Source organism: Microbacterium sp. NPDC003461 (assembly GCF_053588335.1).
In genome coordinates, this window is the sequence record NZ_JBSFPT010000008.1 from 1 (window position 1) to 54486 (window position 54486).

A 54486-nucleotide genomic window follows, 5' to 3' on the forward strand; every position below is an offset into this window, starting at 1 on the left:
GGCGGGGCGGGCGAGGCCGTCGTCGCCGATCACGAGATCCGTCACCTCGGCACCCCCTCCGGCTCGCGCGCGAGGGCCTCGCCCGAGAATCCCGTCACCCGCGGATTCTCGGCGCGGCGATGGATTCTCGCCGATCTCCCGCCTGTGAGGCCGGCGGCTAGAGCTCGTCCTCGTCGCGGTCGTCCTCGGTGCCGCCGTCGGGGTACGACGCCACCTCGGGGCGGCGCACGAGGAAGACGATCGAGGCAGCGAGGCCGCCCCAGACCAGCACCGCGGCGATGACGAGAGACGCGATGGCGATGCCGCTCATCGGGCGCCTCCCTTCAGGTTCAGCTGCGCATCCGTCGGCCAGGCCTCGAACCGGTCGGGATCATGCCGCCAGCGCAGCTGCGGCAGCACGAGCGCGCCGACGATCATGATGAGCACCGATCCCCAGCCGGCCACGCCGAGATACCACGTGGGGTAGCCCCCGTACCCGTTCACGAACAGATCGATGATCTTCGTGATGAGCATGTACGCGAGCACGGCCGGCGCCAGCACCGCCGTGAAGAACGTCCACAGGCGACCCACGTGGAACGTCGACAGCGCGCTGAGGTGCCGGGACAGCTCGCGGCCGCGGCGGCGCACCCACAGCACGATCACCGACATGGCGACGGCCGAGCCGACGATGCCGACGTTGTTGGCCCAGTTGTCCACGGTGTCGAGCGCCGTGAGGCCCGAGGTGGAGCCGAACAGCACCATCGACACGACGGCGAGTGCGCCGCCGAAGCCGAGCACCGCCTGGGCCCGGGTGAGGGCGAACTTGTCGCGCAGCGCGGCGATGATCACCTCGAGGATCGAGATGAGCGACGTCAGGCCCGCGAGCGTGAGCGATCCGAAGAACAGCGCACCGACCCACTCGCCGCCGGGCATCTCGCTCACGATGGCGGGGAAGGTCATGAACGCCAGGCCCACGCCCGTCAGGCCCTCGAGGTCGCCGACGGCGACGCCCTGCTGGAACGCGAAGAACCCGAGCGTCGCGAACACGCCGATGCCCGCGAGGATCTCGAACGACGAGTTGCCGAAGGCCACGACGAGGCCCGCGCCGGTCATGTTGGATCGGCGCTTGCGGTACGAGGCGAACGTGATCATGATGCCGAACGCCACCGACAGCGAGAAGAAGATCTGGCTGTACGCCGCGATCCAGACGTTCGGATCGGCGAGCGCGGCGAATTCGGGGGTGAAGAACTCGTCGAGGCCCTGCGCGGCGCCGGGCAGCGTGAGGGAGTAGATCACGATCGTCAGGAACGCGAGCACGAGCAGCGGGATGATGATGACGTTCGCGCGCTGCACGCCCTTCACCACGCCCGCGGCGAGGATGCCCAGGGTGACGATCCACATGATCGCGAGCGGGATCGCCACGGCCGGCATGTACTCGAGTGTGAACGGGGCCGTCGTCGAGTCGGCGGCGTGCAGGTAGTCGCCCGTGAAGAAGGCGGTGGGGTCATCGCCCCATCGCAGGTCCCACGAGAACACGAAGTAGCTCGACGACCACGCGAGCACCGCCGTGTAGTAGATCGCGATGAAGACGCTGATGAGCACCTGGAACCAGCCGAGCCCCTCGCCGAGCTTGCCGCCGAGGCGACGCAGCGCGAGCGGGGCGGAGCCGCGGAAGCGGTGCCCGATCGCGTAGTCGAGGAACAGGATCGGGATGCCGGCGGTGACGAGCGCCACGAGGTACGGGATGAGGAACGCCCCGCCACCGGATTCGTAGGCGACGCCCGGGAAGCGCCAGATGTTCCCGAGCCCGACGGCCGAGCCGAGGGCGGACAGGATGAATCCCACCTGCCCGGACCACTGCTCCCGCTCGGGGACGGCGGTGACTTCGCGCTGCGCTCGCGCCATGGTGCTCCTCGCTCGCGACGTTCGGTGACGGCCTTCGCCGGTGACCGAGAATACGCGGCCGGGCGGGCGCGAGGGAACAGCGCGCGGGATGTCGCGTCGGGAGCCGCGGGCTCAGGCGACCTGGTCGTCGCCCCCGTCGAGGGCGCGCAGCGGCCGGATCGGCGGGTGCGCGCCGTGGATCTCGCGGTGGATGCGCTCCATGCGCTCGTCGAGCTCGGCGGCCGTGAGGGCCGCGTCGCGCAGGCTGTCGGTGAGGCGCACCGGCACCTGGCGCTCGTACTTGTAGTAGATCTTGTGCTCGAGGCTCGCCCAGAAGTCCATGGCGATCGTGCGGAACTGCACCTCCACCGGCACATGCACGGTCCCCGTCGAGAGGAACACCGGCACCTCGACGATCGCGTGCAGGCTCTTGTAGCCGTTGGGCTTGGGGTGCGCGATGTAGTCCTTGACCTCGCGCACCGTCACGTCGTCCTGCCCCGCCAGCAGCTCGAACAGCCGGTAGGCGTCGCTCACGAAGCTGCACGTCACGCGCACGCCGGCGATGTCGGTGACCTGCTCGCGGATCGTGTCGAAGTCGGGCTCGATCCCCTTGCGCATCACCTTGGCGAGGATCGAGTCGGGCGTCTTCAGCCGGCACGACACGTTCTCGATCGGGTTGTACGCGTGCGTGTGCTCGAAGTCGTCGCGCAGGATGAGCATCTTCGTCTCGATCTCGCGCATCCCGAATCGGTACTCCGACAGGAACCGGGCCAGGTCGTCGCGGATCTCCCGCGCCTCCGCCAGCGCCTCGTCGTCGAAGGCGAGCGCGTCCGCCGCATCGGTGGTCATGCGACTCACGCTATGCAGGCGGGGTCGGCGTCGGCTGTGAGAAGCCTATGGTTCTGCCCGCGGCGGCCAGCGCCCTCGCGCGACGCGCGGCGCGTGCGCGAAGAGGCATCACGGGATACCGTGGCCCCATGGGCATCCTGTACTACGGCGGATCCGCCGTACCGATCCACATCGAGGACCGCGCGCTGGCTCACCTGAAGGTCGTGATCGTCGCGAAGCTGCGGCGCAACGAGAGCTTCACGGTGTCGTGGAAGCACCACGAGTCCGAGCCGACCGGGCGCAGCACCATCTGGATCAACCCGTCGCTGCCGCTGCGGTTCGTGTTCGACGAGCCCGAGGCGCCCGAGCTGAACCGCGCCTGGATCGAGGAGCTGGCGCACTCGGCGAACGCGCTCGGCGGCGTCATGCTGACCGAGGAGCACGTCGAGTCGCCGCCCGACCAGGAGCCCGCCCGCAACTGAGCGCGCACGAGAAGAGCGCCGACCCCCTCGGGGATCGGCGCTCTTCTCGTCTGAGCTGCGGGCGGCTCAGTCCTCGCCCGCCGGCTGCGAGCTCGGCTCGGGCGGCTCGGGGGTGATCGTGAGCCCGTTGGGACCGCTCGCGGCGAGCATGAGGTCGTCGAGCCACGCGCGGTTCAGGCGCGGCGCGCGCCCGCCCGAGAAGTGGAACTGCATCGGGATCGAGGGGTGCAGCCAGAAGCTGCGTCGCCCCTCGCCCTCGCCGAGCTTGGTGTCGAACATGAAGGGCTCGCCCCGGCGCAGCTTGTTCATGACGACAATGCGCAGGTGGGCCAGCGTGCGGTCATCGATCTCGACGCTTGTGGCCGCCGCGCCATAGAGGAACCGTCCCATGGGGCGACTCTAACCGACCCGCGCCGGGCGATATCGCGGGCGCGGGCAACGGCCCGGGTGGTACCCGGGCCGTTGCGGGGACGCGTCAGATGCCTGCGACGCCGCCCTGGTCGCGCGAGGTCTCCTGCGCGCCGTGGATCTCGCCGCGCCACGCGCCGGTCTCCGAGTCGCGCTCCTCGATGAACTCCTTGAAGCGCCGCAGGTCCATGCGTGCCTGCGCGTCGTCGATGCCGAGCGCCGCGCCGGCCTTCTCGAGGAGCCCCTCGGGCTCCCACTCCATCTCGAGGCGCACGTGCGTTCCCTCGGCGTTCGGCTCGAACTCGACGCTGCCGCGGTGGAAGGTGCCGTCGGCGCTCTGCCACGAGACGTGACGGTCGGGCACCTGATCGACGACGTCGGCGTAGAACGAGTTCTCCTTGCCCGCGATGCTCACCGTCCAGCGCGTGCGCACGTCATCGATCTGCTCGACCGACTTCACGGCCCCCAGGAACTCCGGGAACGATTCGAACTGCGTCCACTGGTCGTACACCTTGCTGATGGGCGCCTCGACGTCCACCTCCGCGCGAAGTGTGGTCGTGGCCATCTCGTGCCTCCTTAGGGATCTCATCTGCGGATGTCGTGCGAGCCACGCTAGGCACCGCGAATCGCGTTGACGACGGGGTTGACGCCGGGCGCGACGGCGCTCAACATGCCGATGCCCGCAAGCTTCGGGCGCCGGCCGTGTCAACCCGTGGCACCGCCGTGCGCCTCGCGTGAGGATCGCGGCATGGAGAAAGACGTGGATCGACGCCCCATGCGGTTCGCCTTCGGCGCCTGGATCACCATCGTCACGGTCGGCCTGGCGCTGATGATCCTGATCCCGGCCCTGGGGAGGTGACATGCGGCACTTCGCACGCGACGCGGGCCTGAGCTTGTTCTTCCTCGCGATCTTCTTCGCCACGATCATCGGACAGGCCTTCGCGGGGCTGGCGCAGAGCAACGAAGAGCTGGTCAGGCACGGCAGGCCCAAGGAGGGACTGTGGCAGTACGTGACGTCGAGCGAGTTCGTCGTCGACGTCGCGGAGAACTGGCAGAGCGAGTTCCTGCAGTTCTTCGTGTTCATCCTCGCCACGGTGTGGCTGGTGCAGCGCGGATCGCCCGAGTCGAAGAAGCCCGGCGACGAGGGGCGCGGGTCCGAGGAGGATCAGCTGCTCGGCCCGCACGCGCTGCCCGAGTCGCCCGCGTGGGCGAAGGTGGAGGGGGCGCGGCGCTGGCTGCTGTCGAACTCGATGCTCATCGTGATGGGCGCCGTCTTCGTGCTGTCGTGGCTCGCGCAGTCGCTGGCGGGCACCACCGTGGCGAACGAGGAGGCGGCACAGCACGGCGAGCCGCCGATGACGTGGCTCGCGTACATCGCGAGCCCGGAGTTCTGGAGCCGCACGCTGCAGAACTGGCAGTCGGAGTTCCTCGCGGTGGGCTGCATGGTGGCGTTCTCGATCTACCTGCGCCAGCGCGGCTCGTCCGAGGCGAAGCCGGTGGGCCTGCCGCACCACGTCGCGGGCGAGGAGTCGCAGTAGACGCGGTGCGGCCCGTGGCGGCCGCATGGGGATCGCCCCGCCGCGGGGTCCGCGATATGCCGGACCCGGCATGCCTGCCGACGCCGGAGAAGCGCTTCTCCGGGAGAGAACCGCTTGTCAAGCACCTTCCGAACGGCTCGCGGCCGGGCGTAGCGTCGCCCCGCCGCGCTTCTCCGCGGCAGGATGACGAGGGAGCGGGACGTGGTGTTCTCAGGCAACGTGACCTCACGCCGCAGACGCCTGGGGGCGCTCGCGGCGATCGCCGCGGTCGGCCTGCTCGGCGGCTGCGCCGTCGGCACCGGCGGCGCGGGCGGCGACGACGACGCGCAGTACGACGCGAACGCGACGCTCGAGGGCGAGCTGTCGGTGATGGGGTTCTCGGGCGTCGACGAGGTCGCGACGAGCCGCATGGACCTGGCCGAGCAGGAGCTCGGCGACGGCGTCGAGCTGCGCCTCATCGAGGGCGAGCTCGATCTGCAGCAGTTCCTGTCGACGGTGGCGACCGGCGACCCGCCCGATCTCGTCTACGCCAACCGCGACCAGATCGGCTCGCTCGCGGCGCGCGACGCGATCCTGCCCCTCGACCGCTGCATCGAGGGCGAGGGGATCGACACGTCGATGTACGTCGAGTCCGCGCTCGCGCAGGTGACGCTCGACGGCACGGTCTACGGCATCCCCGAGTTCAACGTCGTGCAGCTGACGATGGCGAACGCCGACCTGCTCGACGCGGCCGGCCTCTCGATCGAGGACGTGAACGGATCGGATCGCGAGGCGATGTCCGCCGCGAACGAGGCGCTCATGCGGCGCGGCGGCACGGGCCTCGAGGTGATCGGGATCGACAGCAAGCTCCCGGAGTTCTTCCCCCTGTGGGCGAAGGCCGCCGGCGTCGACCTGCTGTCGGAGGACGGTCGCGAGGCGAACCTCGACGATCCCGAGGCCGTGCGCGCCCTCGAATGGGCCGTGTCGATCTACGACGCGCAGGGCGGCTTCGCCGACGTGAAGGCGTTCCGCGACTCGGCCGACTTCTTCGGCGAGGGCAACCAGTTCGCCAGCGGCGTGCTGGGCGCCATGCCGATGGAGCAGTGGTACGTCAACGTGCTCAGCGACGTCTCCCCCGACGCGCCGCTCGCGTTCGACACCGTGCGCGACCTCGAGGGCGAGCCGCTCGCGTACGCGTCCGGATCGGCGTGGGCGATCCCCGCGGGCGCCGAGAACCCCGAGGCGGCGTGCCGCTGGGCGCGGGCGATGACCTCGCTCGACGCGTGGCAGGCGGCCGCGCAGGCGCGCCTCGAGCTGCGCGAGGCCGAGGGCAAGCCGTTCACCGGCATCCTCACCGGCAACGCCGAGGCGGACGAGATGGTGCGCGACATGGTGACCTCGGGCGGCGAGCCGTGGGACGCGGGCGTCGAGGCGATGTACGAGGCCAACGAGCACACCTTCGCCCTGCCGGCCAACCCCGCCGACGCCGAGTTCGAGCAGGCCATGAACGACGCCGTCAACGCCGTGCTCACGGGCGAGGCCGAGCCGGCCGACGCGCTCGCCGACGCGCAGCAGCAGGCGCAGGAGGCGCTCGACGAGGCCTGGGAGAGGGTCGAGGGCGAGGGATGAGGCGGCGCGAGTCCCTCGCCGCCGTCGGATTCCTCAGCCCCTGGCTGATCGGCTTCGCGGTCTTCACCGCGTGGCCGATCCTGTACAGCGCCTACCTGTCGCTGACCGACTACGACGTCATCAACGATCCGAACTTCGTCGGCTTCGACAACTACGTCGAGCTGTTCGAGGATCCGAAGGTCTCGCTCGCGCTCGGCAACACGCTGCTGTTCGCCGTGCTGCAGGTGCCGCTGTACGTGGCGGTCTCCCTCGCCCTCCCATGCTGCTGAACCGGGCCGGGCGGGCGTCCGGGTTCTTCCGGACCGTGTTCTTCCTGCCCAAGATGACCCCGCCCGTCGCGGTGGGCATCCTGTTCCTGCTGCTGTTCAACGGCCAGAACGGGGTCATCAACGGCGCCCTGGGCGCGGTGGGGATCGACGGACCGTCGTGGACGACCGACCCGGCGTGGGTGAAGCCGGGGCTCGTGATCATGAGCCTGTGGACCGTGGGATCGTCGGTGCTGATCCTGCTGGCCGCGCTGCGGGGCGTGCCCGAGGAGCTGTACGAGTCCGCCACGCTGGACGGCGCGGGCGGCTGGCGGCGCTTCCTCAGCGTGACGCTGCCGATGATCAGCCCCGCGGTGTTCTTCATCGTCGTCGTCAACACGATCGCCGCGCTGCAGACCTTCGACGAGGCGTACACCGCCTTCTTCGGCGCGGGCAACTCCACGTACAGCAACGACGCCGCGCTGTTCTACGTCATCTACCTGTTCCAGCAGGCGTTCGAGTTCCTGCACATGGGGTACGCGTCGGCGATGGCCTGGGTGCTGTTCGTCGTGATCATGGCGATCACCGCCGTCCAGATGGTGCTCTCGCGGCGCCTCGTGCACTACGAGGGGGCCGCGCGATGAGCGCCCTGACCGAGCGCGTGCCGCTGGCCGTCGGCACCGACGCGGAGGCGGCCGGATCGATCGCCGGCGCGCGGCGCGGGCCGTCGCGCCGGCGTCGGACGCGGATCGGGCGGATCGTCTCGATCGTGCTGCTGTGCCTGGTCGGCGTCGTCTTCGTCTACCCGTTCGTGTGGCTCGTGAGCGCGTCGTTCAAGCCGCGCGGCGAGGTGTTCGACAACCGCCTCATCCCCGAGACGTTCACGTTCGACAACTACATCGCCGTCTGGCAGGAGGCGCCGCTGGCGCTGTGGCTGCTCAACACGGTCATCGTCACGGTGCTGGCGGCCACGGCCGTGACGCTGTCGAGCGCCATGGTGGCGTGGGGCTTCGCGCACTTCCGCTTCCGCGGCCGCGGGTTCCTCTTCTCCCTCGTGCTCGGCTCGATGATGCTCCCGGGCGCCGTCACGATGATCCCGACGTTCCTCATCTGGAACTCGCTCGGCCAGGTGGGCACGCTCACCCCCATGTGGGCGCACAACCTCTTCGGCAGCGCGTTCTACATCTTCCTGATGCGGCAGTTCATGCTGTCGCTGCCGCGCGAGCTGTTCGATGCTGCGCGGGTCGACGGGGCGGGGCCGTGGCAGGTGTTCTGGCGCATCGCGCTGCCGCTGAGCCGGCCCGTCATCGCGGTCACGCTCGTGTTCGAGGTGCAGACGGTGTGGACCGACCTGATGCGCGGCCTCATCTACCTGCGCGACAGCGCCACGTTCACGGTGCCGCGGGGCCTGAAGTCGCTCGTGGACGCCTTCGGGTTCGGCGGCGAGTGGCACTGGGAGATCCTCGTGACCGCGAGCGTGGTGACGACCGTGCCGATGATCGTGCTGTTCTTCCTCGCGCAGCGACACATCATCCAGGGCGTCGCCACGACGGGCCTCAAGGGCTGAGGGTGAGGCGCGCGTCCGCGGATCGACACGGGCTCGCGAACTCGTCCCACTCAACCACTCAGGCGTCGGCCGGTGCGGCGGCGGCCCGCCTAGCGTGGAGAGCAGATCGGATCCCGCACGGCGGATCGCTTCGGGGCCGAGCGAGGAATCGCTCGCCGCGACCGCCGGGCGGGACGAGGCACACAACTGAACACGGAGTCCTTTCGGCAGGGAAGCATCGGCCGGGAGCGCGCGGATCCGGTGGGTCCCGCCTCCCGGCCGATCGCCGTTCCCGTAGATTCGGGGGCATGACCCGGGCTCCCGAACGACGGATGCCGTGGGCGCACGCGCTTCGCTACGCCGGGGTCGCGATCGGCGCGCCGTACGCCGTGGCGCTGCTCATCGTCCTCGCGCTGGTCGGGCTCTCTTCCCCGCGCCCCGGCGATCCGTCGGTCGCCGGCATGGCGCTGGTCGGCGCGATCATCGCGGCGGCGTCATTCCTCGCGCTCGCGCTGCTTGCACGCCGCCGCCCGCCGCGGTCGCGGATGATCGCGTTCGGACAGGCGCTGCTGGCGTGCCTTCTCGCGATCCTCGCCGTTCTCGTCGCGACGGGTGCCGCGACGGTCGTCGTCGAGGCCGCCTCGCCCACGCCGGCGCGCGCCCCCTTCGCACTGCCGCTCCTGTCGATCACCGTCGCGTACGCCGTCGCCGTCGTGGCGCTGCTCGGCACCCCGCTCTGGGTGGGCGCCGGCGTCGTGGCGGCGGCGCCCCTGCTCGGCCTGCCGCCCCGGCCGGAGCTTCGCGCGCCCGGCGCGATCGGCGCCGGCCTCGCGCTCGCGCTGCTGGCGGCGGTGACGATGCTCGCGGGCGTCTTCCGCTCCCCCGCGGAGGCGGCCTCCGAGGTGTGCGCCGCGGAGGCCTGGGCGGCGCCACACGGCGCGGTCTTCACGGGCGCGTGGAGCTGGTTCCCGCTCGGGTGGCGTTGCGCGTGGGACGGCGTCGGCACGGCCACGAACTGGTGGCCCACCTTCGCCCTCGGCTGGGGCCTCGGCGGCCTCGCGCTCGGGCTGGCGCTGTGGGCGGCGAACCGTCCGGCGCGCCCGCGCACCGAGGTGCCGCAGCTGCCCGACGAGGAGTCGATCTTCCCCTGATCCCGGCGGTGTCAAGCCCCTGACGACGGCCCCTGCCCGGCGCGATTCTGGACCGGACAGAGGAGGCCACATGAGCGAGAACGACGTGCCGACCGGCAAGCCGAGCCAGGCCGAGGGCGAGGACCCGGACGCCCCCGACACCGGCGACCCCATCGAGGTCGGCGGTCACCCGTCCCAGGCCGAGGGCGAGGACGACGAGGACGCCTGATCCGTCAGGCCCGGCGCGGCGTCAGCCACACGGCGAGCGCCGCGCCGGCCGCGCCGCCCACCAGCTGCGCCGCGACGAACGGCGCCACCGAGGCGGGAGCGATACCCGCGAACGAGTCGCTGAACGCCCGCCCGATCGTGATGGCCGGGTTGGCGAAGCTCGTCGACGCGGTGAACCAGTACGCCGCGCCGATGTACGCGCCTACCGCGGGGGCGGCGAGCGCGCCGCGGCCCGTGCGGGCGAGCAGCAGGATCACGAGCACGAGGCCCGCGGTCGCGACCCCCTCGGCGAGCAGGAGGGGCGCGCCCGCGCGATCCGTCGTCGACCACGACACGGCGGCGGCGCCGAACATGAGGTTCGCGAGGATCGTCCCCGCGATGCAGCCGGCGATCTGCGCGGCGACGTAGGGGGCGACCTCGCGCCACGCCCGCCCGCCCGTGGCGGCGTCGACGAGGGTGACGACGGGGTTGAAGTGCGCGCCCGAGATCGGGGCGAGGATCGCGATGAGCACGGCCAGACCCAGGGCGGTCGCGAGCGCGTTCTCGAGCAGCTGCAGCCCCGCATCTCCCGGCGACATCCGCTGCGCCATGATCCCCGAGCCCACGACGACTGCCGCCAGCAGCGCCGATCCGAGCGCCTCCGCCGTCGCCCGCCGCGCGATCCCCGGTTCCGAGACGAGGACATTCGCCCGAGACGAGGGCGATTCGGCGGGATGCGAGCCGGTCTCGGGCGATTCCCCTCGGGTGGGAGCGCGGCCGCTCACGGCTTGAGCACCTCGGAGACGCGGTCGAGCGCGCCAGGGACGAGCGCGTAGTAGGCCCAGGTGCCGCGCTTGGAGCGGCTGAGGAAGCCCGCGTCGGTGAGGATCTTCAGGTGGTGCGACACGGTCGGCTGGCTGAGGCCGACGGGCTCGGTCAGGTCGCACACGCACGCCTCCTGGCCCTCGCTCGCGGCCACGATCGACAGCAGCCGCAGGCGGGTCGGATCGGCCAGCGCCTTGATGGTGCGGGCGAGCTCGGCCGCCTCGCTCGCCGAGATCGGCTCGCGCGCGAGGGGCGCGCAGCACGCGGCGGCGGGGGCGTCGAGGAGCGGGAGCGAAGTGGCCATGCATCGAAGATAGTCGATATTGACAGATGTCGATAGATGCGAGCAGGATGTGTCCATCGACATCCTTCAATGAACGGAAGAGGATCATGACCCTCCTCGACATCGCACCCGCCCCCACCGCGGGCAACCGGCTCGACGGCCTGCCGATCGCCATCATCGGCGCCGGCCCGGTGGGGCTCGCGGCCGCCGCCCACCTCGCCGAGCGCGGCATCGACTTCGTCGTCTACGAGCGGGGCGACAGCGTCGCCGACGCCGTGCGCGGCTGGGGGCACACGCGCCTGTTCTCGCCGTGGGAGCACCTCGTGGACGACGCGGCCCGGCGCCTGCTCGAGTCCGGCGGCTGGACCATGCCGCCGGCCGGCGTCGCCCCGACGGGCGCCGAGCTCGTGCGCGACTACCTCACGCCCCTCGCGGCCCACCCCGCGATCGCGCCGCACATCCGCACGGGCGTGGAGGTCGTCGCCGTCACGCGCGAGGGCATGGATCGCACGCGCACGCGCGGCCGCGCGCAGGCGCCGTTCGCCCTGCGGCTGCACGCGCCCGACGGGGCCGAGGAGCGCAGCGCGCGCGGCGTGCTCGACGCCTCGGGCACGTGGGCGAACCCGGGGCGTCTCGGATCGCATGGCCTCGACCCGCTCGGCGCCGACGCGGTGGCGGACCGCCTCGTCGCGCCGCTGCCCGATGTGCTGGGCGCCGACCGGGCCCGGTTCGCCGGCCGGCACACCACGGTCGTGGGCGCCGGGCACTCGGCGGCCAACACCCTGATCGCCCTCGCCACGCTCGCGCAGCTCGAGCCCGGCACCCGCGCGACGTGGCTCATCCGCAACGCGCGCGCCGCGCGGGTCACGACCGCCGACGATGAGCTCGAGGGGCGCGGGCAGCTCGGATCGCGCCTCGAGCGGCTCGTCGCGACCGGCCGGATCGAGGTGGTCGACTCCTTCGAGATCGCGCGCCTCGAGCCCCACGGCGACGGCGTGCGCGTGCACGGCCGGCGCGGCGACGGCATGGACAGCCACGACACCGACCTGATCGTGAACGCCACGGGCTTCCGCCCCGATCTCGACATGCTGCGCGAGCTGCGCCTCGGCCTGGACGAGATCGTCGAGGCGCCCCGGCGCCTCGCGCCCCTGATCGATCCGAACGTGCACTCGTGCGGCACCGTCGAGCCGCACGGGTACCGCGAGCTCGCCCACCCCGAGCCGGGCTTCTTCATCGTGGGGATGAAGAGCTACGGCCGCGCGCCGACGTTCCTGCTCAAGACCGGCTACGAGCAGGTGCGCTCGGTCGTGGCGTGGCTCGCCGGCGACGCCGAATCGGCCGGCCGCGTGGAGCTCGTGCTGCCCGCCACCGGCGTGTGCAGCACGACCGACGGGTGCTGCGCGTGAGCGCACTCGTCCGCGTCCGCGCGATGACGCCCGGAGACTGGCCCGAGGTCGAGCGCATCTACCAGGCCGGGATCGACACGGGAGATGCGACCTTCGAGACGCGCACGCCCACGTGGGAGGCGTTCGACGCGAGCCGCCTCGCGCATCCCCGACTCGTCGCCGAGGTCGAAGGCGACGTCGCGGGGTGGGTGGCCGCATCGGCGGTGTCGGCCCGCCCCGTGTACCGCGGCGTCGTGGAGCACTCGGTATACGTCGACCCCGCGGCGCGCGGGCGTGGCGTGGGTCGGGCGCTGCTGGAGGCCTTCATCGCGGCGGCCGAGGCGGCCGGGATCTGGACGATCCAGTCGTCGATCTTCCCCGAGAACGTCGCGAGCCTGCGCCTGCACGCCGCCGTCGGGTTCCGCCAGGTGGGCCGGCGCGAGCGGATCGCGCAGGCCGCCGCCGGCCCGCACGTCGGCGAGTGGCGCGACACGATCCTCATCGAGCGCCGCGCGCGGTGACTCGGCGCGGTGACTCGGCGCGGTGACACCGGCGCGGTGACTCGGCGCGGTGACACCGGCGCGGGCCGTGCCGAGCGAGGGCGGAACCCATAGACTGCGATCTATGAGTACCGCCGCCGTCTCGCTCACCGCGCTCGCGGATCCGACGCGGGCGCGCATCGCGCGGATCCTCCTCGCCGCGCCCGGCCGACGCGCGTCGGTGACCGCCCTGGCGAACGAGCTCGGGCTGCGGCAGCCGACCGTGAGCCACCACCTGGGCACGCTGCGCGAGGCAGGGGTCGTGACCTCCGCGAAGGAGGGCCGCCGCGTCTGGTACGCGCTCGTCCCAGAGCGGCTCGACCGCGTCGCCGAGATCGTCGGCGCGGAACCGTCGGCGCCGCTGCCGTTCGACGCGGACGGCGCCGTCGACCGGATCGCGGAGCGCTTCCGCGGCATCCACTCCCGCGAGACCGTGGCCGCCTGCCTCGCCGAGAGCATGCGGCTGCTCGCGGCCAGCGGCGAGGCGCCGCGCGACCTCGGCTCCCGCGCCGCGGACTTCACGGCGTCTCGGCTCGAGGCGCTGGCGCGCGCGGCGGGCCAGGGGCCGCGCGAGACGCCGGAGGTGCTCTTCGTCTGCGTGCGCAACGCGGGGCGATCGCAGCTCGCGGCGGCGCTGCTGCGCCAGCTGGCCGGCCCGCGCGTGAACGTGCGCTCGGCCGGGTCGGCGCCGGCGGCCCGACTCGCCCCCGACGTGGTGGCGAGCCTCGACGAGGTCGGCGTGCCGCTGGGCGGCGAGTTCCCCAAGCCGCTCACGGACGAGGCGGTGCGCGCCGCCGACGTCGTCGTGACGATGGGCTGCGGCGACGCGTGCCCCGTCTACCCCGGCAAGCGCTACGAGGACTGGGACCTGCCCGATCCCGCGATCCTGCCGCCCGACGAGGTCCGCGCCGTCCGCGACGAGATCGAGCGGCGGGTGCGCCGGCTGCTGGATGAGCTGCTCGCGCGGTGAGCCGCTTCCCCAATTCATAGATATTGGTCTATGCTTCAAACATGACCGAGACGCCCTCGCCCAAGCCCACCGTCCTGTTCGTGTGCGTGCACAACGCCGGCCGCTCGCAGATGGCCGCCGGCTGGCTGCAGCACCTCGCGGGCGACCGCGTGGAGGTGCTGAGCGCCGGCTCCGCCCCGAAGGACAGCATCAACCCCGTCGCCGTCGAGGCCATGAGCGAGGTCGGCATCGACATCGCCGGCAACACGCCCAAGGTGCTCACCGTCGAGGCCGTGAAGGAGTCGGACGTCGTCATCACGATGGGCTGCGGCGACGCCTGCCCGATCTTCCCCGGCAAGCGCTACGAGGACTGGGAGCTGCAGGACCCCGCGGGCCAGGGCATCGAGACCGTCCGCCCCATCCGCGACGAGATCCGCGCGCGCGTCGAGGCGCTCGTCGCCGAGATCGCGCCAGCGTGAGACAGGGGACGCGACCATGAGCACACAGCCGCACGGACTGCTCGACCCGCACGCCGTCCTCACCCGCGCCGCCGAGCGCCTCGCGCATCGGTTCGCGGGGATCGTGAACGCCGAGACCGTCGAGCGCGTGGTCTTCGAGTCGTACGCGACGCTCGCGCGCAGCGCCAAGGTGAGCGACCTGCTGCCGCCGCTCGCGGAGCACTTCGCGAACGAGCGCCTCACGGCCCTCGCGCAGTCGAAGGGGCTCGTCGCGAAGCCGAACCCCGAGATCCTGTTCGTCTGTGTGCAGAACTCCGGACGGTCGCAGATGGCGGCCGCGCTGGCGATGCTCATCGCCGGGGATCGCGTGCACGTGCGCTCCGCCGGATCCCAGCCGGGCGAGTTCATCCTGCCGACAGTGCGCGAGGCGCTGACGGAGATCGGAGCCGACCTCTCGCGGGAGTACCCGAAGCCGCTCACCGACGACGTCGTGCGGGCCGCCGACGCCGTCATCACGATGGGCTGCGGCGACGCCTGCCCGATCTACCCGGGCAAGCGCTACGAGGACTGGGCGCTCGAGGACCCCGCCGACCTCGACCTCGACGGCGTCCGGCGCGTCCGCGACAAGATCCGCGCCAGGGTCGAGGCGCTCGTCGCCGAGATCGCGCCGGCCTGATCAGCCGCGCGCCTCGGGATTGTCGCGCACGGCGACGCTGGCGCCCCCGGCGGTCGGCCTCGCCGCGGCGCGCACCGACGGACGCAGGCCGCCGATCCGGCGCAGGGGCGCGCCGATGAACAGCCCCAGCGTCGCGCCGGCGGCCAGGGCGATCCCGACCATGCCGGCCGTGATGAGCGACGAGGCGGCGAAGAGCACGTGCTCCGTCTCGCCGCCCGACTCGACGAGGCCCAGCAGGCCGCGGAACACCGCAGCACCCGGCACGAGCGGCACGATCGCGGCGGTCGTGATCGCCACCGACGGCACGTGGAACCGCTGCGCCACGAGCGCGCCGACGAGGCTGGCGAGCAGCGCGCCGGCGAAGCTCGCGGAGGCCTGGTCGAGCCCGGCGGCGCTGACGGCGGCGAAGCCGCCCCACGCCACGGCGCCGAGCAGCGCGCTGAAGCCGATGATGCGCCCGCCCGAGCCGTTGAACGCGGCGACGGCGATCGCGACGATGATCGATCCGACGATCTGGCCGCCGAGCGACCCGAGGGGCAGCGCCTCGGTCGGCGGCTGCATGCCCACGCCGAGGGCGCGGGCCAGCTCGAGCCCCACGACGATGCCCAGCACGACGCCGAGCGTCTGCAGCATGAGCTCGAGCAGGCGGCCGCCGGCCGTGAGGGCGAAGCCGTCGATGGCGTCTTGCGCGGCGCCGACGACGGCGAGGCCGGCGAGCATCAGCACGATGCCCGATGAGACGACGATCGACGCGCGCACGTCGACGAAGGGCTCGATGCCGGCGCGGGCGAGCATCGCGGTGATGACCGTGAGCACGGTGAGCACGAACGCCCCGGCGATCTGGCTGAAGAACAGCGGCACCTGCAGCTTGGCCAGACCGGCCTGCGTGAGCGCGACGCCCAGGGCCGCGAGGAAGGTGACCGCGAGGATCGACCACGAGGCGCCGAACATCACGCCGACCCCGACGGCCAGCATCGCCTGGGCGAGGATGACGACGACCGGCCGGTAGCGGAACGGCACGCGGCGGATCTGGTGGAAGCGGGTGCGCGCCTCCGCCAGGTCGAGCCCGTTCTCGACGTCGGCGACGAGCGCCTGCAGCCGCTGCAGCTTGGCGTGATCGGGCACCGCCGCCCGCACGACGCGCATGATCGTGACGGGCCAGTCCTCGCCGTGCCGGTGATCCGACAGCGTGATCGAGTTGAACGTGATGTCGACGTGCACGCTGCGCAGACCGTAGGCGCTCGCGATGCGCAGGGTCGCCAGCACGACCTCCTTGGCCGAGGCGCCCACCGAGAGCATCGACTCGCCCACCCGCATCGCGAGGTCCATGACGCGCAGCGCGAGGGCGTCGTCGACGATCGGGATCGCCTCGGTGGCGGCCCTGTCGGATTCGTCTCGGTGGATGGCCCGGCGCACGGACTCGAGGACGCGACGACGACGCTCGCTTGCCATGCCTCCATCCTCCCCCAGCCGACGGACGTGCGGAGGCCCCGCCGCGTCGGGCGGGGCCTCCTCGTGCCTCGGATGGGGCGTCAGGCCGGCGAGCCGGCCAGCACCTCCTGCTCCAGGCGGGCGTAGCTCGTCTCCATCCCGTCGACCATGCCGGTGCCGAGCACCATCTCGCGCGTGGCGGCGTCCGGGTAGGTGATGAGCAGCGACAGCAGCGTGCCGCCCTCGACCGGGGTGAGCGTGAGCTCGTTGCGCGAGGACTCGCCGGGCATGCCGATCATCACCTCGGTCGTCACCTCGCGGTGCGGCGGCTCGGACTCGAGCAGCTCGCCCTCGAAGCCGAACCCCTCGGATCCGTCCTCGCGCGTCCACTCCTGGCGGTAGCGGTCGCCCACGTTCCGCGGGATGTCGGCCACGATCATGACCCAGCCGTCCGGTCCCTTCAGCCAGCGCTTCACGAGCTCGGGCTCGTGGTGCGCGCGCCACACCTGCTCGACGGTTCCGCCGATGACGCGGGTGACGCGCACCTGGTTCTCGCCGATCTGCTGGGCCGCCGCGGGAAGGTCGGCGGCGAAGGTCGCGAGGTCGGCCACGACGTCGTCGATCTGGCTCATCGCCTCGCGCGTGCCCTCCTCCATGCCCATCTCGAGCAGCTGCTCGAGCGCCTCGAGCGAGGGGAAGGTCATGACGCACACGAGTCGCGAGCCCTGCTCGGTCTCGGTGAACGAGAAGGTCATGAGCATGGTGGGCATGTCGGTGTTGAGCGATCCGTCGTCGCGCGCGAAGCCGTCGCGCACCGTGAACGAGCGGCCCTCGTCCACGGCCTCGAACTGCCAGATCCCGCCGGAGCGCTCGCCGTCCGGCCCTGTCATGTAGTAGTGCGAGAACCCGCCGGGGTACACGTCGTGGCGCGTGAAGGTGGCGGGCCAGCCGGGAGGGCCCCAGAACCGCTCGATCTGGCGCGGATCGACGTACGCGTCCCACAGACGCCGCACGGGCACCGGGAACTCGGCGGTGACGGTCATCGTGAGGGCGTCGAGGTCCTTCTCGACGGAGGTGAGGGGCATGATGTGCCTTTCGTCGGTGATGGATGTTCGGTGTCGCGTCGGTCGTCAGTCTTCGGCGAGCAGGGCGTCCAGCTGGGCGACGCGGCCCCGCCAGATCTGCTCGTAGCGCTCCAGCAGCGCCTGGGCGCGGCGGATGCGTTCGGGTTCGCCGCGGACGATGCGCTCGCGGCCCTGCCGGTGCTTGCTCACAAGTCCCGCTCGCTCCAGTACCGCGACGTGCTTCTGCACGGCCGCGAAGGACATGTCGTATGCGGCGGCGAGCTGCGACACCGTCGCCTCACCCGTGAGGGTGCGGCGCAGGATGTCGCGACGCGTCGCATCGGCGAGGGCCCGGAAGATCCGGTCCACCTCGTCGTCGGTCATCTCCGTTTGTACAACCATTTGGTTGTAGGTTACCGCGGCGTGCGTGCCTGTCAAGAGGGGGATCGGCGGCGAACGTTACGCCGCGTTTCGGTTGCGGTGCCGGGTCGGCGCGCGGCGGCCTAACGTGGGTGGAACGCTTTCGTCGAGAGGAACCCGCCGTGTCCACGCCGCTGCAGCACATCGATCCCGCCGAGGTGCGGGAGCGTGCGGCGTGCATGTGCGCGCACGGCGGCGCGTGCTCGTCGTACGCCCCGGGTCACGCGCTGCACCTGATCCAGGCGCGCGTCGCCTCGGCGACGCCGCGCGAGTGGACCGACGGGATCGTCGCGCACGCCGACGCGGTCGAGGGCACCCTGGTCGTGCGCGACCTCGACGGCGGCCTGCACGAGCTGTGGAACGGATCGGGCGCGGCGCTCGAGGCGCCGGAGGGCACGCCCGTCGCGCTGCACCGCCGCTACGGCGTGCTCGCGGTGGGCCGGGCCCAGTTCAACGTGGCGCAGGGATGAGAGAGGCGGCCGTCAGGCGGCCGCCATCATCGAGTCCTTCATCGCCGCGCAGGCGTCCCTGCACGCCTCGCAGGCCTTGATGCACATCTGGCAGATCTCGCTGTCGGTGTGCGGCCGGCACGCGTCGACGCACGCCTCGCACATGGCGATGCACGCGTCGAGCATGCGCATCATCGCCGCGGGCGTCATGCCCTGCATGCGCATCATGGAGCGCATCGTCGTGTGACACATGTCGGCGCAGTTCATGCACGTCGGCGCGCAGTCCATCATCTGCGTCGAGCAGATGGTCGTGGCCTGCTCGGCGGCCGAGCAGGCGTCCATACAGGCCTGCATGACCGACATGTCCATCGACGCCATCTCGGGCATGGACTTCATGTCCTTCGCCATCGCGTCCATCATCATCGCGTCCATCTCGCACCTCGTTTCTCGGGGTCTCAGGCGAGCGGGAGCGCCCGTCTCGCGGCCAGGATAGAGCGGCCCCCGCCGGGCGCGGAACCCCTTGCGCGCACCCTCGGTTGCCGAGCGGAGCTGCCGCAGGCCGCGGAGATGATCCGCTTCTTCCCCTGTGGGCGTGACCGCCGCCTACTCCGCGCGGGCGGCGGAGTACACCGAGCTGCTGGGCAGCATGGGCGCCGTCCACCCCTCGGATCGGCAGCTCATCGACTCCTGGGCCGCCGCGGTCGACGGGCGCGTGCTCGACGCCGGCTGCGGCCCCGGCCACTGGACCGGCCACCTCGCCGGGCGCGGTCTGGACGCCCGCGGCATCGACCTCGTGCCGTCGTTCGTCGAGCACGCCCGCGCGGCCTACCCTGGCGTGCGCTTCGACCTCGAGAGCATCGAGGACATCGCCGAGCCCGACGGCGCCCTGGGCGGCGTGCTCTCGTGGTTCTCGACCATCCACCACGAGCCGTCGCGCATCGCGGCTCCGCTCGCGGAGTTCGCCCGCGTGCTGCGCCCGGGCGGCCTGCTCGTGCTCGGGTACTTCGACGGCACCGCGGTCGAGCCGTTCGACCACGCCGTCGCGCCCGCCTACCGCTGGCCAGCCGACGCGCTGGAGCACCTCCTGCGCGAGGCCGGCTTCGAGGTGCTGGAGACCCACCGCCGCACGTCGCGCGAGCACCGGCCGGTGGGGGCGATGCTGTGCCGGCGAGTCAGCCCTCGTCCGGCATCGTGCAGGTCGTGAGGAACTCGATCAGCCTGGTGCCGTCGTCCGTGCGGAACAGCTCGTCGAGTGCCACGTTGAACTCCTCCTGTCGCGCGTACGGGATGCTCACGGGTTCGAAGCCCGCCTGGATCAGCGCACCCGTCATCATGATCCGGGCCGTGCGCTTGTTCCCGTCGAAGTAGAACTGCGACCTCGTCGCCGAGGCGAAGTACACCAGCGCACGCGCCCTCGGGTCGCCGAGCGTGCCGAGGCCGGCGAGCAGGTTCGTGTAGTCCGCCTGCAGCTGCTGCCCACCATCGCCGGCCGGGTCGCCCTCGACGGTGCCACCGCCGGCGAGCCGCACGGCGCCGCCGCCGTTGACGCTCCCCTCACCGCGGAAGCTGCCCGATTCGATCGCCTCGTGCCGGGCGACCACACCGTGGATGCGGTCGCTGATCTCCTTGCGCAGGGAGAAGGTCCCGTCGCGCACGGCACCGACCATCAGCTGCATGCCCTCGCTCAACGCGAGGATCTGCTCGGCCTCCTCGATCCTCTTCCCGCCGACGGTGACGCCGTCGAGCAGCGTTCGCACCTGCGGCAGGGTGAACGTGTTGCCTTCGAGCGCCGCGGCGTTCCACACCAGCTCCGGAAGCGCCTTCTCGAGCCGGAACAGGGAGCGCTCGACGGGCGAGGGCTTGATGAGGTCGAAGTCGATCGCACCGGGTCGCCAGGTGATCCGTCCGGTCTTCAGTTCGCGGATCGCATCGCCGGCGAGCGCGTCGCGAGCGCCAGGACCCGTCTGCTGACGCGCTCGATTCTCGGCGGCTCGACGCGCGAAGTCGGCGGAGGTCAGCCCCCACTTCTTCTGTGGGGGTCGCTTCGGGTTCTGCTCGTCACCCATCGCCCGTCACCACCCGTCCGTGATCTCGTTCGCGAGCTCGTCGTATCCGAGCCCATGCAGGTCGATCACGGCCTGGATCGGCGACACGACCCTCTGATCCCACACGGGCGGCTGGATCATGTCGACGAAGTACGCCGCCATCGTCGGCGCCAGAAGCACGCCGGCCGGCTGGTACTCGCCCACCTCGCGCAGCGTCGCGGCCAACCGCTCCGCCACCGCGTCGGCATCACTCGTCCACACCACCACGGGGCCCGGATCCGGCGCGTGGCCGAGATAGACCCGCGCCGCAGCCACTCCGGAAAGCGCACCGAGACCGGCCCCGAGCGCGCTGCCCGCGATCTCGACGATCCGCTCCTGCGAGACGCCCGCCTTCGGGGCGAAGAACCGGGCGCCCTTGCGGTGCTGCGGGGCGGAGAGCCGGCCCGCCAGCTCCAGCAGCCGCTTCGGGTCGCTGCCGCCCTGTCTCTCGAGCCGCGCGATCCACTCGGTGATGGCCGCGACGTCACCGGCGCGGATCAAGTCCCACCCCTCGAGGTCTTCCGAGCCCGGGGTGGCGGGGTCGAGCAAGACGCGCGCCGCCACCGCGGCGGCCGGGTCGCTTGCGGGAACCAGCGTCACCTCGAGGTCGTAACCGGCGGCCAGAGCAAGCTCTCGCAGCGTCGCCATCGTCGGAGAGGACACCCCATCGCGCACACGCCGGATGGTCGCGCGCGACAGCCCGGTCGCGCGCGCCGTCGCGCTCGGCGCGCTTCCGAGGCTTTCGATCAGGAATGGGACATCCATGTCGCGAGGGTATCAAGAATGTCGCATCCGAGGCATTCGCGAGGTCGTCCGATAGGTGGCGCGCGAGGCGGGAAGGCAGATTGTCGTAGCTCCCTGGGCCCGACACCGCGCCGACGCGGGGGATCAGCCATCGCGCCCTCACCTGGCCGACAGGGTGAAGCCGCTCCGGTACTCACGCATATCGGAGGGGGATCCAAGCACGAGCACGAGAACCATCACCGGGATGCTGGCCAAGGAGTACTGCGGCTCCGCCGACTGACGGCACAGCCGAAGCGTCACCCCGCGAACAGGCGGCGCAGCGCCTCCCATCGCTCCGCCACGACGAAGACCGGCACCCTCGAACGGTCGGCGACGTCGACGGCGACCTCCCGCCCACCCTGCTGGCTGCGGCCCGTGTGCACGTCCACCCACTCCCCCGGCGGGAGGTACACCGACCAGCTCGTCGCGCCGGGCTCGAGCACGGGCGCCACGAGGAGGTCGTCCCCCAGCATCCACTGCACGGGGTGGCGCCACACCTCCTCGTCGGCCGGATGATCGAAGAACAGTGGGCGCATGAGCGGCGCAGAGGTGTCGAGCGTGCGTCGCGCCGATTCCGCAAGATAGGGGACAAGCCGCTCGCGCAGGGCGACGAGCTCGCGCACCTCCTCGATCACGGCAGCGTCCCCGGTGCGCTCGGCGATGTTCCAGGGCGTGCGGTCGTTCGAGGGGCTGCGGTGGTGGTTGAACTCGGAGTGGTACTGCATGATCGGCACGAAGACGCTCGCGGCCATCGCCCGCACGTACAGCTCCGCGTCGGGGATCGGCCCCGAGAAGCCGGCGATGTCCCAGCCCCAGTACACGATTCCGCAGGATGCGGCGGAGAGCCCCGCGATCATCGACCAGCGGAAGGCCTCCCACGTGGAGTTCTCGTCGCCGGCCCAGAACGCTCCGTGAGCGGGTGAGCCGGTGAACCCGGCGCGGCTGAAGGTGACCGGTGCCTTCCCGGCCGACTCGAGCAGTCGCCCGTACGCGGCGGCGTAGGCGACGGGGAAGCGATTGTTCGACTCGTCCCCGCCGGAGCCGTCGAGGTAGACCAGGTCGGTGCCCCAGGCGTGCTCTCCCCCGTCGGTCTTGAACCCGTCGATGCCGACCTCCTCGACGAGATACCGGCGCTTCTCGGTCCACCACTCGGCGGCGCGCTCGTCCGTGAGGTCGGGCATCAGCGACAGCGGGAACCACCATCCGCGGTTGCGGTAGGGCCGAAGGCTCCCGTCGGGGGCGGCCTCGCGAATGAGGACACCGGCTTCGAGGGCGGCTCTCGCGTCGGCCGCGGCCTGGCCGGTCGGATGCGGTCGCAGCTTCAGCAGCGGGATCTGCCACAGGTGCACGCGCACGCCGTCGGCGTGCAGCGCGTCGACCATCCCCTTGGGGTCGGGCCAGGCACCATCCGGCGGGAACGTGAAGTCGGAGAGCCGCATCGGGCCGCCGTCCTCGCGCACCTCGTACTGGGCATCGCGGAAGATCGTGAAGCTCTTCTCGTCGCTCCACGCCTCGATCACGACATTGCGGACGGGGATGCCGTGCTGTCGGTGCAGCGCCATCTGCCGCTCGACTTCGGCCTGCGTGTTCCACTCGTTGCCGCTCGCCCAGAGCCCGAAGACCCAGTCCGGCAGTTCCCGGGGCCGTCCGGTCTCGCCGAGGAAGGCGTCGAGCACGGCGGACGGCGATCCGGAGTAGAGCGCCAGTTCGACCACGTCCTCCGCGTCGGAGGGCGCGTCGACCTCCGCTTCGACCTCGAGCCGGTCGGCATCTGTTCGTCCCACGTCGAACCACACTCGCCGCGAGGTGCGCACGTGAAAGCCCCACCCGTCCGCGCCCACGACATGGGCGAACGGCATCGGCAGGTAGGTGCGGCGGTGTGCTCCCTGGCTCTTGTACTGCTCGAACACGACGGAGTCGAGGCTCTGCCCGCGGTGATCGAGCGCGTCGTAGCGCTCACCGAATCCCGCGACGTGCTCGCCCGGCGCGAGCGGGAGGGCGAAGCGGACGCGGCGCACCCGTTGCCCGTCGTCGAGCACCTCGACGCTGCCCGGTACGACGGAGCGCGCGGAGCCGTCGACCGCGAGGGTCGCGTCGGAAGCGGCCCGCCAGCCCGCAGCACGGGACTCGAACCACCGGGTGCGCTGCTCGCGGCCCGCAGCGTCGGTGCCGGTGAACCGGTAGCGGATCACGCTTTCCGCCGCGGGGGCGGTCAGGACGAGCTGCCACCCGCCCGCGGTGCGAGCCGTGCGGGCCTGGGCCGAGGCGAGGTGCCCGCCGTCGACCGCCTGGCCGCGTGACGAGCGCACGACCCGCTCGAGCGGAAGCGTCGTCGCGGCGCCGTCGATCACCACCTCAGCGGTGACCGCCTCGATCTCGCCCGACGTCCTCACGCCGAGCCGCAGCGGCTCGCCGGCGACGGGGTGGACGGGGCTGCGCTGCTCGGTGTCATCGGAGTAGGGGTGGCCCGAGCCGGAGGGGCGGTGGCGGATCACGCGGCGATCTCCTTCCGGTCAGCGCCGATCTCCGTGGCGAGACGCAGCACCATCGCGTGGCTCCACAACAGCGGAGTCGCGACGGGACCCCAGCGGTCGAGCCATTCCTGGCGGTACTCGGGTGCGAGGAGGTGGCCGTCGACCTGCTCCGGCAGCATCCCCTCGTCGTTCGCAGTGGATGCGGCCCAGTCCAGCAGCCGGCGCGCGCTCTCGCGGTCCCGCGCCGCGGCATAGGCCAGTCCGAGGAAGCACGACAGCAGCGGCCAGCGGCCGCCGCCGAAGAAGGTGTCGGCACGGAAGCGGTGCACGCCGCCCTCGACCTCGAGCTGCTCGGAGACCGCCCGCAGCGTCCCCTCTGCGAGGGGGGATGCCGGGTCGATCACGCCGAGTGGCGCGATCAGGGCGCTGAGACTGCCGTCGACCTCGGTCGAGCCGACCCACTTCACGAGGTGCCCGTCCGCGACGCCGACGTCGAGAAGGCGCGCGCGCACCCGCTCGGCGCCGATCCGGGCGCGCTCCGCCCGATCGCCGAAGACGAGGCCCGACTCGGCGGCGGCGGACAGCCCCGCCGCGATGCAGCCGAGGGTCGAGATGTGCACCTGCTCGAGGTGCTCCTCCCACCAGTCATAGCAGGGTCGCTCCCACGAGCTCAGCAGATAGTCGACGGTGAGCGCCGCTGCCGCCGTCCATCCGCAGAGGTCGACGCCGTGCCGCTCGACGTGCTCGGCCGCCGCCCACAGCCACGTGCCATAGCCGTCGAGCTGGAAGTCCCACCACTCGTCGCCGCCGGGAGCGCCGTCGAAGGTGAAGCGCGCCGGCAGCATCCTCTCGTCGGGCAGAGGCCGCCCCGCTGCCTGCGCGGCGACGATCTCGAGGATGCGGTCCTCGTTTCGCTCGATCACCATCGCGCACCAGTCGAAGAAGCGGGTGGCCGACTCGATCTCCCCCGCGGCCGAAGCGCCGTCGGCGATGAACGCGCCGTCACGCAGCCAGCAGTACCCGCGGTACGCCGAGAACGTCGGGGAGGCCGGGTACGCACCGTTCGGCAGCTGCAGCGAGGTGATGACCGCTCGGGAGTGATCCAGGAGCGCGTCGATGGCGACGGGAGGTTTCGTGGTCATGAGTCCTTGGTCCAGTCCGAAAAGGAGCCCTGGAGCGGGCGGGGCTCCCGCTCCAGGGCCGGGATGATCAGCCGAGCAGCGGGGTGACGCGCTCTTCCGCGTCGGAGAGTGCCTGCTCGACGCTCTTGCGGCCAGCGGCGGCCTCGGTGAGTTCCTCCGTGACGATGTCCTGCATCTCGGTCTGACCGTCACCGATCGACGGCGCGAGCACCACCTCGTCGAGGGAGTCGAACACGGCCTGACGGTTCGTCGGCGGCGTCATCTCGAGGTAGGGGCTCAGTGCTCCCTCGTCCGCGATGGGAGGAAGCTCCCAGCCAGCCTCCAGTCGCGTGTCGACCGCCGTCTGCGAGGCGGTGAGGAACTCGGCGAACGCGGTGGCCTCCTCGATGTGCTCCGAACCGGCCGAGACGCCGACGGCGTTCGAGAACAGCGCGCTCGCGTGCTGGGTGTCGCCGGGCTCGACCGCGATGTCCCACGTGAAGTCGGTGTCGGCGAGGGTGCTGAACATCCAGATGCCGGTGTGCCACATCGCGAGCTTGCCGTCGGCGAACAGCGTGCTGTCGAAGTCAGGCGTGCCGGCGCCCTGTTCGGCGGTTGGCATCGTCGTGCCACTCTTGTCGACGAGCCACTGCGCGGCCCGGATGCCCTCCGGCGAGTTGAACGCGACCGACGAGCCGTCTTCGCTGAGGAACTCCCCGCCGGCCTGCGCGAGCACCTTGTAGAACTCGTTGTAGGTGATGGGCTGGTAGTCACCCCACACTCCGGCGCCGACGTCGGTGAGTTTCTCGGCCGCTGCCTTCTCGTCCTCCCAGGTCCAGTCGGCCGTGGGGTATTCGAGACCGGCCGCGTCGAAGAGGTCGGCGTTGTAGTAGAGCACGACGTTCGAGAACGAGGTCGGCAGGGCGTACTGCGTGCCGTCGGTCGCGTACGACTCCGCGAGCGAGGTCTGGTAGACGCTCGTGTCGACGCCCTCGAGCGGCGCGAGCACGCCGCTCTCCTGGTAGGAGGCGTAGTTGGCCAGCTCGATGTCGAAGACGTCCGACACCGTGCCGCCCGCGAGGTCGGTCTGCAGCGCGGTGAAGTAGTCGGCGTACGGCAGGGTCGTCACCTCGACGGTGACGTTCTCGTTCTCGGCCTCGAAGGCGTCGACGATCTTCTGCAGGTTCTCCTCGTTGCCACCGGCCGAGATGAAGTTCGTGTACGTGATGGTGACGGGGCCGCCCTCGTCACCGGATTCGGTTCCTCCGGCGCAACCGGCCAGGACGAGGCCGGTCGCGGCGACGATGCCTGCCGCAGCGAAGGGTGCTGTGCGACGCATGGGATATCTCCTTTGATAGTTGGATGCGGGCGAGGTGAAGGGTCACTTGATTCCGCTGCTTGCGACGCCTTGGATGACGTAGCGCTGCGCGAAGAGGTAGATGGCGAGCATCGGGAGGATGCTGACGACGGAGCCGGCCATCATGACGTCCCACTCGGTCGTGTACTGGCCCTGCAGGCCGGCGAGCGCGAGGGGAAGGGTCTGCAGCTCCTCGGAGCGCAGGATGATGAGCGGCCACAGGAAGCTGTTCCAGCTGTTCATGAACGAGAAGACCGCGAGCGTCGCGAGCGCCGGCCCGACGAGCGGCAGCACGACCGTGCCGAAGATGCGGAAGTGCCCCGCTCCGTCGAGGGTCGCCGCCTCGTCGAGCTCCCGAGGCACCGAGTTCATCGCCTGGCGGAGCAGGAACACGCCGAACGCGTTCGCGACACCAGGCAGCAGCACCCCGAGGTAGGTGTCGACGAGCCCCAGGTCGCGCATCTGCACGAAGAGCGGCACGATGAGCACTTGGATCGGGATCATCATCGTCGCCAGGTACAGCGCGAACACCGCTCCCCTGCCGCGGAACGGCAGCCGGCTGAAGGCGTACGCCGCGAGCGAGCTCGTGACCAGCTGCATTACCGCGGTCGCGAGGGCGAGGCCGAGCGAGTTGCCGATGATCCTCGCGAACGGCAGGTCTGCGAACAGCGTCTGGTAGGCCCCGATCGAGGGGTTCTCGGGGATGAGCCTCGGCGTCGCATCCAGTCCCGCGCCCGGCGAGAGCGAGGTGGTGAGCGTCCACAGGAAGGGGAAGAACATCACGAGGGCGCCGACGATGAGCACCGCGGTGAGGGCGGTGCGCTGAACCTTCTCACGCATAGTTGACCCACCTCTTCTGCCCGATGATCTGCACGACGGTCACCCCGAGCACCAGGACGAACAGCATCCACGACAGCGCGGAGGCTTCGCCCGCGGCGCCGTAGCGGAACGTGAGGTCGTAGATCTGCTGCACGACGACGGTGCTCGACCCGGCGGGGCCTCCCCCGGTCATCGCGTAGACCTGGTCGAACACCTGGAAGCCGTTGATGAGGGAGATGACGACGACGAAGAAGGTGGATGGCGACAGCAGCGGCAGCGTGACGTTGAACAGCCGGCGCCAGGATCCCGCTCCGTCGACCTTCGCTGCTTCGTACATCTCCTGCGGGATGGCCTGCAGCCCGGCGAGCAGGATGATCATCACGAAGCCGAGGTCTTTCCATGCAGAGGCGAGGATGATCGAGGGCATCGACCAGGCCGGGTCGGTCCACCACCCGGGGCCCTGGACGCCGAAGACGGCGAGGGCGGCGTTCACGATGCCGACGGAGGGGTTGAGCAGCCACCGCCACACGAGGGCGACGACGATCCAGCTCGTCACGACCGGCAAGAAGTAGACGCCGCGGAGGATGTTTCGGCCGCGGATCCGCGCGTTCAGCCCGAGAGCGAGGGCGAGGCCTCCGACGTACACGAGCGGCAGGTAGCCGACGAGATAGTAGAGGGTGTTGAAGAACGCCCGCTGCGTCGTGGGGTCCTGGATGAGGGCGACGTAGTTGGCAAAGCCCACCCATTCCATGGGCGCGAGGAGATTCCACTCGTGCAGGCTCGTCCACAGTGCGCCGAACATCGGGTAGATCGTGAACAAGGCGAGCGGGATCGCGCTCGGCAGGAGGAACGCGAGGACCGTGAGCGTGTAGCGCCACCGGCTCCTGCGGCGACGGGGCGGGTACGCGACTCGCGCCGCGGGAGCGCCGGCCGCGGAGCGCGGTTCTGCCGTGAGGGTCATCGCCCCGCTCCCTCAGCGTCGGGGCGCACCTGCCGGGCGAGGGCAAGCCGCTCCCGCACGAGACGTCCCTGCTCGCCCGAGCGCCCCTGGGCATCGAACGGGGTGGAGAGCACGAGGGCGGCCGCTCCCTGGGCCCACCGGTCGTCCTGCCAGGTCTCGACCGCGACGGGGATCGCCCTGTTGCGCGGGATGAGCCCGGCCCGGAACGCGGGCTCGAAGCCGAACGACCAGTGCGTCCACGCCTCCGCCCCTTCGCCGAGCAGGATGACGATCTCCGGGTCGATCAGGTTCACCACCCCCGCCAGCACCCGGCCGAGCAGGTGCCCGGCCTGCGAGAACAGCTGCTGCGCGGCTGGATCGCCGCCATCGGCGAGCGCCTTTAGGGCCGGGTAGCCGTCGCCGTCGCCGAGGATTCCCTGCTCGCGGGCGCGCCGCACGAGCGCTTCCTGGCCGATGAGCGCCTCGAGGCATCCGTTGCCGCCGCACTGACAGGGCGGACCGTCCTCCTCCACCGGGATGTGGCCGATCTCTCCGGCTCCCCCGCTGCGTCCGCGGAGCACGCGGCCCTCGGAGATGAGGCCGGCGCCGGCACCCGTTCCGATCGTGATCACGAGCACGTCCTCGTGTCCGCGGGCCTGACCGTGCAGGGCCTCCGCGCTGGCGAGGGCGTTGACGTTGTTCTCGACGAGGACGGGCAGGTCGAGCTCGCGCCGGAGCAGCTCGCCGAGAGGCACCCGCAGCCAGCCCAGCTCCGTCGAGTCGACCGTGCCGACCGCCTGGTCGTCGACGTTGCCGGGCACGCCCACGCCGAGACCGAGCAGGGGGACGCCGTCGCCGGCGGCGATGAACGAGCGGAGCATGTCGCTGAGCTTCGCGATCGCGGTGCCCGTTCCGGCGTCGAAGGGCTCGGTGAGCGATCGCTGCACCCGGCCGTCGATGCTGACCTCGACCGCGGTGATGTGGTCGGCTACGACCTTAACGCCGACGGCACGGCCGGCGTCGGCGACGAGACCGAGCAGCCGCGCGGGACGTCCACCCTGCGAGGGGCGGTGATCCAGCTCGACCAGCAGGCCATCGGCGATGAGCTCCCGGGTGTGCTGCGTGACGAGCGCCGGCGAGACGCCGAGCTCGCGCGCGAGGTCGGCCCGCGAGGTCGGGCCATTGCTGCCGATGTGGGCGAGCATGGCCGATCGCGTCAGATCGGTGCGTGGATTCGGGTGGGCCACAGGAACCCCTTTGTTCAGGACTGAAAGAACGGTAGAGCACAGCGAGGGCGAACGTCAACTCACAGCCTGATCTCCCGGGCCGAGAGCCCGGCGGCCGAACTCACCTCTTGACGAGCCCGTTCGACTACGGAATATTCCCGGCTAAATACAGACCCGAACAAAGGGGTTCCCATGTCTGATGCCGTCGGCGCTCCCCGCGCGCTGAACGATCCGCACCGCTCGCGTCTCGCCGCGCTTCCGCGCCGGACCGCGGGATTCGTCCTGGCACTGGTCGCGGGGCTGGTCTTCACGCTGCTCGCCGCTCCGCCCGCCCACGCCAACACACTCGACGGGGTCTGGCACAACCCGTACGGGGCCGACGAGCTGTATGCGACGCAGCCGACGGAGCGTTCACCACGCGACCCGATGGCCGGCGACAACGTCACCGTCCGGGCGACGACGTGGCCGGTGGCGCCGGGCCAGTCGGTCTGGGTGACGTGGAGCGTGAACGGCGTCGCGCAGACTCCGCGCGGGGCATCCTGGGACTACAACTCCGGCAACAACACGTATTGGAAGCTCGATCTGGGTTCCTTCGCCCGGGGCGACGTCGTCGAGTACACGGTTCACGCCGACGTCAACGGCGGTGGGCAGCGCAGCTCAGGGCCGTTCTCCTTCACCACGACATCCTGGAGCACGGTCACCGACGTCACGTCGGTCGTCGACAACGGCACTTCCGTCGACATCGTCACGGGAGACAGCGCTGGCGATTTCACGCCGAAGGTGCGCTTCGCCTTCCCGCGCCTCGACGGCTTCGACGTGCAGATCGCACCCACGGGCGCGGGGCTCGAGCTGAGCGGGCTGCCGGACTACACCGTCACCGACGGCGCGAGCCAGGTCGAGATCGCCACCGACGAGCTCGTCCTCCGGATCGACAAGAACCCCTATCGCCTGTCGGTCTACGAGGGCGACGGCACGACGCTCATCACCCGCCAGTACGACCCCGCGGTCTTCCGGAACATCGGTTGGGCGAGCGACGGCGAAACGACTGTGACCCGCATCGAGGATCACTTCCTCACACCCACGGGCGAACGGTTCGAGGGGTTCGGCGAACGGTACGACCGGCTCGACCACCGGGGAACCGACGTGCACAACTACGCCTACAACCAGTACCAGGACCAGGGCGCGACGCGCCGCACCTACTACTCGGTGCCGTACTTCGCCAACTCCGCCGGCTACGGCATCCACGTGCCGAGCACGCGCTATGCGATCTTCAATCTCGCGACGCACCTCGACGACATGGCCGGATTCACGGTCGACACGGGAGGCGCCCTGGACTCCACGCTGACGTACCAGTTCTTCACCGGCGACCAGACCGAGATGCTCGACGACTTCACGGCCGAGACCGGCCGTCCGCTCCTTCCGCCGAAGTGGGCGTTTGGACTCTGGGGCTCCGCCAACGAGTGGAACAACCAGGCCGAGGTCGAGGCCTGGCTCGACCAGGTGGAGAGCTCCGGCATCCCGCACAGCGTGCTCGTGCTCGAGCAGTGGAGCGACGAGGCGACGTTCTACCTCTGGAAGGACGCGCAGTACACCCCCACCGACGGCAGCACGCCGCTGCAGTACGACGACCTCACGTTCCCCAGCGGAGGTGCGTGGAGCGACCCCAAGCAGATGATTGCCGAGGCGCACGCCCAGAACGTCAAGGTGCTCCTCTGGCAGATTCCGGTGCTGAAGGAGAACTTCACCTCCAACCCGGCCACGGCGCCGCAGCAGCACCTCAACGACAAGGCGTATGCGCAGGCCCAGGGCTACCTGGTCGACGACGGCACGGGGCAGCCGTACCGCATCCCCACCGGACAGTGGTTTGGAGACAGCACGGTGCCCGACTTCACAGATGCCGAGGCCACGGACTGGTGGATGGACAAGCGGCGGTACCTCGTCGAGGAGCTCGGTGTCGACGGCTTCAAGACCGACGGGAGCGAGGCGCTCTTCGGGCGTGACCTGATCGTCAGCGACGGGCGCCGCGGTGACGAGATGCACAACGCCTACCCGAACGAGTTTTTGGCCGATAACCCCCTCTTGGCTCAGACCTGGCCCGGGCACGACGAAACCCCCGCGATCCAGGGATCGGCGGGGGTTTCGGGTGGCGGTGACGGTGGGATTTGAACCCACGGTAGGGGGTTACCCTACACAACTTTTCGAGAGTTGCACCTTCGGCCGCTCGGACACGTCACCGGGGTCGAGTTTACGCGACGTTCTCCTGGCGCGCCAATCGGCGGCGCCCCGCCCGCGAGAATCCAGGCCCGCGCCGAGAATCCGCGGGCGCCTGGATTCTCAGCACGGGGATGGATTCTCGCCGCTCATCCGAGCCCCGCGGCGAGCGGGCTCAGTGCTCGTCCTCCATGAGCATGCCGACCGAGGTGGCGCACGCGTCGCCGCGCCAGGCCTCGAGGCCCTCGCGCACGGCGAAGGCGGCGATGACGAGGCCGGCGATCGCGTCGGCCCACCACCAGCCCAGCAGGCTGTTGAGCACGAGGCCCGCGAGCACCGCCGCCGACAGGTAGGTGCAGATGAGGGTCTGCTTCGAGTCGGCCACGGCGGTGGCCGATCCGAGCTCGCGGCCAGCGCGACGCTCGGCGAACGACAGGAACGGCATGATCGCCACGCTGAGCGCCGTGATGACGATCCCGAGCGTCGAGTGCTCCACGTCGGCGCCCCCGGCGAGGGCCATCACCGAGGTGAAGGTGACGTACGCGGCGAGCGCGAAGAAGGCCACGGCGATGACGCGCAGCGTGCCGCGCTCCCACCGATCCGGATCACGCCTGGTGAACTGCCACGCGACGGCGGCCGCCGAGAGCACCTCGATCGTCGAATCCAGGCCGAACGCGACGAGCGCGGCCGACGAGGCCGCGGCGCCCGCGGCGATGGCGACGACCGCCTCGACGACGTTGTAGGCGATGGTCGCGGCGACGATCCAGCGGATGCGCCGCTGCAGGACGGATCGGCGATCGGGAGACAGGGCGGTGGCGGTCATGCGCAGGTGCAGCTCTCTCCGGCGCAGCAGCCGGGCTCGACGTACAGGACGACGCGCAGCAGCTCGTCGAGCGCGGGCGCGAGGTGGGCGTCGGCCAGCCGGTACCAGCTGCGGCGCCCCTCGGGCACGGCCTCGACGAGGCCGCAACCGCGCAGGCACGCGAGGTGGTTCGACATCGACTGCCGCGACACCCCGAGCGCGTCGGCGAGATCCGCCGGGTAGGCCGGCGCCTCGCGCAGCGCGAGCAGCACGCCGACGCGGGTGGGATCCGACAGGGCGTGGCCGAAGCGGGCGAGCGCGGCCGTGTGCGTCACGGTCGCGGTGGCGGTGGCGGTCGACATGGGTCCGATAGTACACGTTTTGGTGTACTCACAGACGCGCGAAGACCGCCCCCGGTGTGCCCGGTGCGGCATAGCCTGGGCGCATGAGCGCCCCCTCGCAGACGCGCGTGCTGTGGATCGCGATCCTCGCCTCGTTCGTCGCCTTCCTCGACGGCACGGTCGTGAACGTCGCCCTGCCGGCGATCGACCGCGAGCTGGGCGGCGGGCTCACGACGCAGCAGTGGGTGGTGGACGGCTATCTCGTCACGCTCGGCGCGCTCATCCTCGTCGCCGGATCGGTGAGCGACGCGTTCGGTCGGGCGCTGGTGCTGCGGATCGGCCTCGTCGGGTTCGGCATCGCCTCGCTCGCCATCGCGCTGGCGCCCGATCCGCTCATCCTCGTCGTCGCGCGCATGGTGCAGGGCGCCGCCGGCGCGTTCCTCGTGCCGAGCTCGCTCGCGCTCATCACGTCGACGTTCGACGGCCCGGCGCAGTCGCGCGCCATCGGCACGTGGACCGCGCTCACGACGGGCGCCATGATCGCCGGGCCGCTCATCGGCGGCGCGCTCGTCGATCTCGCCAGCTGGCGCCTCGCGTTCCTCATCAACGTCATCCCGATCGGCATCACGCTCTGGATGCTCCGCGACATGGCCGATCCGCCCCGCCGCGCCGACGCCCGCATCGACGTGCTCGGCGCGGCGCTGTGCGTGCTCGGCTTCGGCGCGCTCGTGTTCGGGCTCATCGAGCAGCCGAACCTCGGCTGGGCGCACCCGGCCATCCCGGGATCGCTCGCGGGCGGCGCGATCCTCTTCGCGCTGTTCCTGCTGCGCCAGCGCGCGGCGCGGTCGCCGATCCTGCCGCTGGACGTGTTCCGCGTGCGCAACTTCTGGACGGGCAACGTCGCCACGGCGCTCATCTACGGCGCGCTCTCGCTCAACGGCTTCGTCGTGGCGGTCTACCTGCAGGAGGGCGCCGGGCTCTCGGCGACCCTTGCCGGCCTGGCGAGCCTGCCCACGACGATCCTCATGATCCTGCTCAGCTCGCGGATCGGCGCGCTTTCGGGCCGCTGGGGCGCGCGGATCTTCATGACGGTCGGGCCGCTCGTCATGGCGGCGGGCTCGCTGCTGCTGCTCGCCGTCGCGCCGGAGTTCGACTACTGGTGGCAGGTGCTGCCGGCCATGATCGTGTTCGGCCTCGGGCTGTCGATCACCGTTTCGCCGCTGACGGCCGCGATCCTGGGCGCGATCGAGCCCGCGCGCAGCGGCATCGCGAGCGCCGTCAACAACGCCGTCTCGCGCGTGGCCGGCCTCGTCGCCATCGCGGCAATCGGCACCATCGTGGGCGGCACCCTCGACCTCGAGGGCTTCCACCGGGCGGCGATCGTCGTCGCCGCGCTCACGGCGGCGGGCGGCGTCGTGTCGTGGCTCGGGATCCGCAACCACGCGCGGCGGGCGGAACCGGCCGACGCGAACTAGAGCACGTCTGGCCCTAGCTCGAGCTCGACGGGCGAGGCATCCTCCTGGAATCACCTTCCCTCGCGGTGTATAAATGTTCCGTCGAGGGAAGGTTTTTACATGGAGTTCGTGACGACGGAGGAGGCCGCGAAACGGCTGGGCGTGTCCACGCGCCGTGTCGTCGACATGCTCACGAGCAAGCAGCTCGCAGGACAGAAAGTGCACCGCAGCTGGCTCGTGTCAGCCGCGGCCGTCGACGAGCGCGAGCGACTGCAGCACAGCCGCGGCCGGCCGGTGAAGGCGACCACGGCGCGCGCGGTGATCGGCGCGCTGTCAGCGGGCACCGCGCTTCCGGTGAGGCAGCAGGCCATCGTGCAGCACCGGGGGGCCGGGCAGCTCGCCGCGGCGCTGGCGCGCTCGGTGAGGGTAGAACGGTTCGCGACCCGAAGCCCAGAGCTCGCAGCCGAGCACCTGCACTTCACGGGAGAGAACGCACTCGCGCAGATCGTCGCCCACGCGGGCGACGCTCTTGCCGGGCGGGCCCGGCAGCTGCACGGCTATCCGAAGGACATGAGTTTCGAGGATCTCGTCGACCACGCCATGCTCGTGCGCGACGACGAGAACCCGCGGGTGGTGCTCTACCGGTTCGAGGACGAGATCTTCCCTTGGCGCAGCACGCCGGCCGCGCTGGTCGCCGTGGATGCGGCGCGCAGCGAGGTCTCCCGGGTGCGCGCGGCAGGCCTCGAGGCGCTGGAGCGGATGAGGAGCCGATGGCTGGCCGAGCTCACGTAGTCGAGGTGCCGGCGGAGATCCCGCCGTGGCCACTGGCGTTCGAGGTCGCCGCCTCGACTCCACCCGGCAGCTGGGCGCTCGTCGGCGGGCTCATGGTGCACGTGCACGCGCTGCGCGCCGGAATCGAGGCCACCCGTCCGACAAACGACATCGATCTGCTGCTGAACATCGGGGCGAACTCCGTCTCCCATGTCGCCGGCCCTCTCACCCGGCTCGGATTCGTCGCCGTGGACCCGTCGCCGGGTAACCCCATCCATCGCTTCACGAGAGGCGAGGAGGACGTCGTCGACGTGATGGTCGCGCGCGACGTGCGCGCGCGCACGCGCTGGCAGCTGCGCCCGCTGCTGCGCTCGCCCGGCGCAGCGCAGGCGCTGCAGCGGCGCGACACCTACACGCTCAGCTCGACCGCCAGGTCGGCGACCGTCGAGGTTCCGGACGAGCTCGGCGCGATCATCGCCAAGGCCGCCGCGTACGCGGTGGACTCTCGCAACCCCGGGCGACACCTCGAGGACCTCGCCGTCCTCGCCGCGGCCGCCGGGAACCCGCGCACCCTCGGCCTGGGCACTCTCACCCGCAAGGATCGCCAGCATCTTCGCCGGGTCATCCCGTACCTGGCCGAGGACCGGCACCCAGCGTGGCGAGTGCTCGGCTCCTACGATCAGACGATCGGTCAGAGAGTGTGGGCGGCGATCACCACGGCGTGCACACCATGAGCACGGGCGATGCCGCAGAGCAGCTGCCACGACCTCGAAGGCGCATGCCGGTGACCCGCCGCCCCGCAGGCATGCCGCGGGTCCGCGCGCGCCTACGGCCCGCAGTCGCACCACGAACCTCGTAGCCACGCGACTGTATGGGCTCGCAATCAGCGGACGCGAGCTAGTCCACCGCTGCCCGGACGCACCGGCGGAAATCCCGTGTCACCGGGGATTCCGGTGAATCCTCGGCGGCGCGCCGGTGAACACTCCCGCGCGCCGATGCGGCGGCACGCGGGCGGGCCTAGCTTCTGCGGTGACGGCTGTGCCCGCGGCCGTCACCCCTGAGTCGAAGGAGATCTCCCGTGCGCATCACATCCGTCTCCGCGTTCGCGGCGGCCGCCGCGCTCGCCGCCGTCGCGGCGCCACTGCCGGCCGCCGCCGCCGAGGCCACCGGCGACCTCGTCGTCACCCGCTTCGACGACCGCTACGCCGACGGGCTCTACGACCCGTCCCTCACGGCACCCTCCGGCGACGCGGACCGCCTCAACACCGCGCTGCCCGCGCAGCTCGTCGACGTCAACGGCGAGCGCTGGTACGTGAGCGCCGACGAGGACGGCCTCTACCGCTTCGACGACGTGCCCGTCGGCCCCGCCAAGCTCTACCTGATGTACCCGAACAACCCGCCCGGCGAGGTGCTCTTCGACGCCACGGGCGCCGAGAGCGCCGCCGACATCACCCGGCTCGACACGGCGGAGTACTTCGGCGTGCAGGGCGTGCTGGACGTCGTCATCGACGAGGACGGCGAGGAGCGGCTCATCGGCATGTCGGCGCTGCGCCTGGCGGCCAACGTCGAGCTCGCCGACGGCACCCCGATCTCGGGGGCGAGCGTCGAACTCGGCTCGGGCGGCGACTGGTACCCCGCCACGGAGTACGGCTTCGCCGGCGGCGAGGGCACGTACGAGGCGTTCCGCCCCGAGGGCGGCTACGTGCGGCACCTGCCGGGGCAGCTCGGCGTGCGGATCGACGCGCCGGAGGGCTACGAGGTCGCCGAGGTGACCGCGGCCGACAACAACGAGTTCGCCGTGACCGAGGCCGACGGCGCGTGGTGGTTCAGCTCGACCGAGGTGTGGAACTACTTCTGGAACCCCGCGTTCACGATCACGCTCGAGGAGGCCGCGCCGACCGACAGGACCGCGCCGACCGCCACGGTCAAGCAGGGCGCCGATCCGCCCCGGCGTCTTCGGCGGCCGCAGCGGCGAGAACACGATGATCGTCTACGACATCGCGGGCAACTCCCGCGAGGTGACGTTCATCCTGAACTGATCCACCCCGCGCGGCCCCTCTTCCACAGGGAGAGGGGCCGCGCGCTGCGTGTCGGACGCCCCGCCTACCCTGGAGGCATGGCCTCGAAGCGACCCGCACCCGCCCCGTTCCGGTGCACGGAGTGCGGATGGACGACCGCGAAGTGGGTCGGCCGCTGCGGCGAGTGCCAGCAGTGGGGCACCGTCGTCGAGGCGGTGCAGGCGCCTGCGGCCCGGCGCGTGGAGTCGATGATCCCCACGGCGGCCGCCACGCCGATCACGCGGATCGAGACGAGCGAGGCACCGCGCCGCCCCAGCGGCATCGGCGAGTTCGACCGGGTGCTGGGCGGCGGCGTCGTGCCGGGCGCGGCGATCCTGCTCTCGGGCGAGCCGGGTGTGGGCAAGTCGACGCTGCTGCTCGAGGTCGCGGCGCGCGCGGCCAGCGAGGGCCGTCGCGTGCTGTACGTGAGCGCCGAGGAGTCGCCGGCGCAGGTGCGGCTGCGCGCGGAGCGCACGGGCGCGCTGCACGACGAGCTGTACCTGGCGAGCGAGACCGATCTGGCCACGATCCTGGGGCACATCGACTCGGTGCAGCCTCAGCTCGTCATCGTCGACTCCGTGCAGACGGTCTCGTCCTCGCTGTCGGACGGCGCGGCCGGCATGCCCGGCCAGGTGCGCGAGGTCGCGGCCACCCTCATCCGCGTGGCGAAGGATCGCGACCTGCCGATCATCCTCGTCGGGCACGTCACGAAGGACGGGCAGGTCGCGGGACCGCGGCTGCTCGAGCACCTCGTCGACGTCGTGTGCCAGTTCGAGGGCGATCGCCAGACCGCGCTGCGCTTCGTGCGCGCGCTGAAGAACCGCTTCGGGCCGACGGACGAGGTGGGCTGCTTCGAGATGACCGGCGACGGCATCTTCGAGGTCCCCGACCCGAGCGGCCTGTTCCTGTCGCAGGGCTCCCCCGAGCCGGGCACGTGTGTCGCCATCGCGCTCGAGGGCCGCCGCGCGCTGCCCGTGGAGGTGCAGGCCCTCACCATCCCGACGAGCGCGCCGAACCCTCGGCGCGTGGTGCACGGCGTCGACGCCTCGCGCGTGGCGATGGTGCTCGCCGTGCTCGAGCGGCGGGCCGGCATCAAGACGAGCGACCAGGACGTCTACGTCTCGACCGTGGGAGGGGTGCGGTTCACCGAGCCGGCGGCCGACCTCGCGATCGCGATCGCCGTGGCCGGCTCGGTGCGCAACTTCAAGGTGCCTCGGCAGCTCGCGGCGATCGGCGAGCTCAGCCTTGCGGGCGAGGTGCGGCCCGTCGCCCAGGCGGATCAGCGCCGCACGGAGGCCGCCCGCCTCGGCTACCGGCAGGTGGTCGACAACGGCGCCAAGCGCCTGCGCACCGCGCTCGACCACGTGCAGGCGAGCGGGCCGAGGCCCCTCGACGACGTGCCCGACTTCTGATCCGCGGCGACGCCCCTACGAGAGGCGGCGCTCGAGGCGCACGGTGGACCTCGCGGTCACCGGTTCCGACCCTGTCGGCGGCGCGGCGTCACGAAGAACAGCGCGAGCGGGACGATCACGCCCGCCGCGCACAGACCGAGCGACAGCCACGGGGACATGCCCCCATCCTGTCAGCGATCCGGGCGGCCCGGAACCCCTCCGGCCGTCAGGCCTCGAGGGCGGCCAGCAGGTCGGACGGGGAGGCCTGCATGGGGTGCGGGCCGGCGATGTCGAGGAACACCGTCGTGATCTCGTCGGCGTGCGCGGTGAGGAACGTGCGCAACCACTGCGGCGAGTAGACGCCGAACGCGGGCGGCAGGTTGGCCGGCTTGTGGCGCGCATCGCTGAACAGCAGCAGCGCCACCTCGCCCGTCGCCGGATCGCGGAAGGTCCAGACCTCCCCGCCCTCGAGCGGGTTGTCGCGCGGGCCGGGCTTGATGAGCGGCACGATCGTGTTGCCGTTGCGCAACGCCAGCGCGACCGCGGCCATGTCCTGCTTCTCGAGCGCCTGCGCGAGCGCCTCCGAGCGCACGTCCTGCTCGGTCAGCTTCGGGGGCTTGCGCTTCTTGGCCATGGTTTCAGCCTAGGCGGGCGTGCGCGGCGGTGCCCGGCGTTGCGGTGGTCGCTTCATCTCCGCGGCCTCCGGCCGCTCCGTTCAGCAACCGATCCGGCCGCTCGGTTCAGCAGCCGAGGGGACGCAACCGATCCGGTGCGTCCCCTCGGTTGCCGGACGATCACTCCTTGTTCATGGCGTCCTGCGCGCGTCCCGCGATCTTCTCCACGGCGTCGGGCACCTCGGTCGTGCCGTAGAACCGCACATCGGGGTGGGTGGGCGGCGGCATGGTCGCGCTCGTCGTGGGGCCGTCGTGGTACGTGAACTCGCCCTTGCCGTCGGGCGTCGGTCCCGATGCCCACGGGCCCTCGCTCGCGGCGGCGCCGCCGCTGAAGTTCAGGTACTGGTACGACACCTCGCGGTGCTCCTTGTCGATCGGGAAGTTGCTCGGCACCGGCAGCTCCTCCACACCGTTCTCCTTCAGGTCCTCGATCGCGGTGAGCCACTGGTTCTGGTGCATCGTGTCGCGTGCGAGCAGGAAGGCCAGCAGATCCCGCACGCCGGCGTCGTTGGTCATGTGGTACAGTCGCGCCACCTGCAGGCGCCCCTGCATCTCGCCGTTGGCGTTGGCCGTGAAGTCGGCCATGAGGTTGCCGCTGGCCGTGATGTAGCTGCCCTGCCACGGATTGCCGTTGCTGTCGACGGGGCGGGCGCCCGCGCCGGCGACGATCGGCTGCTGCAGGCTCGACCCCGGGGCGTCTGCGACAATGCCCGGAGCGCGGGCCGAGCTCGGGCGGAACCCCGAGGCAGCGCGGATCAGCCCAGGATGAACTGGCGCGACGAGGTCGAGGCGATGCCGCCGATCTCGACCGCGAGGTGGTACGACGATCCACCGGCCGGGGCCGCCGGGCGGCCCTCGGAATCGCACGTGTCGACGGCCGAGCGGGTGCGATCCCAGACCACGGGCTCGGCGCTCGTGACCTCCTGCCCGGCGGCGAGCGTGACGACCATGTCGATCGGGTCGCGCTGGCAGTCGGTGGAGCGCCACCAGGTGTCGTCGCCGCTCGTGATCGTGAAGCGCTGCTGCGACGTGCCGACGTTGAACGTGCAGTCCACGTCGCCGGTGTTCACGAGCCGGATCGACAGCTGCGGCTGCTCGCCCTCGGCATACACGTCCTTGTCGGTGAGCGCCTCCACCTGGATCGCGTTGGGGTCGCAGGCCTGCGGCTCACCGGCGTCGGTCGGCGTGGAGCTGGGTTCCGGGCTCGCCGAGCCGGACGGCGCGGGTGTCGGTTCACCCGTGGGCAGCGGCGTGCTCGCGGACGGTGTCGGCTCGGCGTCGGCGAACAGCGCCCGCCACGGCTGGGCGTTGACGGCCCAGACGATGCCGGCGGTGATGCCGCCGACGACGAGCAGCGCGAGCAGGAGCACCGCGATCCGCCGACGCCGGTAGACGGCGGGGGAATGACGGCGGGCGCTCACGTCTTCAGGGTAGGCGTCGGCGCGGCTCAGAGCCGCTTGAGCATGCGGGTGTTGCCGAGGGTGTTCGGCTTGACGTGCGCGAGGTCGAGGAACTCGGCCACGCCCTCGTCGGGGCTGCGCACGAGCTGCGAGTACACATCGGGGTCGACGATCTGCTCGCCGATGGGCGTGAAGCCGCGGCGCGAGAAGAAGTCGACCTCGAAGGTCAGGCAGAACAGGCGGTTCACGCCCAGCTCGCGGGCGTTGTCCTCGAGGCGCTCGACGATCGCGCGGCCGACGCCGCGGTGGAGCCAGTCGTCGCGCACGAGCAGCGTGCGCACCTCGCCCAGGTCCTCCCACATCACGTGCAGCGCGCCGCAGCCGACGATCTCGCCCGCCGCCTCGGCCACGACGAACTCGTGTGTCGCCTCGTACAGGACGACGAGGTCCTTGCCCAGCAGGATCCGGCGCTGCACGTACGGCTCGAGCATGTCGCGGATCGGCAGGATGTCGGCCGTGCGCGCGGGCCGCACCAGGAACTCGCTCATCCCTCCAGGGTATGGGCCGGTTGCTCGACGCCGCCTGCGCGCCGGATCGGGACGTCCGGATAGAGTCCTCGGGTACGTCCGCGCCGTCGAAGAGGTCTCATGTCGTCACCGGAACCGCAGCCCGGCCAGCGGGTCGTCATCCGCTACACGGACGGCGGATCGCCGACCGACGCCGTCGGCTCGGTCACGGCCGCCGCCGAGTCGTCCGTGACCGTCGAGACCAAGCGCGGCGCGGTGACGATCCCGCGCGAGACGATCCTGCTCGTGCACGAGCTGCCGCCCGCGCCCACGCGGCCGGGCGCGCTGCACCGGATCGTGTCGGCCGAGGATCTGCAGCGGATCGCCGCCGCCACGTGGCTGCCGAAGGACTCGGCGTGGCTGCACGCCGACAACCTCAGGGCCGAGGAGCGCGACGAACCGCCGAGCGTGCAGGCCGGCTGGCTGCTGCGCGCCAACGGCGGCGTGACGCACCGCGCGAACTCCGCCCTGCCCCTGGGCGATCCGGGCATGCCGCCCGAGCAGGCGCTCGAGCTCGTGACGGCGTGGTTCGCCGAGCGGGATCAGCGGCCGGCGTTCCTCATCCACTCGTCCGCGGGCACGACCGAGCTCGCGCCCGCATGCGCGGCGATCGCACCGCGGTTCCGCGACGCGGGGCTCGCGCCGTCGAAGCCGACGCTCGTGCTGACGGCCGCGACGCGCGAGGTCGCCGGCGGCGCCGACCGGCCGGCCGAGGCCGCGCCCGGCGGACTCGAGATCGTCGAGCACGACGAGCCGCACGCCGTGCACTTCGAGGCGTGGGGGCGCCCGGTCGGCTCCCCCGGCCACGAGGCCTACCGCCGACTGCTGTGCGGCCCCGAGTCGCGCACCTTCTTCTCAGCGATCGAGCGGGGTGCCGATGGCGCCACGACGCTCGTCGGCACCGTGCGGCTGGCGATGGCGCAGAAGTGGGCCGTGGTCTCCGACCTCGTCGTCGCGCCGGCCTACCGGCGCCGCGGCGCGGGCCGGGCCCTCGTGCGCGCGGCCGCCGCGGGAGCCGCCGTGCGCGGTGTGCGCTCCGCCCTCGTGCAGGTGCAGGCGGGCAACGAGGCCTCGCTCGGGCTCATGGCCTCCCTCGGCTTCGCCGAGCACCACCGCTACTGGCACGCGCGCGTGCCGGAGTAGGCCGCCGCTCCGGTTGCGGTGGTCGCTTCATCTGCGCGGCCTCCGGCCGCTCCGTTCAGCAACCGAGGGGTCACCGCCCCGGGCGACGCGAAAGGGCGGCCCCCGGAGGGACCGCCCTTTCGTGCGTCAGGTCAGCTGCCGAGCGCCAGATCCGGCGTGCCGGAGATGCCGCCGGCGGTGTTCACGCCCACCGCCACGCGCTCGCCGCGCGGGGCGTTCTCGAACGTGAACCGGCCGTCCTCGACGTCCACCTTGATGTGGTGGCCGGCCTCGAGGGTGCCGGCGAGGATGCGCTCCGAGAGCTGGTCCTCGATCTCGTGCTGCATCGCGCGGCGCAGCGGGCGGGCGCCGAGCGCCGGGTCGAAGCCGATCTCGATGAGGCGCTCCTTGGCGGCGCGCGACAGCTCGATCGTCATGTCGCGGTCGAGCAGACGGTCGTTGAGTCGCTTCGTGAACAGATCCACGATCTGGATCAGCTCCTCCTTCGACAGCTGCGGGAACACGATGATGTCGTCCACGCGGTTGAGGAACTCGGGCTTGAAGTGGCGCTTCAGCTCCTCGTCGACCTTGCCCTTCATCCGCTCGTACGTCGTGGTCGAGTCGCCCTCGACCTGGAAGCCGACCGGGCCACCGGCGATCGCCGACGAGCCGAGGTTCGTCGTCATGATGATCACGGTGTTCTTGAAGTCGATCACGCGGCCCTGACCGTCGGTCAGACGACCCTCCTCGAGGATCTGCAGCAGCGAGTTGAAGATGTCCGGGTGCGCCTTCTCGATCTCGTCGAAGAGCACGACCGAGAACGGCTTGCGGCGCACCTTCTCGGTGAGCTGGCCGCCCTCCTCGAACCCGACGAATCCCGGAGGGGCTCCGAACAGGCGCGAGACGGTGTGCTTCTCGCCGAACTCGCTCATGTCGAGCGAGATCAGCGCGCCCTCGTCGTCGAAGAGGAACTCGGCGAGCGCCTTGGCGAGCTCGGTCTTTCCGACGCCCGTGGGGCCGGCGAAGATGAACGAGCCCGAGGGGCGCTTCGGGTCCTTGAGGCCGGCGCGCTGGCGGCGGATCGTCTTCGAGAGGGCGGCGATCGCCTCCTCCTGGCCGATGACCCGCTGGTGCAGCGCCTTCTCCATGAAGACGAGACGGCTGGTCTCCTCCTCGGTGAGCTTGAACACCGGGATGCCCGTGGCCTGCGCCAGCACCTCGGCGATCAGGCCCTCGTCGACCACCGCGTGCGACTCGATGCTGCCCGAGCGCCACTGCTTCTCGAGGCGCAGGCGCTCGCCCAGCAGCGACTTCTCCTCGTCGCGCAGAGCGGCGGCCTTCTCGAAGTCCTGCTCCTCGCTGGCGGCCTCCTTCTGCTCGCGCACCTTCGCGATGCGCTCGTCGAACTCGCGCAGCTCGGGCGGGCTCGACAGGATCGACAGGCGCAGGCGGGCGCCGGCCTCGTCGATCAGGTCGATGGCCTTGTCGGGCAGGAAGCGGTCGCTGATGTAGCGGTCGCTGAGGTTGGCGGCCGAGACGATGGCGCCGTCCGTGATCTGCACCTTGTGGAAGGCCTCGTAGTGGTCGCGCAGGCCCTTGAGGATGTTGATCGCGTGCGGCAGCGACGGCTCGTTGACCTGGATCGGCTGGAAGCGGCGCTCGAGCGCGGCGTCCTTCTCGAAGTGCTTGCGGTACTCGTCGAGCGTCGTGGCGCCGATCGTCTGCAGCTCGCCGCGGGCGAGCAGCGGCTTCAGGATCGAGGCCGCGTCGATCGCGCCCTCGGCGGCGCCGGCACCCACGAGGGTGTGGATCTCGTCGATGAAGACGATGATGTCGCCGCGGGTGCGGATCTCCTTGGTCACCTTCTTGAGGCGCTCCTCGAAGTCGCCGCGGTAGCGCGATCCGGCGATCAGCGATCCCAGGTCGAGCGAGTACAGCTGCTTGTCCTTCAGCGTCTCGGGCACCTCGCCCTTGACGATCGCCTGCGCGAGGCCCTCGACGACGGCGGTCTTGCCGACGCCGGGCTCGCCGATCAGCACGGGATTGTTCTTGGAGCGGCGCGAGAGGATCTGCATCACGCGCTCGATCTCCTTCTCGCGCCCGATGACCGGGTCGAGCTTGTTCTCGCGCGCGGCCTGCGTGAGGTTGCGGCCGAACTGGTCGAGCACCTGCGATCCGCCCTGAGCCTGCGCGGTCTGCTCGGCGCCGGCGCCCACGGCGGCCGGCTCCTTGCCCTGGTAGCCCGAGAGCAGCTGGATGACCTGCTGGCGCACCTTGTTCAGGTCGGCGCCGAGCTGCACGAGCACCTGCGCCGCGACGCCCTCGCCCTCGCGGATGAGGCCGAGCAGGATGTGCTCCGTGCCGATGTAGTTGTGGCCGAGCTGCAGCGCCTCGCGCAGCGACAGCTCCAGCACCTTCTTCGCGCGCGGCGTGAAGGGGATGTGGCCGGTCGGCTGCTGCTGACCCTGGCCGATGATGTCCTGCACCCGCTCGCGCACGGCATCGAGCGAGACACCCAGGGACTCGAGAGCCTTCGCGGCGACGCCCTCGCCCTCGTGGATGAGGCCGAGCAGGATGTGCTCGGTGCCGATGTAGTTGTGGTTGAGCATCTTCGCCTCTTCCTGGGCGAGCACAACCACACGACGGGCACGGTCGGTGAATCTCTCGAACATGTCACTCCTCCGGGCACTTGGGCCTTCGGGACGCGGGGTGCAGGAAGCGCACCTCGCGCCATGGATTCCACCGTAACGACGGATCCCGGCCGGGGCGCCCGTGTTCGCCGTGGGCATAGCGCGCCGACGCGGTCGTCGCGGCCCTCCGCCGGGAGGCGCGAAACGTTCCGTCACACGGCGCCGGGAACATCCCAAGGGCCTCTAACGTTGACCAGCGTGCCACCGGGCACCCCTCGAAACGGAGAACCATGAGCACCACCACCCCCGCGAGAAAGGCGCGCGCGAAGCGGCCCTTCTACGCGTCGTTCGGATTCCAGGTCATCGCCGCCCTCGTGGTCGGCATCGCGCTGGGCCTGCTCGCCCGCCAACTGGGCGCCACACAGGAGAACCCGAACGGCCTGTTCACGACGCTCGACACCATCGGCAGCTCGTACGTCACGATCCTGCGCGCCGCCGTCGTGCCGCTCGTGTTCACGGCGATCGTCGCGAGCATCTCGAACCTGCGCCGCGTGCAGAACGCCGCGCGGCTGGCGGGCCAGACCCTGCTGTGGTTCGCGATCACGGCGTTCATCTCCGTGGTGATCGGCATCGCGCTCGGCCTCGTGATCCGCCCGGGCGACCGCGCCGGCGGCGACCTCGAGGCGGCCGAGCCGAGCCACGTGGGCACGTGGTGGGACTTCCTCATCGGCCTCGTGCCGCAGAACTTCCTCGGCCTCGGCGTCTCGGGCGCCGTCGACCCCGAGACCGGCGACTTCAGCGGCGGGGTCTCGTTCAACATCCTGCAGATCATCGTCGTCTCGGTCGTCGTCGGCCTCGCGGCGCTGCGCGCCGGCCGCAAGGCCGAGCCGTTCCTCGCCTTCACCGAGTCGCTGCTCCGCGTGATCCTGCGCGTGGTGTGGTGGATCATCCGGATCGCCCCGCTCGGCACGCTCGGCCTCATCGGCGCCGCCGTGGTGAAGTACGGCTGGGAGCGCCTGACCTCGCTCGCGTGGTTCGCGGGCGCGATCTACATCGGCCTCGCGCTGGTGTTCTTCGTCGTCTACCCGCTGCTGGTGAAGTTCCACGGCCTGTCGATCAAGCAGTACTTCTCGGGCGTGTGGCCCGCGACCCAGTTCGGCTTCGTGAGCCGCTCGTCGCTCGGCACGCTGCCGCTCACCCAGCGCGTGGCGGAGCGCAACTTCGGCGTGCCGCGCGAGTACGCCTCGTTCGCCGTGCCGTTCGGCTCGACGACGAAGATGGACGGCTGCGCCGCGATCTACCCGGCGATCGCCGCGATCTTCGTGGCCCAGTTCTTCAACATCGAGCTCACGCTCATCCAGTACGTGCTCATCGCCCTCGTCTCGGTCGTGGGATCGGCCGCGACGGCCGGCACCACGGGCGCGACCGTGATGCTCACGCTCACGCTGTCGACCCTGGGCCTGCCCCTCGAGGGCGTCGGCCTGCTGCTGGCGATCGACCCGATCCTCGACATGGGCCGCACCGCGGTGAACGTCACCGGCCAGGCGATCATCCCCGCGATCGTCGCCAAGCGCGAGGGCATCCTCGACCTCGACCTCTACAACGCGCCGCGGGAGGGCCTGCCCTTCCAGGATGAGGAGGAGTCCGAGTCGGAGGCCGCCTCGGACGCCGAGGCGACCGGCACCCAGGAGCCCGTCGCGGCTCGCTGATCCATCCGTCCGATGGCCCGTCTCCCCTCGGGGAGGCGGGCCATCGGCGTTCCCGGGGCGCTTGACTTATCGATAGTCGTTGTTATCGTTTGTCGTGAAACATTGAGAAAGGAGAGCGGGATGACGATGACGACGGACGGCAGGACGCTGTCGCGAGCCGATGGGGTCGCGCTGGGCGTGATCGCGACGGGTGCCGCGTCGGTGGGGATCGCCGGGCTGACGGCGATCGTGCTCGCGGCGATCGGGGCCGCCGCGCGGACGGCCACGGTGACCGGTCTCACCCTGCTCGACGCGCCCATGCCGACGCCGGCCGGGGCGGAGTCCGCGCAGTACGAGACGGCGTCGGTGACGCTTTCCGACGCGCCGGCGGTCATCCGCTGGATGCTCTTCCTCGAGGGCTCGCTGCCTGCCCTGGCGACGATCGGCACCTGCGTGATCGCCGCGTGGCTCGGCGTCGCGCTCATCCGCGAGCGCCCCTTTGCGCGGCGCGCGGACGCGGCGATCGTCACCGTGGCGTGCCTCGTGATGGTGGGCGGGATCGGCGGGCAGCTGGCCGGCGCGATCGGGCGGGCCGAGACGACGGCGCTCCTCGAGCGCGCCGACCCGGCGATCGAGGGCGTCTTCCCCCTCTTCCTCATGAACCTCGACCTCGCCCCGATCGGCTGGGGCTTCACCCTCGCGCTCGTCGGCGCCGTCTTCGGCATCGGCCGCCGCCTGCAGCGCGACACCGAGGGGCTCGTGTGAGTCCCGCCGCGGACGAGGAGGCCAGCGGGATCCACTGCCGCCTCGACGAGCTGCTCGCCGAGCGCGGCATGACCCTCACGGCGCTGAGCGAGCAGGTCGGCGTGAGCATCGTGAACCTGTCTGTGCTGAAGAACGACCGCGCCCGCGCGATCCGGTACTCCACCCTCTCGGCCATCTGCCGCGCGCTCGACTGCGAGGTGGGGGACCTGCTCGTCCGCGTCGACTGAGCCGCGGGATCCATCCGGGCGGCTGAGCCGCGGATCAGTCGGGGCGGAGCGCGCCGCGGGTGTCGAGGGCGAGCTCCTCGGCGTCCATCGCGACGAACAGGTCGCGCATGACCTCCTCGCTGAGGTTGCCCGCGCGGCATTCGTCCAGCAGCACCTGGCGGCGCACCGCGAGCCAGCCCTTCGACAGGCCGACGAGCGCCTCGCGCGGCACCCGGTTCCACCGCTCCTGGGCCTTCTCGAGATCGCGATCGGTGCGGTCGGTGTCGCGCTCCACGCGCACCATCGCGCGCGCGACGCCCTTGAACACGTCGGCGCTCTCCTCGCCGTGCTCCGCGATCCACCGCTGCTGCTGCTCGCGCAGGTACTCCAGCCCCGCCTCGTTCGACAGCCGGCGCATGCGGGCGATCTCGGCCTCGTCGGAGCGGCGCTCGTCGTCGGCCGAGACGCCGAGGGCGCGAATCAGCGGCGTGAGCGTGAGGCCCTGCAGCAGCAGGGTGCCCACGGTGACCACGAACGCCACCGCCACGAGCACCTCGATGTGACCGGTGGGCATGGCGTGCTCCGTGAGATCTGGCAGCGCCGCCGCCATCGCGAGCGTGACGACGCCGCGCATGCCCGCCCACGAGATCACCACCCGCTCGCGGCGCGACAGCGGCGGCTCGAACACGCGGCGCCGGATCGCCTCCTTCGTGGGCGTCGCGGGGCCGAGGCGCGCACGGTGCCGCTCCTTCTTGCGCCGCACGGCGCGGGCGCGGCGGCTGTGCGGATCGGCGCGATAGGCCTCGGCGGCGTGCTTGAAGCGCATGAGGCGCAGCCGCTGCAGCGCCTGGCCCCACGCATATGAGGCGAAGACGAACACCGGGCGCACGGCGATGACGACGAGCAGCACGGCGACCGAGATCAGGATCGTGCGCGTGCCGTCGGTGCTCGACAGCTCCGCGATCACGGTGGGCAGCTGGAGTCCGACGTACGCGAACACGAAGCTCTCGAGCAGGAAGTCCATGGCGTGCCACAGCGGCCGGTCCTGCTGCCGCGTCGTGTAGGCGGTGCGGGGCGCGTGGTAGCCGACGTAGAAGCCCATGGCCACGACCGCGAGCACGCCCGAGCCGTGCAGGTGCTCCGCGATCGCGTAGGCGCCGAACGGCATCAGCAGGCCGAACGTGGCCGTGACGGTCGTGTCGTCGAACCGCATGCGCAGCTGATGGAGGACGACCCCGAAGGCCAGGCCGATCCCCACGCCCAGGACGACCGCGAGGGCGAACTCCCACACCCCCTGCCACACCGTGACGGTGGCGCCGGCGACGACCGCGGCGAAGACCCGCACGAGCGTGAGCGAGGTGGCGTCGTTGATGAGGCTCTCGCCGCTCATCACGTTCATGACGCGCCGCGGCAGGCCGAGCCTGCGCCCGATCGCGGCGGCCGAGACGGCGTCGGGAGGACCGACGATCGCGCCGAGCAGCAGTGCGCCGGCCAGGCCGAGCTCGGGCATGATGAGCCACGCGACGACACCGACCGCGACGGCCGTGACGAGCACGAGCCCGACCCCGAGCCGGCGGATGTGCGGCAGCGAGTACCGGAAGCTGAGGAACGACGACTCGAGCGCCGCCGAATAGAGCAGCGGGGGCAGCGTGAGGTTCAGCAGCAGGTGGCCGTCGATCGCGATCTCGGGCACGAAGGGCAGCAGCGAGACGACGAGGGCCACGGCCGTGACGAGCAGCGGGGCCGGCCAGCCCCGCCACCGCGCGAACGCCGCCACCGCGACCGATCCGACCAGCACGTAGAACAGCTCCACACCCATGGATCGACCCTATTCCCACCGCCGCCGCGCCCGCGGTCCTCCCTGCACAACGAAGGAGAGCCGCGGCCGAGCAGGGTCGGAATGGTCGGATCCGCGCCCGATGCGCTGCGATCTCCTTCGTTGTGCAGCGGGGAATGCCGGCGGGGCCGGCGCGGTTGGACGACATGATGAGCGAGAACGCGAACCCGGCCCTGTCCGTCCTCGACCTGGTGCCAGTGCGCACCGGGCAGACCAGCGCGCAGGCGGTGACCGCCTCGATGGCCATGGCGCGACGCGCCGACCAGCTGGGCTACCGGCGCTACTGGTTCGCGGAGCATCACAACATGCCGGCCGTCGCCTCCACCGCCCCGCCGGTGCTGATCGCCGCCGCGGCGGGCGTGACCGAGCGGATCCGCGTGGGATCGGGCGGCGTCATGCTGCCGAACCACTCCCCCCTCATCGTGGCCGAGCAGTTCGCCGCGCTCTCCGCGCTCGCGCCCGGCCGGATCGATCTGGGCATCGGGCGCGCGCCCGGCAGCGACCCCGTGATCACGCAGCTGCTGCGCCGCTCGGGCACGACGAGCGACGTCGAGCGCTTCCCCGAGCACGTGACCGACATCGTCTCGCTCGTGAGCCCCGAGGGCGCCACCGTGCGCTTCGTCTCGGGCGGTGAGTACCAGGTGCACGCCACCCCCGCCGCCACCGATGTGCCCGAGGTGTGGCTGCTCGGATCGAGCGACTACTCCGCGCAGCTGGCCGCCCAGCTCGGCCTGCCGTACGTCTTCGCCAACCACTTCGCCGGCGACGGCCTCGAGCGCGCCATGGCGCTCTACCGCAGCGGATTCCAGGCGAGCGAGGCCCGGCCCGCGCCGAAGTCGTTCCTCACCACCAACGTCGTGGTCGCCCCGACCGCGGAGGAGGCGCGGGAGCGCGCCCTGCCGCAGGCGCGCCAGTTCGCGCGGATGCGCACGAACAAGCCGATGCGCCCCATGGAGACGGTGGACGAGGCGCTCGCCGAGAAGCCCGACGCCCTGGAGCAGTCGCTCATCGAGCAGACGATGAGCCGCTGGATCATCGGCACGCCCGACGACGCCGCCGCGCAGCTGCGCGCGTTCGCCGCGACGCACGAGGTCGACGAGATCATGGTCTCGGCGGTCGCGGGCTCGTACGCGAGCGAGCCGCTCGACGCCCCCGAGGGCCGCGTGCAGACGCTCGAGCTGCTCGCCGCCGCGCTCGGCTGACGCGCGAGGGGCGGATCCTCAGTCGGCGGGCTCGCCCGAGAGGAGGCCGCGCAGCCAGTCGCGCGAGTCGGCGAAGGCCTCGTCGGCGTAGCGATCCGGATACTGCACGATCTTGCGGTCCGCCCGGGGGTACGAGCCGAGGAAGATCACCTTCGGGCTGAACCGCTTGAGCCCCATGAGCGCGTCGGCCATGCGCTCGTCGCGGATGTGGCCGTCGGCGTCGATGACGAAGCGGTACCGGCCCATCCGGTCGCCGATGGGGCGGGACTGGATGAGGCTGAGGTTGATGCCGCGCGTGGCGAACTGCTCGAGCATCTCGAGCAGCGCGCCCGGCTGCTCGGCGGGCAGCTCGGCCACGAGCGAGGTCTTGTCGGCGCCGGTCGGCTCGGGCGGCGCGACCGTGCGGGTCACGAGCACGAAGCGCGTGACGGCGTGCTCGTTGTCGCCGATGTTCTCCGCCAGCACGTCGAGGTCGTAGCGCCCGACCACGCCAGGCGCGGCGATGGCCGCCTGCGCGGGGAGGGATCCGTCCAGCACGCCGATCGCGCTGGCCACGTTGCTGCCGGCGACGACGGATCGGTGGCCCGGCACGTGCGCGCCCAGCCACTCGAGGCACTGCGCGTAGGCCACGGGATGCGCGGCGATGTCGGTCACATCCGTCAGGCGGGTGCCGCGCGGCGCGACGAGCACGAAGGTGACGGGCACGAGGTACTCGCCCACGATCCGCAGGCCCGGGGTGTCGGCGAGGGCGTCCTGCGCGCTCGAGACGCCGCCCTCCACGGTGTTCTCGATGGCGATCATCGCGGCGTCGCTGGCGCCGGAGGCGACGTCGCCGAGCGCCTCGCCCACGTTGTGCACGGGCTTCCACACCTGCCCGCGCGCCTCGGGCACCTGCTCGAGGGCGGTCTCCGTGAAGGTGCCGGCGGGGCCGAGATAGCTGTAGACGCGACGCTCACCGGGCTCGATCGACATGGACGCCAGCGTATCCCGGCCTCCGGATGCCGCGTGCGCACACGACTGTGGCTTCGTTCGCTTGGTGGCGGGGTTTTTGCAGCGCTCCGTGGCGGTCTTGTTGCCGCGATCACGCAGGACTGGCTGCAGGTAGGTGTCGCGGTCTGAACCGAGAGGGGTGCGCCCGGTCGGGGCCGTTTGGATCGCTGCCGCTACGTCAGAGTCCGAAGGCTCCGCCGCTGACGAGGATCACGATGCCGAGGCCGATGAGAACGATGGGGAAGAGGATGTGCTCCCAGCGTTCGAGCACTTCGGCGATCGGGGGGCGGGTGGCGACGAACTTTGCCAGGGCCACCAGGACCGCGACGAGCGCGAGGAAGACGATGCAGTAGGCGACTACTGCGAGAGGTTCCACGCTGAGGAAGACAGGGGTGTAGACGCCGATGTTGTCGCCGCCGTTGGCAAGGGTGACGCCTGCGACTGTCCACACGCCGACCTTCTTGCCGGCAACCTTGGCCTCGTCGTCATCGTCGTCATCGTCTCCGCGCCAGGCCTGCCATGCGGCCCAGAGGCCGAGGCCCAGAGGGATGAGACCGAAGTACGGGATGGCTGCCGAGGGCAGGAATGCTCCGGCACCGATGGTCACCAGGACCGCGGCACCGAGGATGCCGGCGAATCCGAGGTACTGGCCGGCCAGAATGCGGGCGGTAGTGCCGCGCTGGCCTGCCCCTCGCGCGAAGAAGAGGGAGAGCACGATGATGTCGTCGATGTTGGTCGCTGCGAACAGGCCCATCGCCTGCAAGACCGAGGTGAGGATCATGCGCCCTCCCCAGCTGCGTCGCATCCGGGAAGCGAGCAGGCGGGATCGATGCACGGGGCGTCTTCGTCCACTGCCAGGGTGGCATCGACCAGTGCCGTCAGCGCCTGCGCCAGGTGCGAATCGGCGATCTCATATCGTGTCCGACGACCCTCGGGCTCGGAGACGACGATCCCGCAATCGCGCAGGCATGCCAGGTGGTTGGACACGTTCGGGCGTGTCAGGTCCAGATCTCGGGCCAGTTCCGCCGGGTAAGCGGGATGGTCGAGCAGGGTCAAGATGATCCGGGATCGAGTGGGGTCGGCCAGTGCACGACCCAGGCGGTTCATCACGTCGAGACGCGAAGCAATAGTCAGCATGGACTGAACTATACAGCGCGCACTGAACACTCGGTCACAGGCGTCAGCCCAGATCGCATGCCCCGGCGACCGCCGGACAGGGAAACCGATAGGAACGAAACCCAGGCCGGTTCAGTTCGTCCTCGAGCGACACTGGCGATCCCTCGGCAAGACCCTCGACCCCGACGACTTCACCGACGCCCAAGCCATCGCAGCCATCGCACGGATCACCCGCGGCAACTTCCGGCTCCTCGAACGCCTCTTCCCCCAGATCCAGCGGGTCCTGAAGATCAACGAACTCGACACCATCACCAACGACGTCATCGAAGCCGCACAGAGCACCCTGGTCATCGGTGTCACCTGACCCCGCCACGAAGCGACCGAAGAACCCCGCCATTCAGCAGACGAAGTCACAGCACACGACGATCCACACCGGATGCATAACCGTCGGGTAACGACGCCTGGCAGACTGGAGGAATGACGAGCCGTGCAGGACAGCCCGCGGAGCCCTCCGATCTCGCAGACATCGACGAGCTCATAGGCGCGTACTACGACGTGGCGCCCGACCCGGCCGTGCCGGGCCAGCGCGTCGCCTTCGGCACGAGCGGACACCGCGGCTCGAGCCTGAGTGCGAGCTTCAACGAGCAGCACATCCTCGCCACGACCCAGGCGATCGTCGACTACCGCAACCGCGAGGGCATCGCCGGGCCGCTGTTCCTCGGCCGCGACACGCACGCCCTCTCGCTGCCGGCGGAGCGCAGCGCCATCGAGGTGCTCGTCGCCAACGGCGTGGACCTGCGGATCGATGCCCGCGACTCGTGGGTGCCCACCCCGGCGCTCAGCCACGCGATCCTCACGCACAACCGCGGCCGCGATGCCGCCGATCCTGCCCGCGCCGACGGCATCGTCGTGACGCCCAGCCACAACCCGCCCACCGACGGCGGGTTCAAGTACAACCCGCCACACGGCGGCCCGGCCGACGCCGACGCGACGGAGTGGATCGCCGCGCGCGCGAACGAGCTGATCGAGGGCGGTCTCGAGGGCGTGCGCCGCGTGCGCTTCGCCGACCTCGACGCCGATGCGCTGCCCGGCTACGACTTCCGCGACGCCTACGTGCGCGACCTCGCCACGATCATCGACATGGACGCGATCCGCTCCTCCGGCGTGCGGATCGGCGCCGACCCGCTCGGCGGCGCGTCGGTGGAGTACTGGCAGCTCATCGCCGAGGTCTACGGCCTCGAGCTGACGGTGGTGAACCCGGACGTCGACCCGACGTGGCGGTTCATGACGCTCGACTGGGACGAGAAGATCCGGATGGATCCCTCCTCCCCCAGCGCCATGGCCTCGCTCGTCGCGCGCCGCGACGAGTTCGACCTCATCACGGGCAACGACGCCGACGCCGACCGGCACGGCATCGTCACGCCCGACGCCGGGCTGATGAACCCGAACCACTACCTGGCCGTCGCGATCGACTACCTCTACGCGCATCGCCCGCAGTGGCGGGGGGATGCGGCGATCGGCAAGACGCTCGTCTCGTCGATGATGATCGACCGCGTCGCCGAGTCGCTCGGGCGGCGGCTCGTCGAGGTGCCCGTCGGCTTCAAGTGGTTCGTTCCCGGGCTTCTGGACGGATCCGTCGCGTTCGGCGGCGAGGAGTCGGCGGGCGCGTCGTTCCTGCGCCGCGACGGATCGGTGTGGACGACCGACAAGGACGGCATCCTGCTGTGCCTGCTGGCCGCCGAGATCCTCGCCGTCACCGGCAAGACGCCGTCGCAGCGCTACGCCGAGCTGGAGGCGCGGTTCGGCGCGTCGTCGTACGCGCGGGTCGACGCCCCCGCCACGCGGGAGCAGAAGGCGGCGCTCAAGGCGCTCTCCCCCGAGTCGGTCGCGGCCACCGAGCTGGCGGGCGAGCCGATCACGGCGAAGCTCTCGCACGCCCCCGGCAACGGCGCGGCGATCGGCGGGCTCAAGGTGCAGACCGAGCACGCGTGGTTCGCCGCGCGCCCGTCGGGCACCGAGGACGTCTACAAGCTCTACGCCGAGTCGCTGCGCGGCCCCGAGCACCTCGCGCAGGTGCAGGAGGAGGCCCGCGCCGTGATCGACGCCGCCTTCAAGGGCTGAGCGC

At 71.2% G+C, this 54486-nt stretch carries 55 protein-coding genes, 1 tRNA gene and 2 pseudogenes; 27 read left to right on the forward strand and 31 right to left on the reverse strand.

Features of this window, described 5'->3' with window-relative positions:
• Positions 1 to 157 precede the first annotated feature (157 nt).
• From ACWDR7_RS05035 to ACWDR7_RS05045, 3 genes are all read right to left on the reverse strand, one after another.
• The gene (locus tag ACWDR7_RS05035; RefSeq protein ID WP_449853836.1) at positions 158 to 310 is read right to left on the reverse strand and encodes a MetS family NSS transporter small subunit; all 153 of its coding nucleotides are present in this window, start codon (positions 308 to 310) and stop codon (positions 158 to 160) included.
• Entirely contained in the window at positions 307 to 1884 is a 1578-nt protein-coding gene (locus tag ACWDR7_RS05040; RefSeq protein ID WP_449853837.1) for a sodium-dependent transporter, read from the reverse strand. Before ACWDR7_RS05040 ends, ACWDR7_RS05035 begins: the two co-directional genes overlap by 4 nt.
• 111 nt (positions 1885 to 1995) lie before the next feature.
• Complete coding sequence (locus ACWDR7_RS05045; RefSeq protein ID WP_449853838.1) at positions 1996 to 2712, reverse strand: GTP pyrophosphokinase; 717 nt, start codon at positions 2710 to 2712, stop codon at positions 1996 to 1998.
• Positions 2713 to 2840: 128 nt separating this feature from the next.
• On the opposite strand from ACWDR7_RS05045, the gene ACWDR7_RS05050 reads away from it, so the two are divergent.
• A complete protein-coding gene (locus ACWDR7_RS05050) occupies positions 2841 to 3173 on the forward strand; it encodes a DUF7882 family protein (RefSeq protein ID WP_449853839.1) in 333 nt (110 codons plus the stop codon).
• Between the two features lie 66 nt (positions 3174 to 3239).
• Here ACWDR7_RS05050 and ACWDR7_RS05055 read toward each other — a convergent pair whose 3' ends face one another.
• The gene (locus tag ACWDR7_RS05055) at positions 3240 to 3563 is read right to left on the reverse strand and encodes a DUF7882 family protein (protein ID WP_449853840.1); all 324 of its coding nucleotides are present in this window, start codon (positions 3561 to 3563) and stop codon (positions 3240 to 3242) included.
• An 85-nt stretch (positions 3564 to 3648) separates the two neighbouring features.
• Positions 3649 to 4146, reverse strand: a complete 498-nt coding sequence (locus ACWDR7_RS05060) for an SRPBCC family protein (RefSeq protein WP_449853841.1) — start codon at positions 4144 to 4146, stop codon at positions 3649 to 3651.
• A gap of 295 nt (positions 4147 to 4441) precedes the next feature.
• On the opposite strand from ACWDR7_RS05060, the gene ACWDR7_RS05065 reads away from it, so the two are divergent.
• The 7 genes from ACWDR7_RS05065 to ACWDR7_RS05095 all read left to right on the forward strand — a co-directional run bounded on the left by ACWDR7_RS05065 (position 4442) and on the right by ACWDR7_RS05095 (position 9877).
• On the forward strand, positions 4442 to 5119 hold the full coding sequence (locus ACWDR7_RS05065) for a DUF6766 family protein (RefSeq protein WP_449853842.1): 678 nt from the start codon (positions 4442 to 4444) through the stop codon (positions 5117 to 5119).
• Positions 5120 to 5338: 219 nt separating this feature from the next.
• Positions 5339 to 6727: an ABC transporter substrate-binding protein gene (locus tag ACWDR7_RS05070; RefSeq protein WP_449853843.1), complete on the forward strand. Its 1389-nt coding sequence runs from the start codon at positions 5339 to 5341 to the stop codon at positions 6725 to 6727.
• Complete coding sequence (locus ACWDR7_RS05075; RefSeq protein WP_449853844.1) at positions 6724 to 6996, forward strand: carbohydrate ABC transporter permease; 273 nt, start codon at positions 6724 to 6726, stop codon at positions 6994 to 6996. Before ACWDR7_RS05070 ends, ACWDR7_RS05075 begins: the two co-directional genes overlap by 4 nt.
• A complete protein-coding gene (locus ACWDR7_RS05080) occupies positions 6987 to 7616 on the forward strand; it encodes a carbohydrate ABC transporter permease (protein WP_449853845.1) in 630 nt (209 codons plus the stop codon). Before ACWDR7_RS05075 ends, ACWDR7_RS05080 begins: the two co-directional genes overlap by 10 nt.
• Positions 7613 to 8539 (forward strand): carbohydrate ABC transporter permease, encoded by a 927-nt coding sequence (locus ACWDR7_RS05085; RefSeq protein WP_449853846.1) that lies wholly within the window; start codon positions 7613 to 7615, stop codon positions 8537 to 8539. The genes ACWDR7_RS05080 and ACWDR7_RS05085 overlap by 4 nt, the downstream gene beginning before the upstream one ends.
• Before the next feature lie 287 nt (positions 8540 to 8826).
• A complete protein-coding gene (locus ACWDR7_RS05090) occupies positions 8827 to 9669 on the forward strand; it encodes a hypothetical protein (RefSeq protein ID WP_449853847.1) in 843 nt (280 codons plus the stop codon).
• Between the two features lie 70 nt (positions 9670 to 9739).
• Positions 9740 to 9877, forward strand: coding sequence for a hypothetical protein (locus tag ACWDR7_RS05095; protein WP_449853848.1), 138 nt, complete (start codon positions 9740 to 9742; stop codon positions 9875 to 9877).
• 4 nt (positions 9878 to 9881) lie between these two features.
• On the opposite strand, the gene ACWDR7_RS05100 is transcribed toward ACWDR7_RS05095, so the two are convergent.
• On the reverse strand, positions 9882 to 10538 hold the full coding sequence (locus tag ACWDR7_RS05100) for an aquaporin (RefSeq protein ID WP_449853908.1): 657 nt from the start codon (positions 10536 to 10538) through the stop codon (positions 9882 to 9884).
• A 98-nt stretch (positions 10539 to 10636) separates the two neighbouring features.
• A complete protein-coding gene (locus ACWDR7_RS05105) occupies positions 10637 to 10984 on the reverse strand; it encodes an ArsR/SmtB family transcription factor (RefSeq protein WP_449853849.1) in 348 nt (115 codons plus the stop codon).
• 86 nt (positions 10985 to 11070) lie between these two features.
• Between ACWDR7_RS05105 and ACWDR7_RS05110 the strand changes: the two genes are divergently transcribed.
• From ACWDR7_RS05110 to ACWDR7_RS05130, 5 genes are all read left to right on the forward strand, one after another.
• A complete protein-coding gene (locus ACWDR7_RS05110; RefSeq protein ID WP_449853850.1) occupies positions 11071 to 12369 on the forward strand; it encodes an FAD-dependent oxidoreductase in 1299 nt (432 codons plus the stop codon).
• Positions 12370 to 12392: 23 nt separating this feature from the next.
• A complete protein-coding gene (locus ACWDR7_RS05115) occupies positions 12393 to 12869 on the forward strand; it encodes an N-acetyltransferase family protein (RefSeq protein WP_449853909.1) in 477 nt (158 codons plus the stop codon).
• 103 nt (positions 12870 to 12972) lie between these two features.
• Positions 12973 to 13857: a metalloregulator ArsR/SmtB family transcription factor gene (locus ACWDR7_RS05120; RefSeq protein WP_449853851.1), complete on the forward strand. Its 885-nt coding sequence runs from the start codon at positions 12973 to 12975 to the stop codon at positions 13855 to 13857.
• A gap of 41 nt (positions 13858 to 13898) precedes the next feature.
• Positions 13899 to 14315 (forward strand): arsenate reductase ArsC, encoded by a 417-nt coding sequence (locus tag ACWDR7_RS05125; protein ID WP_449853852.1) that lies wholly within the window; start codon positions 13899 to 13901, stop codon positions 14313 to 14315.
• 16 nt (positions 14316 to 14331) lie between these two features.
• Positions 14332 to 14970 (forward strand): arsenate reductase ArsC, encoded by a 639-nt coding sequence (locus ACWDR7_RS05130; RefSeq protein WP_449853853.1) that lies wholly within the window; start codon positions 14332 to 14334, stop codon positions 14968 to 14970.
• Here ACWDR7_RS05130 and ACWDR7_RS05135 read toward each other — a convergent pair whose 3' ends face one another.
• From ACWDR7_RS05135 to ACWDR7_RS05145, 3 genes are all read right to left on the reverse strand, one after another.
• Positions 14971 to 16422: a threonine/serine ThrE exporter family protein gene (locus tag ACWDR7_RS05135; protein ID WP_449853854.1), complete on the reverse strand. Its 1452-nt coding sequence runs from the start codon at positions 16420 to 16422 to the stop codon at positions 14971 to 14973.
• Between the two features lie 80 nt (positions 16423 to 16502).
• The gene (locus tag ACWDR7_RS05140) at positions 16503 to 17486 is read right to left on the reverse strand and encodes an SRPBCC family protein (RefSeq protein WP_449853855.1); all 984 of its coding nucleotides are present in this window, start codon (positions 17484 to 17486) and stop codon (positions 16503 to 16505) included.
• 45 nt (positions 17487 to 17531) lie between these two features.
• Positions 17532 to 17849 (reverse strand): ArsR/SmtB family transcription factor, encoded by a 318-nt coding sequence (locus ACWDR7_RS05145; RefSeq protein WP_449853856.1) that lies wholly within the window; start codon positions 17847 to 17849, stop codon positions 17532 to 17534.
• Positions 17850 to 18007: 158 nt separating this feature from the next.
• On the opposite strand from ACWDR7_RS05145, the gene ACWDR7_RS05150 reads away from it, so the two are divergent.
• The gene (locus ACWDR7_RS05150; RefSeq protein ID WP_449853857.1) at positions 18008 to 18355 is read left to right on the forward strand and encodes a hypothetical protein; all 348 of its coding nucleotides are present in this window, start codon (positions 18008 to 18010) and stop codon (positions 18353 to 18355) included.
• Positions 18356 to 18367: 12 nt separating this feature from the next.
• Here the strand turns inward: ACWDR7_RS05150 and ACWDR7_RS05155 are convergent, their stop codons facing one another.
• Positions 18368 to 18766, reverse strand: a complete 399-nt coding sequence (locus tag ACWDR7_RS05155) for a hypothetical protein (RefSeq protein WP_449853858.1) — start codon at positions 18764 to 18766, stop codon at positions 18368 to 18370.
• 214 nt (positions 18767 to 18980) lie between these two features.
• Here ACWDR7_RS05155 and ACWDR7_RS05160 point away from each other — a divergent pair, with 214 nt between their 5' ends.
• The gene (locus tag ACWDR7_RS05160; RefSeq protein WP_449853910.1) at positions 18981 to 19538 is read left to right on the forward strand and encodes a class I SAM-dependent methyltransferase; all 558 of its coding nucleotides are present in this window, start codon (positions 18981 to 18983) and stop codon (positions 19536 to 19538) included.
• Here ACWDR7_RS05160 and ACWDR7_RS05165 read toward each other — a convergent pair.
• The 8 genes from ACWDR7_RS05165 to ACWDR7_RS05200 all read right to left on the reverse strand — a co-directional run bounded on the left by ACWDR7_RS05165 (position 19507) and on the right by ACWDR7_RS05200 (position 29159).
• Positions 19507 to 20400, reverse strand: coding sequence for a hypothetical protein (locus tag ACWDR7_RS05165; protein ID WP_449853859.1), 894 nt, complete (start codon positions 20398 to 20400; stop codon positions 19507 to 19509). The genes ACWDR7_RS05160 and ACWDR7_RS05165 overlap by 32 nt on opposite strands.
• 6 nt (positions 20401 to 20406) lie before the next feature.
• Positions 20407 to 21066, reverse strand: a complete 660-nt coding sequence (locus tag ACWDR7_RS05170) for a hypothetical protein (protein WP_449853860.1) — start codon at positions 21064 to 21066, stop codon at positions 20407 to 20409.
• A gap of 392 nt (positions 21067 to 21458) precedes the next feature.
• Complete coding sequence (locus ACWDR7_RS05175) at positions 21459 to 23696, reverse strand: glycoside hydrolase family 31 protein (RefSeq protein ID WP_449853861.1); 2238 nt, start codon at positions 23694 to 23696, stop codon at positions 21459 to 21461.
• The gene (locus ACWDR7_RS05180; RefSeq protein WP_449853862.1) at positions 23693 to 24817 is read right to left on the reverse strand and encodes a glycoside hydrolase family 15 protein; all 1125 of its coding nucleotides are present in this window, start codon (positions 24815 to 24817) and stop codon (positions 23693 to 23695) included. Before ACWDR7_RS05180 ends, ACWDR7_RS05175 begins: the two co-directional genes overlap by 4 nt.
• Before the next feature lie 67 nt (positions 24818 to 24884).
• On the reverse strand, positions 24885 to 26135 hold the full coding sequence (locus ACWDR7_RS05185) for an ABC transporter substrate-binding protein (RefSeq protein ID WP_449853863.1): 1251 nt from the start codon (positions 26133 to 26135) through the stop codon (positions 24885 to 24887).
• Between the two features lie 42 nt (positions 26136 to 26177).
• Positions 26178 to 26993, reverse strand: a complete 816-nt coding sequence (locus ACWDR7_RS05190) for a carbohydrate ABC transporter permease (protein WP_449853864.1) — start codon at positions 26991 to 26993, stop codon at positions 26178 to 26180.
• Positions 26986 to 27933, reverse strand: coding sequence for a carbohydrate ABC transporter permease (locus ACWDR7_RS05195; RefSeq protein ID WP_449853865.1), 948 nt, complete (start codon positions 27931 to 27933; stop codon positions 26986 to 26988). Before ACWDR7_RS05195 ends, ACWDR7_RS05190 begins: the two co-directional genes overlap by 8 nt.
• The gene (locus ACWDR7_RS05200) at positions 27930 to 29159 is read right to left on the reverse strand and encodes an ROK family protein (RefSeq protein WP_449853866.1); all 1230 of its coding nucleotides are present in this window, start codon (positions 29157 to 29159) and stop codon (positions 27930 to 27932) included. Before ACWDR7_RS05200 ends, ACWDR7_RS05195 begins: the two co-directional genes overlap by 4 nt.
• Positions 29160 to 29330: 171 nt before the next feature.
• Between ACWDR7_RS05200 and ACWDR7_RS05205 the strand changes: the two genes are divergently transcribed.
• Complete coding sequence (locus tag ACWDR7_RS05205) at positions 29331 to 31304, forward strand: TIM-barrel domain-containing protein (RefSeq protein ID WP_449853867.1); 1974 nt, start codon at positions 29331 to 29333, stop codon at positions 31302 to 31304.
• On the opposite strand, the gene ACWDR7_RS05210 is transcribed toward ACWDR7_RS05205, so the two are convergent.
• From ACWDR7_RS05210 to ACWDR7_RS05220, 3 genes are all read right to left on the reverse strand, one after another.
• Positions 31283 to 31373, reverse strand: a tRNA-Ser gene (locus ACWDR7_RS05210). The genes ACWDR7_RS05205 and ACWDR7_RS05210 overlap by 22 nt on opposite strands.
• Before the next feature lie 151 nt (positions 31374 to 31524).
• Positions 31525 to 32172, reverse strand: coding sequence for a cation diffusion facilitator family transporter (locus ACWDR7_RS05215; RefSeq protein ID WP_449853868.1), 648 nt, complete (start codon positions 32170 to 32172; stop codon positions 31525 to 31527).
• On the reverse strand, positions 32169 to 32513 hold the full coding sequence (locus ACWDR7_RS05220; protein ID WP_449853869.1) for an ArsR/SmtB family transcription factor: 345 nt from the start codon (positions 32511 to 32513) through the stop codon (positions 32169 to 32171). The genes ACWDR7_RS05215 and ACWDR7_RS05220 overlap by 4 nt, the downstream gene beginning before the upstream one ends.
• An 83-nt stretch (positions 32514 to 32596) precedes the next feature.
• On the opposite strand from ACWDR7_RS05220, the gene ACWDR7_RS05225 reads away from it, so the two are divergent.
• The 4 genes from ACWDR7_RS05225 to radA all read left to right on the forward strand — a co-directional run bounded on the left by ACWDR7_RS05225 (position 32597) and on the right by radA (position 38186).
• Positions 32597 to 33967: an MFS transporter gene (locus tag ACWDR7_RS05225; protein WP_449853870.1), complete on the forward strand. Its 1371-nt coding sequence runs from the start codon at positions 32597 to 32599 to the stop codon at positions 33965 to 33967.
• A gap of 99 nt (positions 33968 to 34066) precedes the next feature.
• Positions 34067 to 34738 (forward strand): helix-turn-helix domain-containing protein, encoded by a 672-nt coding sequence (locus tag ACWDR7_RS05230; RefSeq protein ID WP_449853871.1) that lies wholly within the window; start codon positions 34067 to 34069, stop codon positions 34736 to 34738.
• The gene (locus ACWDR7_RS05235; protein WP_449853872.1) at positions 34717 to 35451 is read left to right on the forward strand and encodes a hypothetical protein; all 735 of its coding nucleotides are present in this window, start codon (positions 34717 to 34719) and stop codon (positions 35449 to 35451) included. Before ACWDR7_RS05230 ends, ACWDR7_RS05235 begins: the two co-directional genes overlap by 22 nt.
• A gap of 1382 nt (positions 35452 to 36833) precedes the next feature.
• Positions 36834 to 38186, forward strand: a complete 1353-nt coding sequence (radA, locus tag ACWDR7_RS05240) for a DNA repair protein RadA (protein ID WP_449853911.1) — start codon at positions 36834 to 36836, stop codon at positions 38184 to 38186.
• A 205-nt stretch (positions 38187 to 38391) separates the two neighbouring features.
• Here radA and ACWDR7_RS05245 read toward each other — a convergent pair whose 3' ends face one another.
• From ACWDR7_RS05245 to ACWDR7_RS05260, 4 genes and pseudogenes are all read right to left on the reverse strand, one after another.
• Positions 38392 to 38799 carry a dehydrogenase gene (locus ACWDR7_RS05245; protein ID WP_449853873.1) on the reverse strand — a complete coding sequence of 136 codons (408 nt, stop codon included), beginning with the start codon at positions 38797 to 38799 and terminating at the stop codon, positions 38392 to 38394.
• 160 nt (positions 38800 to 38959) lie between these two features.
• Positions 38960 to 39523: pseudogene (locus ACWDR7_RS05250) on the reverse strand (manganese catalase family protein); the annotation flags it as partial.
• Between the two features lie 71 nt (positions 39524 to 39594).
• Positions 39595 to 40260 (reverse strand): hypothetical protein, encoded by a 666-nt coding sequence (locus ACWDR7_RS05255; RefSeq protein WP_449853874.1) that lies wholly within the window; start codon positions 40258 to 40260, stop codon positions 39595 to 39597.
• A gap of 26 nt (positions 40261 to 40286) precedes the next feature.
• The gene (locus tag ACWDR7_RS05260) at positions 40287 to 40787 is read right to left on the reverse strand and encodes an amino-acid N-acetyltransferase (RefSeq protein WP_449853875.1); all 501 of its coding nucleotides are present in this window, start codon (positions 40785 to 40787) and stop codon (positions 40287 to 40289) included.
• Between the two features lie 99 nt (positions 40788 to 40886).
• Between ACWDR7_RS05260 and ACWDR7_RS05265 the strand changes: the two genes are divergently transcribed.
• Positions 40887 to 41948 (forward strand): GNAT family N-acetyltransferase, encoded by a 1062-nt coding sequence (locus ACWDR7_RS05265; protein ID WP_449853876.1) that lies wholly within the window; start codon positions 40887 to 40889, stop codon positions 41946 to 41948.
• 131 nt (positions 41949 to 42079) lie between these two features.
• Here ACWDR7_RS05265 and ACWDR7_RS05270 read toward each other — a convergent pair whose 3' ends face one another.
• Positions 42080 to 44599 (reverse strand): ATP-dependent Clp protease ATP-binding subunit, encoded by a 2520-nt coding sequence (locus ACWDR7_RS05270; RefSeq protein WP_449853877.1) that lies wholly within the window; start codon positions 44597 to 44599, stop codon positions 42080 to 42082.
• A 248-nt stretch (positions 44600 to 44847) separates the two neighbouring features.
• Here ACWDR7_RS05270 and ACWDR7_RS05275 point away from each other — a divergent pair, with 248 nt between their 5' ends.
• From ACWDR7_RS05275 to ACWDR7_RS05285, 3 genes are all read left to right on the forward strand, one after another.
• Entirely contained in the window at positions 44848 to 46266 is a 1419-nt protein-coding gene (locus ACWDR7_RS05275) for a dicarboxylate/amino acid:cation symporter (RefSeq protein ID WP_449853878.1), read from the forward strand.
• Positions 46267 to 46386: 120 nt separating this feature from the next.
• Positions 46387 to 47010 (forward strand): hypothetical protein, encoded by a 624-nt coding sequence (locus ACWDR7_RS05280; RefSeq protein WP_449853879.1) that lies wholly within the window; start codon positions 46387 to 46389, stop codon positions 47008 to 47010.
• Complete coding sequence (locus tag ACWDR7_RS05285) at positions 47007 to 47237, forward strand: helix-turn-helix domain-containing protein (protein WP_449853880.1); 231 nt, start codon at positions 47007 to 47009, stop codon at positions 47235 to 47237. Before ACWDR7_RS05280 ends, ACWDR7_RS05285 begins: the two co-directional genes overlap by 4 nt.
• 34 nt (positions 47238 to 47271) lie before the next feature.
• On the opposite strand, the gene ACWDR7_RS05290 is transcribed toward ACWDR7_RS05285, so the two are convergent.
• Complete coding sequence (locus ACWDR7_RS05290; RefSeq protein ID WP_449853881.1) at positions 47272 to 49035, reverse strand: cation:proton antiporter; 1764 nt, start codon at positions 49033 to 49035, stop codon at positions 47272 to 47274.
• 167 nt (positions 49036 to 49202) lie between these two features.
• Here ACWDR7_RS05290 and ACWDR7_RS05295 point away from each other — a divergent pair, with 167 nt between their 5' ends.
• Positions 49203 to 50255, forward strand: a complete 1053-nt coding sequence (locus tag ACWDR7_RS05295) for an LLM class flavin-dependent oxidoreductase (RefSeq protein WP_449853882.1) — start codon at positions 49203 to 49205, stop codon at positions 50253 to 50255.
• A gap of 18 nt (positions 50256 to 50273) precedes the next feature.
• On the opposite strand, the gene pheA is transcribed toward ACWDR7_RS05295, so the two are convergent.
• The 3 genes from pheA to cmtR all read right to left on the reverse strand — a co-directional run bounded on the left by pheA (position 50274) and on the right by cmtR (position 52382).
• Positions 50274 to 51227 (reverse strand): prephenate dehydratase, encoded by a 954-nt coding sequence (gene pheA, locus ACWDR7_RS05300; RefSeq protein WP_449853883.1) that lies wholly within the window; start codon positions 51225 to 51227, stop codon positions 50274 to 50276.
• A 196-nt stretch (positions 51228 to 51423) separates the two neighbouring features.
• Positions 51424 to 52026 carry a cadmium resistance transporter gene (locus tag ACWDR7_RS05305; RefSeq protein ID WP_016997609.1) on the reverse strand — a complete coding sequence of 201 codons (603 nt, stop codon included), beginning with the start codon at positions 52024 to 52026 and terminating at the stop codon, positions 51424 to 51426.
• Complete coding sequence (gene cmtR, locus ACWDR7_RS05310; RefSeq protein WP_006590980.1) at positions 52023 to 52382, reverse strand: Cd(II)/Pb(II)-sensing metalloregulatory transcriptional regulator CmtR; 360 nt, start codon at positions 52380 to 52382, stop codon at positions 52023 to 52025. Before cmtR ends, ACWDR7_RS05305 begins: the two co-directional genes overlap by 4 nt.
• A 115-nt stretch (positions 52383 to 52497) precedes the next feature.
• Here cmtR and ACWDR7_RS05315 point away from each other — a divergent pair.
• Positions 52498 to 52725, forward strand: a pseudogene (locus ACWDR7_RS05315) (AAA family ATPase); the annotation flags it as partial.
• 113 nt (positions 52726 to 52838) lie between these two features.
• The gene (gene pgm / locus ACWDR7_RS05320; RefSeq protein WP_449853884.1) at positions 52839 to 54482 is read left to right on the forward strand and encodes a phosphoglucomutase (alpha-D-glucose-1,6-bisphosphate-dependent); all 1644 of its coding nucleotides are present in this window, start codon (positions 52839 to 52841) and stop codon (positions 54480 to 54482) included.
• Positions 54483 to 54486 lie beyond the last annotated feature (4 nt).

Bases quoted from the DNA above. Each gene is read 5' to 3' on its own strand.
- ACWDR7_RS05035 (WP_449853836.1), bottom strand. From the start codon at position 310: ATGAGCGGCATCGCCATCGCGTCTCTCGTCATCGCCGCGGTGCTGGTC.
- ACWDR7_RS05040 (WP_449853837.1), bottom strand. From the start codon at position 1,884: ATGGCGCGAGCGCAGCGCGAAGTCACCGCCGTCCCCGAGCGGGAGCAG.
- ACWDR7_RS05045 (WP_449853838.1), bottom strand. From the start codon at position 2,712: ATGACCACCGATGCGGCGGACGCGCTCGCCTTCGACGACGAGGCGCTG.
- ACWDR7_RS05050 (WP_449853839.1), top strand. From the start codon at position 2,841: ATGGGCATCCTGTACTACGGCGGATCCGCCGTACCGATCCACATCGAG.
- ACWDR7_RS05055 (WP_449853840.1), bottom strand. From the start codon at position 3,563: ATGGGACGGTTCCTCTATGGCGCGGCGGCCACAAGCGTCGAGATCGAT.
- ACWDR7_RS05060 (WP_449853841.1), bottom strand. From the start codon at position 4,146: ATGGCCACGACCACACTTCGCGCGGAGGTGGACGTCGAGGCGCCCATC.
- ACWDR7_RS05065 (WP_449853842.1), top strand. From the start codon at position 4,442: ATGCGGCACTTCGCACGCGACGCGGGCCTGAGCTTGTTCTTCCTCGCG.
- ACWDR7_RS05075 (WP_449853844.1), top strand. From the start codon at position 6,724: ATGAGGCGGCGCGAGTCCCTCGCCGCCGTCGGATTCCTCAGCCCCTGG.
- ACWDR7_RS05080 (WP_449853845.1), top strand. From the start codon at position 6,987: ATGCTGCTGAACCGGGCCGGGCGGGCGTCCGGGTTCTTCCGGACCGTG.
- ACWDR7_RS05085 (WP_449853846.1), top strand. From the start codon at position 7,613: ATGAGCGCCCTGACCGAGCGCGTGCCGCTGGCCGTCGGCACCGACGCG.
- ACWDR7_RS05090 (WP_449853847.1), top strand. From the start codon at position 8,827: ATGACCCGGGCTCCCGAACGACGGATGCCGTGGGCGCACGCGCTTCGC.
- ACWDR7_RS05095 (WP_449853848.1), top strand. From the start codon at position 9,740: ATGAGCGAGAACGACGTGCCGACCGGCAAGCCGAGCCAGGCCGAGGGC.
- ACWDR7_RS05105 (WP_449853849.1), bottom strand. From the start codon at position 10,984: ATGGCCACTTCGCTCCCGCTCCTCGACGCCCCCGCCGCCGCGTGCTGC.
- ACWDR7_RS05110 (WP_449853850.1), top strand. From the start codon at position 11,071: ATGACCCTCCTCGACATCGCACCCGCCCCCACCGCGGGCAACCGGCTC.
- ACWDR7_RS05115 (WP_449853909.1), top strand. From the start codon at position 12,393: ATGACGCCCGGAGACTGGCCCGAGGTCGAGCGCATCTACCAGGCCGGG.
- ACWDR7_RS05120 (WP_449853851.1), top strand. From the start codon at position 12,973: ATGAGTACCGCCGCCGTCTCGCTCACCGCGCTCGCGGATCCGACGCGG.
- ACWDR7_RS05125 (WP_449853852.1), top strand. From the start codon at position 13,899: ATGACCGAGACGCCCTCGCCCAAGCCCACCGTCCTGTTCGTGTGCGTG.
- ACWDR7_RS05130 (WP_449853853.1), top strand. From the start codon at position 14,332: ATGAGCACACAGCCGCACGGACTGCTCGACCCGCACGCCGTCCTCACC.
- ACWDR7_RS05135 (WP_449853854.1), bottom strand. From the start codon at position 16,422: ATGGCAAGCGAGCGTCGTCGTCGCGTCCTCGAGTCCGTGCGCCGGGCC.
- ACWDR7_RS05140 (WP_449853855.1), bottom strand. From the start codon at position 17,486: ATGCCCCTCACCTCCGTCGAGAAGGACCTCGACGCCCTCACGATGACC.
- ACWDR7_RS05145 (WP_449853856.1), bottom strand. From the start codon at position 17,849: ATGACCGACGACGAGGTGGACCGGATCTTCCGGGCCCTCGCCGATGCG.
- ACWDR7_RS05155 (WP_449853858.1), bottom strand. From the start codon at position 18,766: ATGGACGCGATGATGATGGACGCGATGGCGAAGGACATGAAGTCCATG.
- ACWDR7_RS05160 (WP_449853910.1), top strand. From the start codon at position 18,981: ATGGGCGCCGTCCACCCCTCGGATCGGCAGCTCATCGACTCCTGGGCC.
- ACWDR7_RS05165 (WP_449853859.1), bottom strand. From the start codon at position 20,400: ATGGGTGACGAGCAGAACCCGAAGCGACCCCCACAGAAGAAGTGGGGG.
- ACWDR7_RS05170 (WP_449853860.1), bottom strand. From the start codon at position 21,066: ATGGCGACGCTGCGAGAGCTTGCTCTGGCCGCCGGTTACGACCTCGAG.
- ACWDR7_RS05180 (WP_449853862.1), bottom strand. From the start codon at position 24,817: ATGACCACGAAACCTCCCGTCGCCATCGACGCGCTCCTGGATCACTCC.
- ACWDR7_RS05185 (WP_449853863.1), bottom strand. From the start codon at position 26,135: ATGCGTCGCACAGCACCCTTCGCTGCGGCAGGCATCGTCGCCGCGACC.
- ACWDR7_RS05190 (WP_449853864.1), bottom strand. From the start codon at position 26,993: ATGCGTGAGAAGGTTCAGCGCACCGCCCTCACCGCGGTGCTCATCGTC.
- ACWDR7_RS05195 (WP_449853865.1), bottom strand. From the start codon at position 27,933: ATGACCCTCACGGCAGAACCGCGCTCCGCGGCCGGCGCTCCCGCGGCG.
- ACWDR7_RS05205 (WP_449853867.1), top strand. From the start codon at position 29,331: ATGTCTGATGCCGTCGGCGCTCCCCGCGCGCTGAACGATCCGCACCGC.
- ACWDR7_RS05215 (WP_449853868.1), bottom strand. From the start codon at position 32,172: ATGACCGCCACCGCCCTGTCTCCCGATCGCCGATCCGTCCTGCAGCGG.
- ACWDR7_RS05220 (WP_449853869.1), bottom strand. From the start codon at position 32,513: ATGTCGACCGCCACCGCCACCGCGACCGTGACGCACACGGCCGCGCTC.
- ACWDR7_RS05225 (WP_449853870.1), top strand. From the start codon at position 32,597: ATGAGCGCCCCCTCGCAGACGCGCGTGCTGTGGATCGCGATCCTCGCC.
- ACWDR7_RS05230 (WP_449853871.1), top strand. From the start codon at position 34,067: ATGGAGTTCGTGACGACGGAGGAGGCCGCGAAACGGCTGGGCGTGTCC.
- ACWDR7_RS05235 (WP_449853872.1), top strand. From the start codon at position 34,717: ATGGCTGGCCGAGCTCACGTAGTCGAGGTGCCGGCGGAGATCCCGCCG.
- radA (WP_449853911.1), top strand. From the start codon at position 36,834: ATGGCCTCGAAGCGACCCGCACCCGCCCCGTTCCGGTGCACGGAGTGC.
- ACWDR7_RS05245 (WP_449853873.1), bottom strand. From the start codon at position 38,799: ATGGCCAAGAAGCGCAAGCCCCCGAAGCTGACCGAGCAGGACGTGCGC.
- ACWDR7_RS05260 (WP_449853875.1), bottom strand. From the start codon at position 40,787: ATGAGCGAGTTCCTGGTGCGGCCCGCGCGCACGGCCGACATCCTGCCG.
- ACWDR7_RS05265 (WP_449853876.1), top strand. From the start codon at position 40,887: ATGTCGTCACCGGAACCGCAGCCCGGCCAGCGGGTCGTCATCCGCTAC.
- ACWDR7_RS05270 (WP_449853877.1), bottom strand. From the start codon at position 44,599: ATGTTCGAGAGATTCACCGACCGTGCCCGTCGTGTGGTTGTGCTCGCC.
- ACWDR7_RS05275 (WP_449853878.1), top strand. From the start codon at position 44,848: ATGAGCACCACCACCCCCGCGAGAAAGGCGCGCGCGAAGCGGCCCTTC.
- ACWDR7_RS05280 (WP_449853879.1), top strand. From the start codon at position 46,387: ATGACGATGACGACGGACGGCAGGACGCTGTCGCGAGCCGATGGGGTC.
- ACWDR7_RS05290 (WP_449853881.1), bottom strand. From the start codon at position 49,035: ATGGGTGTGGAGCTGTTCTACGTGCTGGTCGGATCGGTCGCGGTGGCG.
- ACWDR7_RS05295 (WP_449853882.1), top strand. From the start codon at position 49,203: ATGAGCGAGAACGCGAACCCGGCCCTGTCCGTCCTCGACCTGGTGCCA.
- pheA (WP_449853883.1), bottom strand. From the start codon at position 51,227: ATGTCGATCGAGCCCGGTGAGCGTCGCGTCTACAGCTATCTCGGCCCC.
- ACWDR7_RS05305 (WP_016997609.1), bottom strand. From the start codon at position 52,026: ATGATCCTCACCTCGGTCTTGCAGGCGATGGGCCTGTTCGCAGCGACC.
- cmtR (WP_006590980.1), bottom strand. From the start codon at position 52,382: ATGCTGACTATTGCTTCGCGTCTCGACGTGATGAACCGCCTGGGTCGT.
- pgm (WP_449853884.1), top strand. From the start codon at position 52,839: ATGACGAGCCGTGCAGGACAGCCCGCGGAGCCCTCCGATCTCGCAGAC.